The sequence below is a fragment of the uncultured Psychromonas sp. genome, from assembly GCF_947489755.1.
GTDB lineage: Bacteria > Pseudomonadota > Gammaproteobacteria > Enterobacterales > Psychromonadaceae > Psychromonas.
Genome location: NZ_CANLFB010000027.1, coordinates 1 through 55,131 on the forward strand (window position 1 = coordinate 1; position 55,131 = coordinate 55,131).

General features: G+C 37.4%; 46 protein-coding genes and 1 pseudogene. 12 read left to right on the forward strand and 35 right to left on the reverse strand.

Annotated features, from left to right (window positions below; translation table 11 throughout):
- Positions 1 to 1,200: 1,200 nt before the first annotated feature.
- The 5 genes from Q0794_RS13985 to Q0794_RS14005 all read right to left on the reverse strand — a co-directional run bounded on the left by Q0794_RS13985 (position 1,201) and on the right by Q0794_RS14005 (position 5,870).
- Positions 1,201 to 1,812, reverse strand: coding sequence for a MarC family protein (locus Q0794_RS13985; RefSeq protein WP_298942931.1), 612 nt, complete (start codon positions 1,810 to 1,812; stop codon positions 1,201 to 1,203).
- Positions 1,813 to 2,196: 384 nt separating this feature from the next.
- On the reverse strand, positions 2,197 to 3,675 hold the full coding sequence (locus Q0794_RS13990; RefSeq protein WP_298942933.1) for a HAMP domain-containing sensor histidine kinase: 1,479 nt from the start codon (positions 3,673 to 3,675) through the stop codon (positions 2,197 to 2,199).
- Complete coding sequence (locus tag Q0794_RS13995) at positions 3,675 to 4,412, reverse strand: response regulator transcription factor (protein WP_298942935.1); 738 nt, start codon at positions 4,410 to 4,412, stop codon at positions 3,675 to 3,677. The genes Q0794_RS13990 and Q0794_RS13995 overlap by 1 nt, the downstream gene beginning before the upstream one ends.
- A 78-nt stretch (positions 4,413 to 4,490) precedes the next feature.
- Positions 4,491 to 5,189, reverse strand: a complete 699-nt coding sequence (locus tag Q0794_RS14000) for a spondin domain-containing protein (RefSeq protein ID WP_298942937.1) — start codon at positions 5,187 to 5,189, stop codon at positions 4,491 to 4,493.
- Between the two features lie 9 nt (positions 5,190 to 5,198).
- On the reverse strand, positions 5,199 to 5,870 hold the full coding sequence (locus Q0794_RS14005; protein ID WP_298942938.1) for a spondin domain-containing protein: 672 nt from the start codon (positions 5,868 to 5,870) through the stop codon (positions 5,199 to 5,201).
- Between the two features lie 401 nt (positions 5,871 to 6,271).
- On the opposite strand from Q0794_RS14005, the gene tcdA reads away from it, so the two are divergent.
- Positions 6,272 to 7,075 (forward strand): tRNA cyclic N6-threonylcarbamoyladenosine(37) synthase TcdA, encoded by an 804-nt coding sequence (gene tcdA, locus Q0794_RS14010; RefSeq protein ID WP_298942940.1) that lies wholly within the window; start codon positions 6,272 to 6,274, stop codon positions 7,073 to 7,075.
- A 1,541-nt stretch (positions 7,076 to 8,616) separates the two neighbouring features.
- Here tcdA and Q0794_RS14015 read toward each other — a convergent pair.
- A complete protein-coding gene (locus tag Q0794_RS14015; RefSeq protein ID WP_298942941.1) occupies positions 8,617 to 13,422 on the reverse strand; it encodes an NAD-glutamate dehydrogenase in 4,806 nt (1,601 codons plus the stop codon).
- Positions 13,423 to 13,864: 442 nt separating this feature from the next.
- On the opposite strand from Q0794_RS14015, the pseudogene Q0794_RS18300 reads away from it, so the two are divergent.
- Positions 13,865 to 14,815: pseudogene (locus tag Q0794_RS18300) on the forward strand (alpha/beta hydrolase).
- A 133-nt stretch (positions 14,816 to 14,948) separates the two neighbouring features.
- Here Q0794_RS18300 and gss read toward each other — a convergent pair.
- The gene (gene gss / locus Q0794_RS14030) at positions 14,949 to 16,850 is read right to left on the reverse strand and encodes a bifunctional glutathionylspermidine amidase/synthase (protein ID WP_298942948.1); all 1,902 of its coding nucleotides are present in this window, start codon (positions 16,848 to 16,850) and stop codon (positions 14,949 to 14,951) included.
- A 521-nt stretch (positions 16,851 to 17,371) separates the two neighbouring features.
- Between gss and Q0794_RS14035 the strand changes: the two genes are divergently transcribed.
- Entirely contained in the window at positions 17,372 to 17,539 is a 168-nt protein-coding gene (locus tag Q0794_RS14035) for a superinfection immunity protein (protein ID WP_298942950.1), read from the forward strand.
- Positions 17,540 to 18,023: 484 nt separating this feature from the next.
- Here the strand turns inward: Q0794_RS14035 and Q0794_RS14040 are convergent, their stop codons facing one another.
- The gene (locus Q0794_RS14040) at positions 18,024 to 18,773 is read right to left on the reverse strand and encodes a sulfite exporter TauE/SafE family protein (RefSeq protein WP_298942953.1); all 750 of its coding nucleotides are present in this window, start codon (positions 18,771 to 18,773) and stop codon (positions 18,024 to 18,026) included.
- A 660-nt stretch (positions 18,774 to 19,433) separates the two neighbouring features.
- Here Q0794_RS14040 and Q0794_RS14045 point away from each other — a divergent pair.
- The 5 genes from Q0794_RS14045 (at position 19,434) to Q0794_RS14065 (ending at position 24,066) form a co-directional block, all read left to right on the forward strand.
- Positions 19,434 to 19,679, forward strand: coding sequence for a hypothetical protein (locus Q0794_RS14045; protein WP_298942955.1), 246 nt, complete (start codon positions 19,434 to 19,436; stop codon positions 19,677 to 19,679).
- 683 nt (positions 19,680 to 20,362) lie between these two features.
- Positions 20,363 to 21,565: a site-specific integrase gene (locus Q0794_RS14050; protein WP_298942957.1), complete on the forward strand. Its 1,203-nt coding sequence runs from the start codon at positions 20,363 to 20,365 to the stop codon at positions 21,563 to 21,565.
- 186 nt (positions 21,566 to 21,751) lie between these two features.
- Complete coding sequence (locus tag Q0794_RS14055) at positions 21,752 to 22,420, forward strand: hypothetical protein (protein WP_298942958.1); 669 nt, start codon at positions 21,752 to 21,754, stop codon at positions 22,418 to 22,420.
- 263 nt (positions 22,421 to 22,683) lie between these two features.
- Positions 22,684 to 23,274, forward strand: a complete 591-nt coding sequence (locus Q0794_RS14060) for a recombinase family protein (protein WP_298942961.1) — start codon at positions 22,684 to 22,686, stop codon at positions 23,272 to 23,274.
- Between the two features lie 60 nt (positions 23,275 to 23,334).
- Positions 23,335 to 24,066, forward strand: coding sequence for a hypothetical protein (locus tag Q0794_RS14065; RefSeq protein WP_298942962.1), 732 nt, complete (start codon positions 23,335 to 23,337; stop codon positions 24,064 to 24,066).
- Between the two features lie 574 nt (positions 24,067 to 24,640).
- On the opposite strand, the gene groL is transcribed toward Q0794_RS14065, so the two are convergent.
- From groL to Q0794_RS14100, 7 genes are all read right to left on the reverse strand, one after another.
- Positions 24,641 to 26,272: a chaperonin GroEL gene (groL, locus tag Q0794_RS14070; protein ID WP_298942964.1), complete on the reverse strand. Its 1,632-nt coding sequence runs from the start codon at positions 26,270 to 26,272 to the stop codon at positions 24,641 to 24,643.
- 77 nt (positions 26,273 to 26,349) lie between these two features.
- Positions 26,350 to 26,640, reverse strand: coding sequence for a co-chaperone GroES (locus Q0794_RS14075; protein WP_025565176.1), 291 nt, complete (start codon positions 26,638 to 26,640; stop codon positions 26,350 to 26,352).
- A 212-nt stretch (positions 26,641 to 26,852) separates the two neighbouring features.
- Positions 26,853 to 27,098, reverse strand: a complete 246-nt coding sequence (locus tag Q0794_RS14080; protein ID WP_298942967.1) for a DUF1107 family protein — start codon at positions 27,096 to 27,098, stop codon at positions 26,853 to 26,855.
- A gap of 150 nt (positions 27,099 to 27,248) precedes the next feature.
- Positions 27,249 to 27,719 (reverse strand): FxsA family protein, encoded by a 471-nt coding sequence (locus Q0794_RS14085; RefSeq protein WP_298942968.1) that lies wholly within the window; start codon positions 27,717 to 27,719, stop codon positions 27,249 to 27,251.
- Positions 27,720 to 27,916: 197 nt separating this feature from the next.
- Positions 27,917 to 29,089: a 3-phenylpropionate MFS transporter gene (locus Q0794_RS14090; protein ID WP_298942969.1), complete on the reverse strand. Its 1,173-nt coding sequence runs from the start codon at positions 29,087 to 29,089 to the stop codon at positions 27,917 to 27,919.
- Positions 29,090 to 30,252: 1,163 nt separating this feature from the next.
- On the reverse strand, positions 30,253 to 31,065 hold the full coding sequence (locus Q0794_RS14095) for a prepilin-type N-terminal cleavage/methylation domain-containing protein (protein WP_298942970.1): 813 nt from the start codon (positions 31,063 to 31,065) through the stop codon (positions 30,253 to 30,255).
- Entirely contained in the window at positions 31,059 to 31,583 is a 525-nt protein-coding gene (locus Q0794_RS14100; protein WP_298942971.1) for a GspH/FimT family pseudopilin, read from the reverse strand. The genes Q0794_RS14095 and Q0794_RS14100 overlap by 7 nt, the downstream gene beginning before the upstream one ends.
- A 210-nt stretch (positions 31,584 to 31,793) precedes the next feature.
- Here Q0794_RS14100 and Q0794_RS14105 point away from each other — a divergent pair, with 210 nt between their 5' ends.
- Complete coding sequence (locus tag Q0794_RS14105; protein ID WP_298942972.1) at positions 31,794 to 31,979, forward strand: DUF3545 family protein; 186 nt, start codon at positions 31,794 to 31,796, stop codon at positions 31,977 to 31,979.
- Positions 31,980 to 32,196: 217 nt separating this feature from the next.
- Here the strand turns inward: Q0794_RS14105 and rpoS are convergent, their stop codons facing one another.
- The 19 genes from rpoS to lepA form a co-directional block, all read right to left on the reverse strand.
- Positions 32,197 to 33,195, reverse strand: a complete 999-nt coding sequence (gene rpoS / locus Q0794_RS14110; protein WP_298942973.1) for an RNA polymerase sigma factor RpoS — start codon at positions 33,193 to 33,195, stop codon at positions 32,197 to 32,199.
- Between the two features lie 109 nt (positions 33,196 to 33,304).
- Positions 33,305 to 34,210, reverse strand: coding sequence for a peptidoglycan DD-metalloendopeptidase family protein (locus tag Q0794_RS14115; protein ID WP_298942974.1), 906 nt, complete (start codon positions 34,208 to 34,210; stop codon positions 33,305 to 33,307).
- 6 nt (positions 34,211 to 34,216) lie between these two features.
- Positions 34,217 to 34,798: a YqaA family protein gene (locus Q0794_RS14120; RefSeq protein ID WP_298942975.1), complete on the reverse strand. Its 582-nt coding sequence runs from the start codon at positions 34,796 to 34,798 to the stop codon at positions 34,217 to 34,219.
- Positions 34,799 to 34,834: 36 nt separating this feature from the next.
- Positions 34,835 to 35,596 (reverse strand): 5'/3'-nucleotidase SurE, encoded by a 762-nt coding sequence (surE, locus tag Q0794_RS14125; RefSeq protein ID WP_298942976.1) that lies wholly within the window; start codon positions 35,594 to 35,596, stop codon positions 34,835 to 34,837.
- Entirely contained in the window at positions 35,593 to 36,636 is a 1,044-nt protein-coding gene (gene truD, locus Q0794_RS14130; protein WP_298942977.1) for a tRNA pseudouridine(13) synthase TruD, read from the reverse strand. Before truD ends, surE begins: the two co-directional genes overlap by 4 nt.
- On the reverse strand, positions 36,633 to 37,115 hold the full coding sequence (gene ispF, locus Q0794_RS14135; protein ID WP_298942978.1) for a 2-C-methyl-D-erythritol 2,4-cyclodiphosphate synthase: 483 nt from the start codon (positions 37,113 to 37,115) through the stop codon (positions 36,633 to 36,635). The genes truD and ispF overlap by 4 nt, the downstream gene beginning before the upstream one ends.
- A gap of 105 nt (positions 37,116 to 37,220) precedes the next feature.
- Positions 37,221 to 37,907: a 2-C-methyl-D-erythritol 4-phosphate cytidylyltransferase gene (gene ispD, locus Q0794_RS14140; protein ID WP_298942979.1), complete on the reverse strand. Its 687-nt coding sequence runs from the start codon at positions 37,905 to 37,907 to the stop codon at positions 37,221 to 37,223.
- Positions 37,908 to 38,189, reverse strand: coding sequence for a cell division protein FtsB (gene ftsB / locus Q0794_RS14145; protein WP_298942980.1), 282 nt, complete (start codon positions 38,187 to 38,189; stop codon positions 37,908 to 37,910).
- Between the two features lie 108 nt (positions 38,190 to 38,297).
- On the reverse strand, positions 38,298 to 38,858 hold the full coding sequence (locus Q0794_RS14150; protein ID WP_298942981.1) for a phosphopyruvate hydratase: 561 nt from the start codon (positions 38,856 to 38,858) through the stop codon (positions 38,298 to 38,300).
- A gap of 562 nt (positions 38,859 to 39,420) precedes the next feature.
- The gene (eno, locus tag Q0794_RS14155) at positions 39,421 to 40,719 is read right to left on the reverse strand and encodes a phosphopyruvate hydratase (RefSeq protein ID WP_298942982.1); all 1,299 of its coding nucleotides are present in this window, start codon (positions 40,717 to 40,719) and stop codon (positions 39,421 to 39,423) included.
- A 123-nt stretch (positions 40,720 to 40,842) separates the two neighbouring features.
- Positions 40,843 to 42,480, reverse strand: a complete 1,638-nt coding sequence (locus Q0794_RS14160; protein WP_298942983.1) for a CTP synthase — start codon at positions 42,478 to 42,480, stop codon at positions 40,843 to 40,845.
- Positions 42,481 to 42,741: 261 nt separating this feature from the next.
- A complete protein-coding gene (mazG, locus tag Q0794_RS14165) occupies positions 42,742 to 43,557 on the reverse strand; it encodes a nucleoside triphosphate pyrophosphohydrolase (protein ID WP_298942984.1) in 816 nt (271 codons plus the stop codon).
- 63 nt (positions 43,558 to 43,620) lie between these two features.
- Positions 43,621 to 44,847: a cysteine desulfurase gene (locus Q0794_RS14170; RefSeq protein ID WP_298942985.1), complete on the reverse strand. Its 1,227-nt coding sequence runs from the start codon at positions 44,845 to 44,847 to the stop codon at positions 43,621 to 43,623.
- Positions 44,848 to 45,034: 187 nt separating this feature from the next.
- Positions 45,035 to 45,775: a pyridoxine 5'-phosphate synthase gene (gene pdxJ / locus Q0794_RS14175; protein ID WP_298942986.1), complete on the reverse strand. Its 741-nt coding sequence runs from the start codon at positions 45,773 to 45,775 to the stop codon at positions 45,035 to 45,037.
- Positions 45,776 to 45,850: 75 nt separating this feature from the next.
- Complete coding sequence (gene recO, locus Q0794_RS14180; RefSeq protein WP_298942987.1) at positions 45,851 to 46,552, reverse strand: DNA repair protein RecO; 702 nt, start codon at positions 46,550 to 46,552, stop codon at positions 45,851 to 45,853.
- An 87-nt stretch (positions 46,553 to 46,639) separates the two neighbouring features.
- On the reverse strand, positions 46,640 to 47,542 hold the full coding sequence (era, locus tag Q0794_RS14185) for a GTPase Era (protein ID WP_298942988.1): 903 nt from the start codon (positions 47,540 to 47,542) through the stop codon (positions 46,640 to 46,642).
- A gap of 70 nt (positions 47,543 to 47,612) precedes the next feature.
- A complete protein-coding gene (rnc, locus tag Q0794_RS14190; RefSeq protein WP_081695326.1) occupies positions 47,613 to 48,299 on the reverse strand; it encodes a ribonuclease III in 687 nt (228 codons plus the stop codon).
- Positions 48,296 to 49,216, reverse strand: coding sequence for a signal peptidase I (lepB, locus tag Q0794_RS14195; RefSeq protein WP_298942989.1), 921 nt, complete (start codon positions 49,214 to 49,216; stop codon positions 48,296 to 48,298). The genes rnc and lepB overlap by 4 nt, the downstream gene beginning before the upstream one ends.
- Positions 49,217 to 49,371: 155 nt before the next feature.
- Entirely contained in the window at positions 49,372 to 51,168 is a 1,797-nt protein-coding gene (gene lepA, locus Q0794_RS14200) for a translation elongation factor 4 (RefSeq protein ID WP_298942990.1), read from the reverse strand.
- A 586-nt stretch (positions 51,169 to 51,754) separates the two neighbouring features.
- On the opposite strand from lepA, the gene Q0794_RS14205 reads away from it, so the two are divergent.
- Positions 51,755 to 52,219, forward strand: coding sequence for an RNA-binding protein (locus Q0794_RS14205; protein WP_298942991.1), 465 nt, complete (start codon positions 51,755 to 51,757; stop codon positions 52,217 to 52,219).
- 238 nt (positions 52,220 to 52,457) lie between these two features.
- Here the strand turns inward: Q0794_RS14205 and Q0794_RS14210 are convergent, their stop codons facing one another.
- The gene (locus Q0794_RS14210) at positions 52,458 to 53,336 is read right to left on the reverse strand and encodes a LysR substrate-binding domain-containing protein (protein WP_298942992.1); all 879 of its coding nucleotides are present in this window, start codon (positions 53,334 to 53,336) and stop codon (positions 52,458 to 52,460) included.
- A 232-nt stretch (positions 53,337 to 53,568) separates the two neighbouring features.
- Here Q0794_RS14210 and hisC point away from each other — a divergent pair, with 232 nt between their 5' ends.
- Positions 53,569 to 54,657: a histidinol-phosphate transaminase gene (hisC, locus tag Q0794_RS14215; RefSeq protein WP_298942993.1), complete on the forward strand. Its 1,089-nt coding sequence runs from the start codon at positions 53,569 to 53,571 to the stop codon at positions 54,655 to 54,657.
- A gap of 47 nt (positions 54,658 to 54,704) precedes the next feature.
- Entirely contained in the window at positions 54,705 to 55,079 is a 375-nt protein-coding gene (locus Q0794_RS14220; RefSeq protein WP_298942994.1) for a transporter substrate-binding domain-containing protein, read from the forward strand.
- Positions 55,080 to 55,131: the final 52 nt, after the last annotated feature.

The following is a 55,131-nucleotide window of genomic DNA, read 5'->3' on the forward strand; positions in this document are numbered from 1 at the left end:
GTGTTTAAAATCATCTAAAAATAGATATCCAGTAGCTAAAAGCAAATATGCCGTTCACCTTAAGTGAACGGCATTAAGCTTTTAGCTTGGCTTTTTTGTGTCTGCTATTTACGAATGAAACGACGTTTATGCCAACAAGGCCTAAAAATTCATTACATCTTTTGACTTTGGGGCGCTGGCTTTAGCCTGCAGAATTTGTGTGTTGAATTTAAAAAGTAACATGAACAAGATAATTTTAAGATTAGAAAGAAAACACATACAAGCAAAAATATGCAAGCTGAAGCATGCGCCCCAAGTCAAAACATACAGCGTTACAACAGAAGTCGTAGAGCTCATAGTACCAAAGAGCGCCTAATTCAGCATATCCATCCGAATTTAAAACATAATACTTTTATACTTCAGAGTTAGTTTTCCACGGCACAGTCTTTAGTCTACTATTTATGAGTGAAGCGACGTTTATGCCAACAAAGCCTAAAAAATCATTACATCTTTTGACTTTGGGGCGCTGGCTTTAGCCTGCAGAATTTGTGTGTTGAATTTAAAAAGTAACATGAACAAGATAATTTTAAGATTAGAAAGAAAACGCATACAAGTAAAAATATGCAAGCTGAAGCATGCGCCCCAAGTCAAAACATACAGAAGTCGTAGAACTCATCACACCAAAGAGCGCCTAATTCACCATATCCATCTGAATTTAAAACATAATATTTTTATACATCAGAGTTAGTTTTTCAGGGTACAGGCTTTAGTCTGCTATTTATGAATACAACGACGTTTATGCCTACAAGGCCTAAAAAATCATTACATCTTTTGACTGTGAGCCGCTGGCTTTAGCCTACAGATTTTATGCCTGCTATTTATGAATGAAGCGACGTTTATGCCTACAAGGCCTAAAAAATCATTACATCTTTTGACTTTGGGGCGCTGGCTTCAGCCTGCAGATTTTGTGTGTTGAAGTTAAGAAAATAAAGCAAAGAAAAAAGCTTAGTGCTCAAGAATATATAAATAAAAATCCGCAGCTAAAGCATATACCTCAAGATCAAAAGATAACTCGGTTTATGAAATATTTTAAGCAACATGTAAAGCTTAAAACAGAAATCACTGATCAGCTCTGATAATGATCTAAAGCTAACCTAATACTCCATCGTACCAAAGCAGAAACTCAAACAAAAATAACGACATGAGTTAATTAACCTATCCTCAAACCAAAGTCGGTAATAACGAACGAATGCCATCAATAAACATTTGTACTGACATAATAAGCAATAACATCCCCATCAACCTTTCTAATGCAGTTAAGCCTTTTTCTTTTAATAACTTATATAAATAAGGAGAGCAAAGTAAAACAACAGCTGACATAGTCCATGCCAGTAAAAGAGAAAGAAACAACGCCCCTGAATGTTCCGCATTAGTTTTTGCTAAGACGAGTAATGTTGCTAAAGCAGCAGGTCCTGCAATCATGGGGACTGCAATGGGAACAATTAACGGTTCATCTCCTTTTTTCATCACAAATAAATCTCCCCCATCAGCACTAGGAAAAATCATTTTTAAAGAAATAACAAAAAAGATAATCCCACCGGCAATCGTAATAGCCTGAGTTTGTAAGTGAAATAAACTTAAAAATTGTTCTCCAAAAAACAGAAAAATAATTAAAATTAATAAACCGATTAACATTTCACGAATAATTATTTTCGAATGCTTCTCCTTATCAATATTTTTTAAAATACTTAATAATAAAGGCACATTACCAAGCGGATCTAAAATAAAAAAGAGTAAAAAAGCAGTTGAAAATATTGGAAATGTTGCATCCATGGAAGTAAGCCTTAACAGTTAACGTACTGAGTTCAAAAGTACTTTACATTGTAGGCAGTAAAATAAAGAGAGCAATGGGTTTCTACTTTATCCTTTTTAAATATAGACGAGGAAGGCAAAGATAAGCTTTCGTTTACTATTATGAGGGCTAGGAAGACAAACAAGTAAGTTAGTTTAAAGGTGCTCAAATAAAACGATAAGAAGAAAATCAAAATATAAATAGAAAACAAAAGATAAAAAGCAGCCAAACAGTAAGTCACTTATAAATTAATATAAACACTTACTATCTGACTGTAAAAACGAACAAATCGTAATAAAATATGATAAGAAAACTCGAGAAAAATTAACTTAATATTAGCTAACCTTAATGTAGTTAATCTTAAACTAGCGAACCTTAGTTAAGTGGAAGTTAAAAGATGTCCCCTTACCTATTTTACTTTTAACATTAATATCTGATTGCAATAAACACAGTAACTTTTGAGTAATCGCTAACCCTAAACCGCCATGCTCTTTACTATCAAAAATAGCGTTACTGGCACGATAGCGCGCATCAAAAATATACGCTAACTCATTTTCGTGAATCCCGGTTCCGTTGTCGCTAACAGAAATATTCAATCTATTATTTTCTTTCTCATCAACTTGTATCGTGATATTGCCACCAACATCAGTATGTCGAATCGCATTATCAATCAGGTTACTTAAGACACGCTCTAACTTACCAATGTCGGTATAAACCATAAACTCACATTGTTCAGGTAAGATATTTAAAAGCAGTTTCTTTTCTTGCAGTCTATGCTGAAATTTAGCCACAATATCATGCAGTAGTTCTGCAAGCGGAAATGTTTCAAGATCCAATGTCACTTGTCCACCATCGAGATGTGCTAACTCGAAGATTTGGTCGACTAACTTTTTAAGCTGATTGGCATTTTTAAAAGCAATATCAATAAAACGCTGATGCTGTTCATCACTCAACGTATTACCTTTAAGTTGGATTGTCTCAAGATAACCTTGCAGTGCAGCAAGTGGTGTTCGCAAGTCATGGGACAAGTCAGTTAACATTTCACGTCTGGTTTTGTCTATTGATTGAAGTTGCACTAATTGATAGTTAATCTGTTCAGCCATGTCATTAAATGCCTGCCCTAACTCATGAATTTCATTGTTTTTAGCCGCAGGCCAATCATGCAATTGTACTTTGTTTTTTTCAAATCCTGCTTTTTTAAAAGCACGTATATTTTGAGTTAATTGCTTTAAAGGATGTGTAAAAATTCGTAATAGTGCAATCAACACTAAGAAAAAAGCAACAACAACGCCTAGTAAAAACACTAATGATTGTGAAAGGTGTTGATCTGACTGAACCGCTTCAAAAATCGAGTCATAAGTTTCACCACCAATAATCACATAAAGGTAACCTTGAAGGTTTTCACCGTTATAAATAGGCGCGGCAGAAAATATTTTTTGCTCATTATTATCACGCGGATCATCGCCATAAATAGGCAATGCTTTTTTTAAATGAATAAAATTAACTAATGGTGCAATATTTACTTTTTCACGTTTAACTTTGCCAGGCTCAGCTGAATAACTAAGAATATTGCCATTGGGGGCAACAAAATAGAATTCAAAACTAGGGCCTAATATCATTAAACTATGGAAAAGATTTTTGAGTGCACTTTGGTCGTAGACGCCTTCTTTTAGTAAAGGATTATCTCTCCCTAAATGTTCGGCTAAATTAAGGTGTAAACGTTGTTCAGCTTCGTGTCGAGATTCAACCTCTAACTTTGCAGACCACCATGAAAAGGTACAAGCGATGGCAATAAAAAGTAACACTAATGCGATTGTCATTCGCTGATATAAAGACACTCTCATTAAACAACACCTTCAGGGCTAAATTTATAACCCACACCAAATACGGTTTGAATAATATTCGGAAAAACTTTATGCGTTGAATCAGGCTGCCCTGCCACTAATTTGTTACGCAAACGATTGATATGAGAGTTCACAGTATGTTCATAACCACTATGTTGATAGCCCCACACTTTATCTAATAATTGTGTACGTGAAAAAACTTGGCTAGGGTGTTGAGCCATAAAGCACAATAAATCGAATTCTGTTGAGGTAAGTTCCAAACTTTGATCGCGTAATACCACTTCATGCGTGCGTTTATTTATCATCAATTGACCATGACAAATAATGCCTGTATCTATTTCTGTTGTTTCTTGTTTATTGTTTTTTAATAAATGAACACGACGAAGCAATGCATGTATACGCGCTTGTAACTCTCTAACACTAAACGGCTTAGCCATGTAGTCATCAGCACCTAATTCAAGCCCGACAACACGATCAATTTCTGATGTTCTCGCTGTTAGCATTAGAATAGCTTGTTCCGGTTTCACTTCTCTTACTTTACGGCAAACTTCCAAACCGCTACATCCTGGTAAATTAATATCCAGCAATAATAGAGAAAAATCGTTTTCTAAACCTTGTTTAATCGCATCTTCACCATTATCGCAATGGGTGACTTCAAGTCCAAGATCTTGCATATTTACTTTTATTAATTCTGCAATGTCTTGGTCATCTTCAACAATTAAAATACTATCTGGCATCTTTCAGCTTCCTAAAAGGTGACCCGTTAATGATTGTGAGCTAAGGGGGTGTCACAAAAAATAACAGGTCATAATGGTTTATCTGATACGGGTAATAGTAACAGACATAACTGGGTTATCGAATTTTTGTTGGTACGTTAACGCAGACGTCGTTAAGCCATCATCAGCACTGACAATACCTGGGTGCATAGTCACCATATCGATATCATCACGAATTGGATTACTTGCTTCACCACCAGCCGCTGGGCCTGGCACTGTCTCTGCACTTTCAGTATTCGCTTCAGTACCTGCATCATAAGCAACCGTGTTAAATGTTAATGTATCATTAACCGCTAAATCGCTTAAATCAACTTTGTTAAGCCCTGTAAATGCATCATTACTGTTACCTAGCATACTCGCAAATGACAAGTAATTTGCTTGAGCCGTATGCCTAACCGTAACGGTTGTAGATTCACCGTATGTAATACCCGCATCAGCACTAGCAGAACTTAATAGAAAACTAGTTTCATCCAATAGACGACTCGCATCGCCAGACTCAGCTAATAATTCTAGGGCATCAGAAGCAGACTCACCAACTTCAAACAGCTCACCAGTATCATGTAATATTAGCAATGGAGCAGAAATTGGTTGTCCATTAGTTAAGTTTTTTAATAACACTTCATATTCAACAGGTGTTTCAATTATAGTCACAGTATCTGTATCGGAGTCATCGTCTCCACATGCAGCTAATGTTAGCGCTGCAGCCGTAGCAATAGCGACTTTAGAAAATTTAATCATAAAGCCTCCTTATTCAACAACAACTGTCAATTTCGCAACAGGGTTTAACCAACGGTGAACACTGCTATCTAAATCACTGATACCACCTTGTTCGTCATCATCACCTAATACACCCGGGTGAATATGAACATTCGCATTGCTAATTTCTTCTGTCACACCAGAAGCACCAGTGGCTGTAATGCCAATTGGATTTGGTATATTAGCAATGATTTCATCATTCGCTTCTGTACCTGCATCATAGGCATTTAGGTAAACAGTATAAGTGCCCGCTTCAGTCGGAATTTCCCAGCTATCTAAACCAATGAAGCCATCATTAGTTGGTAGCATCATTGCTGCAACAGAAAGGTAATCGTTACCGCTGTTAGTACTTAGCGAAAAAGCAGTCGATGAAGCAGGTGCTAACAAACCACCAGCAGGATTTTCATCAATATCTGCATTAGCAACTGATAACAAACCACTAACACCAGAAATATCACCGCCTTCAGCTAATGCTTCTAGCTCTGCGCTTGCTGCTTCTGTTGTTTTGAATATAGCAGTATCGCCATCATGGGCAGCGGTAATAACTGGAGTGAAGTAAATACCATGGGTTAGATTCGTTACTGTTATCGTTAGGTCTTGCGCTTGGCTAGTGGCAGAAAATAAACCGAATAGGCTTGCAGCAATAAGATGTTTTTTTAACATGAAGAAACTCCCTTTAATTCTAATAAATGATAGTTGTGAATAAGTGTTATCGAAATTATTTGACAGGAAAGAGTATGAACGGGAGATCTCACGAACTTATCACGGAATATTCACTATTTGGTTGTGATGACTTCGCTTTTTCATGTTTTAGCTGGAATAGAAGTTTTTTGACCGTATGTAAGCTCGCCAATGATCTTATTAAGACAGCTAAACTAAAAATAATATTAAATATCGAAGCCCCAAAAAAAGAGATAGCCAAAGACAAGGCCAAAATAACAATATAAAAATCAATCAAGTAAACGATGGAATGATTAAGCAATACAGATTGTTTTTATATTTCCTAGATTCACTTAATAACAGCAAGTATAATCGCGCCTTTCAAAATGAATAAGAGCAAAACCATGAACGAACAATACGAAAACCGCTTTGGTGGTATCAAACGCTTATATGGCACGACAGCATTACAAAAATTTAAAGATAGCCATGTCTGTGTTGTCGGTATTGGTGGTGTTGGTTCTTGGGTTGTTGAATCATTAGCACGTTCAGGCATTGGCCAAATCACCTTAATTGATATGGATGATCTTTGTGTAACGAACACAAATCGTCAAGTCCATGCGCTAGCAGACACCATAGGCAAGCAAAAAATAGAAGTGATGGCCGCTCGTTGTAAGCAAATAAATCCAGATATTATTGTTAACTGTATTGATGACTTCATCGATAAAGAAAACTGTTTTGAGTACCTTTCAAGTGATATGGATTACATCTTTGATGCCATTGATAGCATTCATGCAAAAGTCGCGTTAGTCGCACATTGTAAACGTAACAAGTACCCATTATTGACCTGTGGCGGCGCTGGTGGGCAACTTGATCCAACTCGCATACAAGTGACAGATCTAGCTAAAACCATTCAAGATCCACTAGCAGCGAAAGTGCGCTCAGAGCTACGTCGTCATTTTAATTTCAGTAAAAACCCTAAACGAAGGTTCCATGTTTACTGTGTTTTCTCAACTGAGCAGTTAAGTTATCCAGATTTAAATGGCGAAGTGTGTAGAGAAAAAGCGGAATCAGACGGTAATATGAAGATGGATTGTGCAAGTGGTTTTGGCGCATCGACTATGGTAACCGCAAGCTTTGCTTTCATCGGCAGCGCATTTATCCTTAATAAAATAGCCGAAAAAGCTAAAGCAGCGAGCAGTAAAGCATAAGATCTACAAGTTGATGTTTGATGTTTGATGTTTGATGTTTGATGTTTGATGTTTGATGTTTGATGTTTGATGTTTGATGTTTGATCAGCGAATTCAAAACATAATAACTTTACGCCTCAAGGTTAGTTTTTTGTTTAGGGGCGCTGGCTTTAGCCTGCAGGAGTTTGTGTGTTGAATTTAAGAAATGTAATTAATAGAATCAAGTTTAGTATTAAAAACACACAAACCATAACAAACTGAAAATAGGACTCGCAGAGCTCTTATGCATACAAGCAACACAAAAAATCTGCAAGCTAAAAACAGGACTCGCAGAGCTCCTCCGTTCATAACACTAGGCTTTGCCTAATTCGCCATGCGCCCCGAGGTCAAAACATACAAACTATATGAGTTTCTCCACTCATAATGCTAGGTTTGCCTAATTCGCCATGCAATCGAGGGCAAAACATAAAACCTATACGCTTCGAGATTAGTTTTTAGGGGCGCTGGCTTTAGCCTGCAGAGGTTTGTGTGTTGAATTTTGGGATATGTAATTAATTGAACCAAGTTTAGTATTAAAAAAGAAAACATACACAAACAAAAATCTGCAAGCTGAAGCATGCTCCCCAAGAGCAAAACATAAAACCTATACGCTTCGAGATTAGTTTTTAGGGGCGCTGGCTTTAGCCTGCAGGAGTTTGTGTGTTGAATTTAAGAAAATAGAATGGGTAAAATCAAGATTCGTATCAAAACTCACAAATAAAAATCAGTAAACTAAAAATAGGACTCGCAGAGCTACTCTGCATACAAACAACACAAAAAATCTGCAAGCTGAAAACAGGACTCGCAGAGCTACTCTGCATGCAAACAACACAAAAAATCTGCAAGCTAAAGCATGCGCCCCAAGATCAAAACACAAACCATAACAAGCTGAAAACAGGGCTCGCAGCGCTCCTCCGCTCATAACACTAGGCTTTGCCTAATTCGCCATGCTCCCCAAGAGAAAAACATAAAAGCTATACGCTTCGAGATTAGTTTCAAGGTGTGCTGGCTTTAGCCTGCAGGAGTTTGTGTGTTGAATTTTGGGATATGTAATTAATTGAACCAAGTTTAGTATTAAAAAAGAAAACACACACAAAAAATCTGCAAGCTAAAAACAGGACTCGCAGAGCTCCTCCGCTCATAACACTAGGCTTTGCCTAATTCGCCATGCAATCGAGAGCAAAACATAAAAGCTATACGCTTCGAGATTAGTTTTTAGGGGCGCTGGCTTTAGCCTGCAGGAGTTTGTGTGTTGAATTTTGGGATATGTAATTAATTGAACCAAGTTTAGTATTAAAAAAGAAAACACACACAAACAAAAATCTGCAAGCTAAAGCATGCGCCCCGAAGTCAAAACACAAACCATAACAAACTAAAAACAGGGCTCGCAGAGCTCCTCCGTTCATAACACTAGGCTTTGCCTAATTCGCCATGCGCCTCGAGGTCAAAACATAAAAAACCAAAAAAATAGCGATGTTGATATCAACATCGCTATTTAAAATCGAGCTTTACGTTAGGTTTATTTAGCTTTTAGACAAATCCAACAGCTCTCTTAATGCCACCTGACACATACTAAACTCAGGTAAACTTACGGCAGATAATGCCTCTGTCATTTTGTGCCAGCGATCCGCTAGGCTCTGATGTTGACCTTGCCAATCTAAATACGCTTTTTCGACGTCTTTATCATGTAAGGTTAATAACACCGCTCTAGTGATGCGTTTTTGCTGCCACTCTAAATCATCACGCATTGCTTCACGTGCTAATGACTGCCAATGGCTATCAACCGGTAGCAAGTTTAACTGCGCGGCAATATCAGCTAATTTCAGTTTCTCTTCAGAGTGGAAATAAACATGTGCCGTTAATTGAGGATCGACCTTCAATTTACTCGCTACATCGATAATATTTAATAAGGCATAAGACTGCTCAGTATTACTGAGTTTTTCAGCAAGCGCGATCGGGACGCCCTCTTCTTTTGCATTATCTAGTTCTAATTGACGTTGCTGTAAACTACGCTCACTCAACAATTTAGATAGATTTGCTTTCACAGCATGTAATGACGTTTTGTATTTCTTAATTAACGTAGCGCAATCTAACTGATCACGATGACTTCTAATAAACCAACGTGTTGCATGACGCACCATTCTCATTAGCTTAGTCATCAACTCAGTCTGAACCGCGCTATTAATTTTATTATCTAATGATTCAATTTCAGCCAATAACTCAGGTAAATTGAAAATATCACGTGCAGCTACCCAGCCTTTAGCGAGCTCTAAAAATGAGCAACCCGTGCTAGACATAATGCGATGAGCAAAAGTAGCTCCCATGACATTGAATAAGTCATTACTCACCTGTGTCGCAACGATTTCGGATAATAACGGGTGCTCATGAATTTCAGTTTTGTAAGATTTAACTAGCTCACCAGGGAATATTTTCTCAGCTTCTTTTGCTAAGTAACCATCTTCGGCAATTCGCGCTTTAGCCAACTCTTCTTTCATTTCATTTTTAGCATAAGAAATCATCACCGAAATAACAGGTCGTGTTACGCCTAACTCAGCATTTTTACGCTCAGTGATCTCTTCATCACTTGGAATAAACTCTAAACTTCTGTTTAACTTGCCTTTCTCTTCTTGGCTATTGATTAAACCACGGAACGCTTCAATGCCTTTATGGCCTTGCAAGTAAGATAAACTAATACTCTGTGCTTGACGGTAATTATTATGCAGTACCAACTCAGAGACCTGTCCTGTCATATTTTGTAACCAAACATTACGCTGTTTAACGGTTAAATCCCCTTTCGACACTAACTTATCTAATAGGATTTTAATATTCACTTCCAAATCTGAACAATTCACACCCGCTGCATTATCAATCGCATCAGTAAAACATTGTCCGCCATGCACAGAGAACTCAATACGAGCACTTTGCGTCATACCTAAATTACCGCCTTCACCGATAACTTTACAGCGTAATTCTGAACCGTTAACGCGTAAGCTGTCATTCGCTTTATCGCCTACATCAGCATGGCTTTCTTTTTCACTTTTAACGTAGGTGCCGATTCCGCCATTCCATAACAAATCAACAGAGGATTTCAATAGTAACGAAATAAGATCGGTCGGTGTGACCTTAGCTTGCTTGATGCCAAATGCTTTAGCCATTTGAGGTGTCACCGCAATGGATTTTGCAGAACGTTCAAAAATACCACCACCAGCAGAAATCAACTTAGCATCGTAATCCTTCCAACTGGTTCTTGGTGTATCAAATAAACGCTGACGTTCTTCAAAACACGCCTCTAAATTTTCAGGATTCGGGTCGATGAAAATATGCAGATGATTAAACGCAGCCAACAGTTTGATTTTTTTAGAACATAGCATGCCATTACCAAATACATCGCCCGCCATGTCGCCAATTCCAATCACTGAAATAGGTTGCTCTTGGACATCAATGCCTAACTCTCTAAAGTGACGCTGTACACTAATCCATGCGCCTTTCGCAGTGATCCCCATTTTCTTATGGTCATAACCATTACTGCCGCCTGATGCAAATGCATCGTTCAACCAGAAGTTACGATCTGTCGCTAATTCATTTGCAATATCAGAGAACGTCGCCGTGCCTTTATCGGCAGCAACTACTAGATACGGGTCATCATTATCGTAACGCACCACTTGTTGAGGTGGAATTAAATTACCTGCATCAAGGTTGTCGGTAATATCTAATAGCGCACTGATAAACATTTTGTAACAAGCAATCCCTTCTTGCATAAAGGCATCGCGATCCATTGTCGGATTAAGGTACTTAGCAACAAACCCACCTTTAGCGCCAACAGGCACAATCACTGAGTTTTTAACTTGCTGTGCTTTCACCAATCCAAGGACTTCCGTACGGTAATCTTCGCCGCGGTCAGACCAACGTAACCCACCACGCGCAACACTGCCGCCACGTAAATGCACACCTTCAAAACGAGGAGAATAAACAAATACTTCGTAACTTAAGCGCGGCAATGGTATCTCGCCGATTTTTTTGTGATCGAACTTAAAGCTAATGTAGTCTTTAAATTCACCCTCTTGCTGTTGAAAATAGTTGCTACGAATCGTCGCCATAATCAACTCAACGTATTTACGTAACACTCTATCTTCATTGAGGTTACTGACATCGTTAAGTGATTCTAAAATAGCGTTTTCTAGTTCAGCTTGTTTCTCTAGACTCACCTGCTTTTCAGGGTTAAAACGAGCATGGAATAAATTAACAATCTGTTTTACAAATCCACTGTGGTCTAACAAGGTTTTAGCAATTGAGAAATGACTGAAACCAAAACGAATTTGTTTTAAATATTTTGCATAAGCACGCAACATGGTAATATCACGCCACGCAATACCAGCCCCTAAAATCAATTTATTGAATGGGTCGTTATCGGCCTGTGCGTACCAAATAGCGAGAAACGCATCAGAGAATAAATGACGGTAATTCTCAGGATCAAAACCATCATCGTTAACGTATAACAACGTGAAATCGTATAACCAAAATACACTTTCACCAGAAGGCGATACTTGGAAAGGATATTCCTGCGCTACTTTTAAACCTAAGTTTTCTAAAATAGGAATTAAGTCAGATAACAATAAAGCGCCATCTTGGTGGAATAACTTTAATTTCAATCCGCTATTATTGGCTTCAATAGAACGATAAAAACGTAACGCCATTGAACGGTCTGGTGACGTCAATAATGACTCAATGCGGTCAATATCAGTGACTGCAACACGAGAACTAAAGCTGTCTTGGTAACTTGTTGGGAAAGCGGATTCATACTTACGTGCTAACTTAACTGCGGTTTCTTCACCGTGGTTTTCAATTAATGAATCTTGTAAATCCTCATGCCAAGCTTTAGTAATTTGCTGCATGCGCAATTGAATAGCATCAAGCTCTAACTCGCCTTCTAAGGGTTTATCAAGATGAATCACCAAACGTAAACGCGCAAGGTTAGACTCACTTAAATAGGTTTGGAAATCACTGTCTACAATATCCATTGTGCGCGATAACAACTCAACGAATTTTAGCCTTACCTTAGTATTATAAAGATCACGTGGTACATACAACAAAGCCGTCACAAAGCGACGATTACCATCAGTTCTTAAAAATAACTTAAGCTGCTTTCTTTCTTGTGCATGTAATACTTCGATGACATTATTCAGTAAGGTTTTTTCATCACACAGTAATAAATCTTCAACCGCATAAGTTGATAAAATCTGCGTTAATTCTTTGTAATAATGTCCACCTAAACTCAGACCAGACTGCGCTAAAATATTATTGATTTTTTGTCGAACAACCGGAATGCCTAATGGGCTGCCACTGTAAACAGAAGAAGTATAAAGGCCGATAAAACGCATGCCGCCAATCAATTTACCTTGTTTATTAAACTGCTTAACATACACCACATCAGGATAAGCAACTCGATGTACCATCGCACGTTGCGAGGCTTTACTGAAATGTAATAAACATGGCTCTTGTAACTCATGTAAACAATCGAATTGGGTTTTATCATGCATAAATTCTTTATGCTTTAATAAACCTAATTGGCTGTTTTCAACAATACTAATAAAGCCGTCTTTTACAGTAAACTGATCGCAGGCAAGAAACGTAAAGTGATCGTCTGCCATCCAATCTAAATAAGTTTGTTGCTCGGCAAAGTCAGCTTTTGAAGTAATCGCTGTCACTTCTTTTTTACTGACTTTAATTGCAGATTTCACCTTGTCGGCCATGTGAGAATAGTCATCAACTACTAGTGATACATTACTTAACGCCCCCTCTAAACTCTTTTGAATTTTCATTCGTTCTGAAGAAGAACTGGTTTGGTCTATTTCAATATAAAGTAATAGCTCAGTATTCGAATCGTTGGCATTTACAATATCTGAATTAAGCGTTTTTAACTTACCTGAGGCATTACGCTCGCTGTTTATTTCACTGTAGAAAATACGATGAAGCTTAGTATTATGTTTGTTTAGGGTGATTTTGACCGTATCAATAATAAAAGGAATATTACGGCTCAACACACTGATAATTGAATGCGTTGATTGCCATTCATCTTGCTCAACGTCAGGGTTAAATACTTTGACCTTAGCCACTTCCCCTTTCCATTGGTGAACTTCACGCCATAAAGAAACCGTTAGCCCCGCTAAATCATCTGGGGTAATCATCGCGAGATCCACAATACTGACATCACGATAAATGGCATTAATAAAATTTTGTAATAGAGACTGTTCACGCACAGGAAAATGCGCTTTTAATTGAGAAAAGATTTGTTCGAGGATGTCTGATTTCTGGTTCGTTTTTATATTCATGTAATACCTACCTAATGGTAAAAATTAACGGTGCAGTTTAAGGCTAAGTGAAAAAAATAAATAAACAATACAATAGATTAAGAAGCGCTTAATAGCACACAAAAATGTTGAGAAATAAGCTAATTATTTAATTCGTCGATATATGGGCTATATATGGATGACGTTTACTCTGATAAAGAAAGAGAAAGAGAAAGAGAAAGAGAAAGAGAAAGAGAAAGGTTAACTATTTTTTAAATTGCATCTACCTGATTTTTTAAATCATGCTTTTTAATCTGAACCTTAAACATGGCTAATCGAGATAAATTCACATTAGGTTTTATTTGACAAAATATAATTCAACGTCCAATATCACAACAAAGCAAACAGATCTGTACACCACCTATTTACTTATCGTCTTAAATCATCATCAATCAACTCATTAACTAATACTGAGAAAAATAACATGAAAATAATTTATAAGTTTCTTATCTTATTTACCGTATTCGCTAGCCCCTTCACCCTCGCAGAACAAGCCGTTTGGCCAGAAACCACCTACTACCGCACCGTTAACGTCGAAGGAAATGATATTTTTTATCGCGAAGCTGGTAATCCAGACAACCCTACTATTCTGTTTTTACACGGTTACCCTTCTTCTTCACACATGTACCGTCACCTCATCCCGCTTTTATCAGGATCGTTCCATGTTGTCGTGCCAGACAACCTAGGGTCTGGATACAGCGACAAACCTGATCCTAAAGAACATCCCTACACCTTTGATTTATTAGCAAACGTAATGGATGGCTTTGTTAAGGAATTAGGCATTAAAAACTACACCGTTTACATGTAAGACTTTGGTGCACCAGTTGGATTTCGTTTAATGATGCAACAACCCGATCGTGTTACAGCACTGATAACACAAAATGGGAATGCTTATTTAGAAGGGTTAACGCCACCACGCCAAGCATTTTTCAAAAAAGCACATGAAGATACCTCTCCTGAAATGTTTAAAAAACTTTATGACTTTACTGGTGAACAAGGCATTAAAGATAAGCAATATTTACGTGATGTTAAAGGTAAAGAAGAGATCATGAGCCCTGATAGCTGGACTCACGCATTGCACTTTTTAGAGACTGAACAGCAACGCATTATTCAAGTACAGTTACTGCAAGATTATTACAATAACTTATTAGCTTATCCGAAATGGCAAGCATTTTTACGTGAAAAACAACTACCGACGTTATTGGTTTGGGGAAAAAATGATCCCGCCTTTATTTCAGCTGGCGCAGAAGCTTACTTAAAAGATCTACCGAATGCAGAGCTTCATTTAATCGATGCAGGTCATTTTGCAATGGAAGAAAAACCAGTTGAAATTGCAAAATATATTATGCACTTCATGAAGCAACTTAATAAATAATTGCTATTACAAAGTTAATGAAGGCTTTCAATGAAAGAAAGCCCGATCAACGAAGTGAGTTTAAAAGCGCAATATCAGTAAGCTGTTTACTTATAATTAGCAGCTTACTTATAGTTAGTAGCTTACTGATTTTTTATTGCAGTAAAATCGCTTCATCATTCACAAAGCGTAACGCCAAACAATCACTGTCTTTACTAATAATCATCGACGAATCGACACGTAAACAACTACCAGCATACTTACCTGCCGCAGTGAACGTACAAACTTGAACGTAATAACCATCAACCAACGGTAACGGAAATAGCGATTGGTAAATATTGTCTTGATGAGCAAACTGTCCGTCCGTTGCATCCAACACATCTTGTTGATGGTCAACTAACTGAATATTCGCCCCGCAACGTCCCACAATGGGTTTACTAACATAACCGCTTGCTTGTAGGTCTTCATTTAATTCAAAGTCTGCATGCAACAATAATGGATGATTTGGAAATAATGACCACAACACAGGTAGTATCGCTTTATTACTTGGGATTAATGTCCATAGCGGTTCAAAAATCATAATGTTTTTATGCAATAACACATCAGCAAGTCGTGGCGTTTTACCTTTTTTCGATAAAGGCTCAAAGTTATCTGGCGACGCATCATCTGATTCACATTCTAAACGAATCTGATCTAATGCGGTTTCCCATGACCAGGTTTTCCAAACCCAATGCAATACTTCACCTTGCGCATCAACTACGTTACCTGACTCATCCCAAATTAAAGAATCAATTCCTTCAATCAAACGACTATCAATGCCTGCCGCTTGTAATGTCTGTTGAATAAATAAAGCATGGTACTTCTCTTCAGGGTCATCATCATGAAGAATATGCACCAGCCCTTTAACCTGACTTTTTTGCCATGCTTTCACTAATTGATTAAACAGATCTTTACCGGCATCTTCACCTTCATGCACACCATAATGCTCTGCCCATTTCCCCTGAATTTTAGCGCCTTCCATATAACATGACGCAGAGTCACAGTTATATTCATAAACCTTTAACCCTTCCGTTGTCATCGAGAAATCAAAACGACTTGTGATCAACTGATTTAAACGGTTATCCCAGGATTGGCGGATCTTAGGTAATAAAGCGCGTGGTAAATTAAATTTATCTAATAGGTGTTCGTTATCAAGCACATAATCCGTGGCATGCATAAATAAACCATGCAACTCATTGGTCGCACGGCGTAAAGTATCTTCGGCCGTTTCAGACAAGGCATAATAACGATACTCATCAGCAAACGCGGCGCTTAACTTATGCCCCTGTAATGCTTTAACATAAGCAGCTTCATCTTTATTAGCGACATTCAACCAAGACTTCTTTTGCCCTGCAATAGGCTTTGTATGGTGGCTAGATAAAGAAAACAACTGCTTATCAGTTTCTTCGCTTATTTGCGCATCAGTGTCATCGTCAGTTTGACTCATCCACCCTAAGATCAGCGCATCGTTAAATGAACAAGCCACCCAATATTCGCCCTCTTCGCTAATCGTCGCCACTAATTCACGGCTATAGTTTTGCCCTTCAGGCCAAGCAACATGGTCAAGGTTTTGTTCTGCAATACGAATTTTATCGGGAAATACTTCGGTCACAATCGCAACATGCCCTGTTTCTTCAAACTCACCGCCTTGTTCCCAAATTAACAAACAACCCGGTTGCGGATGACGTTGGCTACCATTACTAAAAGCCTGTAATGGTAAACGTGTATTAGAGGCAATATCGCGCACCGAACGTAAATTAAAGATTTCATAAGCCATCGCAACATCATCAAAAATATAACCATTATTCTGATACATCCAACGACGTGCAAACTCAACGCATTGCCACTTATACCCCATGTAAATGCCATCAACATAACTGCGAAAAGCACTACGTTTAGGATACTCAATATCACTAGCACTATCGTAGTCACTAGAATACGCTGCAACACCGCCCGGCGCATAGCCAAGCAAGGCACCAAAAGAACAAGAGATTGATTTATTAGACAAAATTGTCATCCAATTAAAGGGAAAAGAACGATTTCAATATAGACAAGAATATAGCGATTAGCAATGACTGTATTTAATAAAAAAGTAAATAAATGAAGGTTATAAAAGAGGGGCCGGTAGCCATGATTGATAGTTGGCATTAGCATCAGAAATCAGCTAAAAAATATCATATGACTAGGTGATATTAGAGTGATATCAACAGGTCGCCTTTGCCCTAAAAAGAGATAGGATAAAATAGTAAAAAATATAATTGAGTAATATAACGGTTTGGGTTTAGAAATGGTTCTAAACAAGGATCATATATTTACGCTTATAAAGCAGCTGATTAAAGTTATTTTTGATCTAAGGTTTAATGGTTTATATCGAGCAATCAACTAATGAATTTAAGTCGTTTATCTTAATTTCATTATGAAACTGCTCTTTGTATAAGAAAAATAGTCTATTATGCAATAACAATCATTTTACGTAGTCTATTTAAAAGATTATTATTCGCACTTATTTTATCTTTAGTTGGCCAAGGTGGTTACTTTATGCAAGAGTCTATTTTTGTTGTTATTTTTCTATGTGTTTATTTTTTACCAACGATTGTGGGGACTAAACATAAAAATTCAAATAGTATTTTTGTCCTTAATCTATTCCTAGGATGGACTTTACTTGGCTGGGTTATAGCTTTAATTTGGGCTGTTAAAAAAGACTAGTGTAAAGGATATGGAGTTCATATTACCTTAATTCATAAAGGACTTAGAGTATAGAAGAGATTTTCCCCGATCCCCTCGAAATTACCCTTAAGCACTTTTGATAGATGGTTATTATTAACATCACTAAGTATTTTGCATTTACCATAACACCCGATTTTGCTCATTAGTTTAAGGCCACCTAAAAAATAGTGGTCTTTTTTTGTAATTTGCGTTAAAGACTCTAAAGCGAGATGTACCCCATCTCTGATAGATAACTTTGGTTTCAAAATAGAATGACATAACGCGGCGACTGCACTAGTTAATAGGTAGAACATGATAAAAGAATTGAATAAAGGAAAATGAGTCGGTCAGAAAAAAGCGTTTAAATTAGAGGGAATTTGGTAGATTAGTATACGGTTAGCATTAGAAAATAACCTTGAACAGCTAGTTATATTTAAAACACACCAGATAAAATCTGATGTGTTTATTATTTTTAAATAGATTGTTAAAGCAATGCTTTTAACGACAAACTGACACCGGATAATAGTAATAAAACCAATGCAATACGTTTTATTACTTGCGGTGATATATTGGGAGGATAACGCTTAGCTAGCATTGCCACAATAAGCACACAAGGCAGCCCTGCTAAACTGACCAAAAGCATTGGTTCAGTAATTTTTCCGCTCACTCCCATAATCATAATTCGTAATAAACAGGAAAGAAAGAAAACACTGAGTAACGTCGCTCGAATCACACTCAAAGCAACTGGTTGACGATACATTAAATAAGAAATGGGTGGCCCTGAAGTAGAAAATAAACCACCAAAAATCCCAGAAATACCACCAAACACAAAATACACCCAAGGTCGTGAAGGTTTGACGTCTTTCTTAGGCTTCACTAAACTCATTAAACAAGCCAAAATAATGCTTATTCCCAATAATAGTTGTAACCAATGTAAAGCGTTATTCCCAAAAAACGTCAACAGATAAACACCGACGGCAATCATTGGTGTAGAAGCAATAAAATAAACAATGAAGTTCTTTGCATTCACTTGTTTCCATACTCCACCATATAAACTTGTCCCCGCATTTACCATACTCAACACACTGACAGAGAAAGCTGCAACCTCTAATGGTACGAGAGAAAATAACGCCGCAACACTCATCACAATCAAACCAAACGCAAATCCCGTTAGACTCTGAACGTAACTTCCGACTATAAATACGAAAAGAAGCCATATAGAAATATCATGCATAGAAAACTCAACTAAAAAATTATGAATAAAATATTTATTATTACCTGTTTCGGCCAAACCAAATTTAACTACCTTATCATAAGTAATTAAATTATCTTTGTTCGTTATTACTAACTTATCTTTACCCTGTTGTAAAAATAAGTTAGCTAATGAACAACATTTTGAATGTGGTAATGGTGTGTAAAGGAGTTAAATCTAAACCTTTTAATCGTAAGTTAATATTAGAACCTTTTTTATTATTTTTAAGCTGTATCTAGGTATAAAAAAGTTCTTATTGATAGTTAATAATAATCAACGAAGAATCTTAGAAAAAATAAATAACGTACGAGATAGATAAAAAAATTATTTTTTAAAAAAATCAACGAATTCTCATCATAAAACACACCTAAAGGTTGTAAATTATTAATTCCGAGTTAATGTTTATTCAAGATATTTTCATATATTGAATTTCTCTTGTTTTAAATTGTACCGTTCTGAATAAATAAATATTCTATTTAAGCGTTAGGCAAAATGGATGATAGCAAAGCGTTAATTGCAGTAACTAGTTATTCTTATTACAACATTAACAACGAAGCTGGGGTCCATTTTAATAAGCATAAATGACGAGATAATTATTTAAATTGGTATTAACTAATTAAAAACTCTAAATAAGGAATCAACATGGCGTACGTAAGTATTGAAGGACAAAAGTATGAGAAAGAGTTATTAGACTTAGCAAAAGAGCACACAACAGGTAAAGGTGAAGGTAAATTATCAAAAGATGAAGTTGTTGAACTTTTTGCTTCAGCTAAAGATGGTACTGGTGTTACTGATATTGAAAAAGCAACGTTAGTCTATATACGCGCTAACTTTGAATTTACCAACGCAGCAGCAAAAGACTTCGATGAAGCCTTTGATGCACTGTAAAAGTAGTTAATGTTTAATAACCCGTGTAGACCATGCGCGGGTTTTATATTCCTCTCCTGTAAAAACTAACATTCACGATAAAAAATATAAGTAATTTTTAACGAGCAATAAAACCATCAATCTATTTTCACATCTATTGTCTGCAGATTAATTCTCTGTAAATTATAATGTCCAACTCGATTTAACCGCTTTTTATCGTAATGCTAATAATTACCCTCTGTTTTTCTAGTTGTTATTCATATAAAGAAAAACAACTAAGTTAGCCCTTATTTAGAATCATTCTGGATAGCAGAAATAGTTTAATTCAAGGCGCCTTGTTGTAATATTTAGCCTGCGACGTTTAATGTTTCTTAAACGAGTGGTTAAGTAATGATTAAGTAGATTAAATAGCCGTTATATTTATCATTTAACAGATACAAAAAAGCTCACCGAAGTGAGCTTTTTAGATTCTTAGTACGAATCATTCTGGATAGCAGAAATAGTTTAATTCAAGGCGCTTTGCCACGACGTTTAGTGTTTCTTAAACGAGTGGTAAAGCAACGATGAAGTAGACGATTTATGCAGTCAGAATTACATCAAAGTTCCCTCAATACCATGGAAGCATTGAACTCCCTATAAACACTAGACCACAGAACACCTAGCGTGATACATTCCGTGTAACATAGGTCTAAAAAACAAGAACAATGAGCAACAATAACAAACACTTAAAACTACATCATGACACATGGGTATACTGCAGACGAGTACCTAAAGAGTTACAACACTTATACCCTAGCAAAACACATATCACACAAAGTTTAGGGACGAGTTCTGTAAAACTTGCACGTATAAAGCGAGATAGAATAAATGGGGAGCTAGCAGCACAAGCGCAAGGTGCTTACAGTGAAGACAGAGTTCAATTCAAAGCTTACTCTGAGCAAGTTAAACCCTATGCAGAAGCAATAAGGAACTCAAGCATCCCCTTAGATATGGACGATTTTCTACCTCGTAATGACATTGCCAAAGCGGCATACAGACAAGAGGTCTATGGGGAAATGCAACATGCTTATACATATACACTTAAAGAGGCGTTAAACAGCCTATTAGGTCGTAGCAACACAAGCAGCCCAGAAACCCTGAGTAAACTACAGAACAGCATAAGCAGATTTCTATTATATTTAAAAATTCCTGATATTCCACTAAGAGAAATACATAAAAAGCAAGTGGTTGAATATATCGAATACCTAGGGCATGAATACGCGCACGGCACCATTTCGGGACACCTAAGCCGCCTACGTTCTGTATGGGGACATGCTTATAAACTAGGTGAAATTGAAACTAAAATAAGTCCATTTTGTGACCATGACCTTAGTCAATATCGTGGTGAAGGAAGCAAACAGAAACAGTTATTTAGTAGTGATCAGCTTAAAGTGATTCTCAAAGACAGCCCTGAGCTAGTTAAGAGCCTCGCTAGGCTTGCCTTATTTACAGGAGCACGGATTAGTGAACTGTGTCGTGCGCATGAAGAAACTATTGAAGGTGTGAGATGCATGGTTATAACTAAAGGGAAAACAGCAGCAGCTAAGCGGCTTGTTCCACTTCCTTCTCAAGTACAAGACATACACTTACCACTTGGTCTGGAAGCTAAGACCGCTGGACGTATATTCTCTCATTTCAAAGTAGATAAGATTACTAAAGATTCTAGTCGTTCTTTTCACTCTCTAAGAGCCCACTATTCTACAGCCGCACAGAGAGCAGGAATTAAAGAGTTTGACGCTGCAAAGCTTATAGGGCATCAGTCAGGTCAAACTATGAGTTACGGTTATTACGCAAGGGAAGACGTTAATAAGCTTGCTGAAGCTGCGGCACAGATAGCAAACCAAGTGGAAAAAGAGTGGCTAACCTAGCAATATTTTTATTCAAATAAAATAATTAAAAGATCATAAAGAAAGTAGTGCTTGCAAAGGGCAATAAACTTTATGAAATAAAATGTAACCCCATTGTTTTATTAAGTAAGCTTTGTTGTTTATAATATTTTTATATGTAGACTTCACCATTAACAAACATGTTATATCAATCGAAAAGGAACATTGATGAAAAATAAACTTATAGCAATATTGCTTCCGTTAACTCTGACTGCCTGCTCCAATACTCAAACTAGTGCCCCAGTTCAATTTACTAACATATCAATTCCAGAGCTGAATACTCAGACAACAGCCTATTTGGGTGATAACTTGTTAAAACAAGCAATGGGGTACTATGCAGAATCAATAGAGCTAGGCTTTATGGATGCATATGCTGCAGATATCCAAGGTGGGACATTCTACAAAGTGCCTTCTTCAGGTCAAATGTATAAATCGGATAATGCAAATACAGTCAATATTAACAATGGTTTTGGTACAGTTCTTAGTCAACAAAACTGGGTTAAATATGATGAAGATAATAATGAAATTTGTGTTAGCTATGCCAATTGCTACGAACCACCTCAAATATCAATAACAAAGAATGACGAACCTACGTTTATAATTAAACCAAATACATTCCAACAGATTATCGAATACAACGGGAAAACTGGAGATATTCTTAGGTTTACTTATAGAGAGTTCAGCGATAACTCAATTAGACAAGCATACAGTACAGATTTCACTATGGATTTGAATGATGGGGATACAATTGGTTATAAAGGTGCAGTCATAAAAGTTCATAAGGCTAATAATAGCGTCATTGAATACTCTGTAATCAGAAACTTTATCAAAAGCTAATCGTTTATTGCTTATCAAAAACCAGCTAAATGACACAATAATTGTTTAGTTGGTTTCATTGATATCAATAAAAGCAATAAACTATTCAACCTTCTTTATTGCCAGATGGTAATCAATCCTCCAAAGCAACTCCTAGCTCAAAACCATTCGTTTATAGACCTACCTCAATGAACCAAATATAGGATAGCTCAAAAATAGGGGCTTGACACATTTAAGCCTAGCTTATAAGATCCCCCTACTTTTAACGCAGAGAATCATTACCAATGAGCCAACGTATCTATTTCTATTGCCGAGTATCAACCACAGAACAAACTACAGCTAATCAGATTCAAGCTTTTATAGGTAAAGGGTACAAGGTGGATAACGATTTTATCATAGAAGAAACGGTATCTGGCTCAGTCTGCGCTATGGAACGTAAAGGCTTTAAGGCAATGGTTGAACATAAGTTAATGAAAGGAGATACCTTAGTAGTCCTTAAATTAGACCGTTTAGGTCGTGACAACATTGACGTACAACAGACCATTAAACTACTCATGGCTAAAGGAATTACAATCAACTGCCTAGACCTACCACACAATGATTTAAGCAGTTCAGAAGGTCAGTTAATGCTTAAGATGTTTCTGGCATTCGCTGAGTTTGAAAGAGACCGTATCAGGGAACGAACCATAGAAGGACAAGCAAGAGCAAGAGTAGAAGGTAAGATCATCGGGAGGCCAGCTAAAGCAAGCACTAAGAAGATAGCAGAATTACGTAGTAGTGGTTTATCCATAGCTAAGACAGCAGAGAAATTAAACGTATCACAGGCTACGGTTAAGCGCCTGACAGCAGAAGCAAAGAAACAAGGGATACTTTAAGAGTAGTAACAACTGATAATGACAATAGTAATCAAGAAACGTAAATGTAGTGAGTGCGGTATGCGTAGAATGCCGGCTAAGAGGTCTAATGGACGTACAAGCACCAAATGTAATGACTGTTTCAGTGGAGTATTCTGGAAGTCTGAATTTGGTATGTGGTTTGCAGATGCAACTACGCGTCAATCACCTGAATCAATGCCTTTAGACGATGAAGACATAAAGAATATCCATAGCCTATGGAAAGACTGTAAGAGCGCTTGTGGGCTTATACTTGAACAAGGTAAGTTTATTAAGCGCTATGATTATCATATGTGTCACAGAGATCCCGCTAAAGGCAATGGATACCAAGGCAGGTTTACATACGGTAATTTAATGATTGCAGAAGCAAGGATAAATCAATCAGCAGGAAACAAGAACCCAATTGATCATGGATATCGAGTCTATACCTCAAAGAAACCTTTCGGGACTACTGAAAAGGTAAAACAATGGTGTGGTGGTCAATACAGGCTAACCAAACTAGTAGATGACTTGAAGCTTAAGAAACACGTTAAGAAAGTGACTACTGAAGTAGAAGACATTGACTTCCTTCCTGAAGGAGTTCCACCTCGCTTAATGATTGAAAAGCAACTAAAGAGATTCGAAGGGGGAAGTACAGCACCTTGGAGATATACCACTGGACCCCCCTCTGAAATCCAGCTAGGGGCTTTGGTCTTCGGGATAGGTATTGATAACAGTAAGGTATTAAAACCCTCTGAGTTACCATTATCGAACCAAAATAAGGATGATTTTTAGCAGCAGTTAACACCCGAAAGCACCACCACGATAAAAAACCAAAATCAGACAAATAACCCCTTTAAAACAACAGCTTAAATAATTTTAGAGGGGTAACACAGGGACGACACCAAGACACTAGAGACGCTCCCATCTAGAAAAGCTCACTCTATTAAATCTCATAACAATTAAAAAAATCCAATAAAAGTTCTCTGCGTAACTATCTAAAATAATGAAAACTCAAGCACACATATTTTGTACAAGGAACTATACGATGCAATCGCAAAGGTAAACTAATAGCCTCCCCCCTCCCCCCTATGTATTCATCAACAGTAATACCAGAAGAAAAATAAAAGTTAACAAGACAGTAGATCAGACTGTTCCATAGGGACACCCTACGAGACGCAAAGTAACAAAGTAATAGTTGTTGTTCAGTGGAGCTCTCTTACGCTAGGAAGACACGATGAGGGCAATAAAAAGGAATAACAGGAGTAAAATAAATGTGAGACCAACCGTGATACATAACGTCACACAGATGGTCTCAAAATAAAATGTAAGCCATTGATTTAAAAGGGTTACATTTAAAGGAAAAAGCTTACATCATACCACCCATTCCGCCCATATCAGGCATCGGTGCAGCTGGTGCATCTACAGGTAGGTCTGTGATCATACATTCAGTTGTGATCATCAAGCCTGCTACTGACGCTGCAAACTGTAGTGCGCTACGCGTTACTTTAGTTGGGTCAAGAATACCCATTTCTAACATATCGCCGTATTCGCCAGTTGTTGCGTTGTAACCGTAGTTTGCAGTGCCTTTTTGGACGTTGCTTGCTACTACTGATGCTTCTTCACCACAGTTAGAAACGATTTGACGTAATGGAGATTCCATCGCACGAAGTGCAACACGAATACCTACGTTTTGGTCGTCATTGTCGCCTTTAAGATCTTTTAATAGACCAGCAACACGTACTAGAGCAACACCACCACCAGCAACTACGCCTTCTTCAACGGCAGCGCGCGTTGCGTGTAATGCATCGTCAACACGGTCTTTTTTCTCTTTCATTTCTACTTCAGTTGATGCACCAACTTTAATGACTGCAACACCGCCTGCTAATTTAGCAGAACGTTCTTGAAGTTTTTCTTTATCGTAATCAGATGAAGAAGCTTCGATTTGTTGTTTGATTTGGCTAACACGTGCTGAAATAGCATCTTGTTGACCTGCACCATCAATGATTGTTGTTTCGTCTTTATTGATCACGATACGTTTAGCTTGACCAAGATCTTCAAGTGTTACTTTCTCAAGGTCTAGACCAATCTCTTCAGAGATAACGGTACCAGCTGTTAGGATGGCAATATCTTGTAGCATTGCTTTACGACGATCACCGAAACCAGGTGCTTTAACAGCCGCTACTTTCACGATGCCACGCATGTTATTAACAACTAATGTTGCTAGCGCTTCGCCTTCAACGTCTTCAGCAATAATTAATAATGGTTTTGATGCTTTAGCCACTGCTTCTAATGTTGGTAATAATTCACGGATGTTACCGATTTTTTTATCAACGATTAGGATGAATGGGCTATCTAGCTCAACAGTACCTGCTTCTTGGTTTGTCATGAAGTAAGGAGATAGGTAACCACGGTCGAATTGCATACCTTCAACCACTTCTAGCTCAGTTTCTAAGCCTTGACCTTCTTCAACAGTGATAACGCCTTCGTTACCTACTTTTTGCATTGCAGTTGCAATGATTTCGCCAATTTCTACATCAGAGTTAGCAGAGATAGTCCCTACTTGTGTGATTGCTTTAGAGTCAGAGCAAGGTGTCGATAGTTTTTTCAATTCAACAACAGCCGCTTTAACTGTTTGGTCGATACCACGTTTTAAGTCCATTGGGTTCATACCCGCTGCAACGGCTTTTAGACCTTCAGTGATGATTGATTGTGCTAATACTGTTGCTGTTGTTGTTCCGTCACCGGCTGCATCATTAGTTTGAGAAGCCACTTCTTTAACCATTTGTGCGCCCATGTTTTCAAACTTGTCAGAAAGTTCGATCTCTTTAGCAACAGTCACACCATCTTTAGTGATTTGAGGAGCACCAAAGCTTTTGTCGATAACTACGTTACGGCCTTTAGGACCTAGTGTTACACGTACAGCATTGGCTAGAATGTTAACGCCATCCAGCATTTTGATTCGAGCATCATTACCAAATTTAACTTCTTTAGCAGACATTATATTTTCCTTTTACTTTTCTTTAATTTTTGTTTTCACAATAAGAGAATAAATAGCAGTTGTTAACGATTATTTAACTACTCAACAATCGCTAAAATGTCATTTTCACTCAAGATCAGGACTTCTTCACCTTCAATCTTTTCTGTTTTCAAACCGTAGCCTTCACTGAAAATAACAGTATCACCTACTTTTACATCTAATGGTCTTACTTCACCATTTTCCAAAATACGACCTTTACCCACGGCGATAACTTCACCACGAGTTGATTTTTCAGCAGCGCTACCAGTTAAAACGATACCACCAGCAGATTTAGTTTCTTTCTCAGTACGCTTTAAAATAACGCGATCATGTAGAGGACGAATAGACATTATGACTTCCTTTGATAGTTAACAGATTAAGTTGCTTATAGTTGGTTATGTGATGGGGTCAAAAAGGCACGATTCAAGTCAGTTTAGAAATAATTATTAAAATAATTTTCTGAGTAAAGTAAAAAACCAGCTCATCTCGACTTTAACTCAGTGAAAAGAAGCTGGTCTTCATTTTTGTATATTGAATAAGAGAAATTAAAACTAAATAGTATTTATACGGTGACAGCTTTTGGGTGAGACAGCTCTAAGACCATTTTATTGATTTCGCTAACGGCCATTAATACTTTTTGTTCTGCAATTAAATGTTTATAAGCGACAACTTTACCATCGACGACTCTGAAGCGACCTAAACCAGCAATAAAAATACGGCCATTGAAAAAACCTTTAGCAAATTTTGCAATTTGACGAGGTTGGTATTTTTTAAATACTCTTAAAGTACTTGGACGAGTAATTTTCATCATTTTACCTTTTATTCTTATTTTGATGTTGTATTGATATTAAATACTAATCGAACCTATTAATAAACAGCGCATTAATAAACGATGCGCATATGTTACGCAACTTATATGACAATTTTATTAATAAATTTTTAGATTCAATCACAATATTTAATCAAGCTTCTTATCTTCTTTATGTTCGAACTCACCTTCTATCACAGAGTCATCATGTCTAGGTGCTTGGCCAAAACCTTGACTAGAAAATCCACCCATTGAAGATTGTGGTGCAAATTTCACATTCGCTAACAGGAATTTAGCAATGCCAGCACGAATAGTCGGTTGCAATAATAATAAGCCACATAAGTCAGTTACAAAGCCTGGGGTAACTAATAAAATCCCAGTGATGATTAACATCATTCCTTCAATTAATTGTTGTCCTGGCATTTCACCAGAGGCCATGCGTTGCTGTAGTTTTTGTACAAGTTGTAAGCCTTGGCTGCGCACTAAAGCAGATCCAATTAACGCAGTGATAATGACTAATAAAATAGTTGGCCATGCACCTAAGAAACCACCTACTTTCACTAATACAAATATTTCTAGCAATGACACACCAGTAAAAATCAAAAACAACCGTGCAAACATAGAGACCTCAATTAACAGAATGAATACACATATTTAATGGGGATTAAATTATCGATTTCAAGGTATTGGATAGTAAAAGGTTTAATAAGTTCATGTTCACCTCTCATATTTGAAGTATAAGAGGTGAACTTATTGCTTGAATTAAAAATTGAAATGAACCTGGGCAGGCTCAATACTTAATAGCCGTTTAGCGAGACTTAATCACATTTCCATCTTTTTAATAAGATAAAGACCGGCAACATAATACATCCCATCCATATAAATAGTGTGCTGTCTTGAGGCGCATATATCCAACCAGAAAGGAAAGTCAGTACCGCCATTATCAACCCTAACCCAACACTTGAATATAGGGTTTGGTAGCCAACCATTAGATGTTCTTCTTGCATCGCAATAAAACGCATTGCCGCTAAGTGAGCTAATGCAAACGTAAAGGCGTGGAAGGTTTGCACTAGTATGAGTAACGCCATATCAGTGGTTTGTGATAATACTCCCCAACGAATTAACCCAGCGATTAACGCTAAAAGACACATTTGTTTAACTGACCAAGAGCCAAATAATTTATCGTTAAAACGCATTAATAGCACTTCAGCAAAGACACTCAACCCCCATAATAAGGCGATATTAAATTCAGAGATCCCCATTGAGGTCCAATACAAAGCACTAAAGGAATAATAAGCCGCGTGACTACCTTGTATTAATCCCATTATTAAAATGAAATAAATTACTTTTGGTTGTTTCATTAGCGACATTAGGTTGTTATTCGTATGTTGCTTTGGCTTTGTTTGCTCTTGTAATTGTGGGTTTAAGTTAATGAGGCTTAGACAATAGTTAAAAAAGACCGCGACAATAATTAACCATAAGATAGTTTCATGACCAAACTCGCCGATTGTCCACCCTACAAAGGTAGAACCGACAATAAAACTAACCGATCCCCATAATCGCACTTTGCCATAATTAATTTGAATTTGTTTAACTAAACGCGTGCCAATGATATCGCCTAAAGGAACCATCGGTGCCAATAAAAAGTTAAGTAATAATGTCGCAGCAGCTAATGCATACCAACCTTGAAAGTAAACGAGTAACAATAAGCACACCAGCGCACTAAAGGTAAGATAGCAGACCATCTTCAATGGCCCTTTAGCTGTTTTTAAACGGGGTAATAAACCAATATTACTCACAAACCGCAGCACGAGCCCTAAGGAAAATAAGGTACCAATTTGTTCTGGGCTAATGCCTTTACTTGCTAACCAAACGCTCCAAAAAGGTAAAAAGATGCCCCAGATAAAAAAGAAGCAAACAAAATAAGCAGTAATCCATGATTTAGCGGCGATATTCAATACGGTGACGTCCTTGTGGGTTAATAACTCCATTGTATCGACTTTTATTAATTAATCAGTATTAAAAAGATAAGGTTTTAATAATATGATGGTATTTAGTTTAATAAAGGTACTTAATGAAGTTTTATATAACGATCTGAAAGTTATAGTAAAAAGAATATGACTCAATCATTTTGGTGATTGTTATTGAACTATTGGTTTTAGTAGGCTGAATTATCGTATTGATTTTCTATTAGGCACGAACTTTAGTCTGCAGAGTTTATATTGCTTTTCTATAAGGCCGTTGAATTTAGAAACGTGGATTGAATAGCAGTAAGCTCAATATTAAAGAGCATACACAAAAACCTGCAAGCTGAAGCATGCGCCCCTAAGTCAAAAGAAAATAACCACAAGCAACTTAAAACAGGACTCGCAGAGTTCCTCTGCTCATTAAGTCAAAACATAATAGTTTGATGTATCGTTATACTTATTTTCGGGGCGCTGGCTTTAGCCTGCAGGAATTTTTGTGTTGAATTGTAAAAGGTACATTGAATGACAGTAAAATCTTCATTAAAAAGACAGCACATACAACCAAAAAACTGCAAGCTAAAAACAAGACTCGCAGAGCTCCTCCGCCCATTAAAGTAGGTTTCGCCTAATTCGCCATGCGCCCCTAAGTCAAAACATAATAGTTTGATGTATCGTTATACTTATTTTCGGGGCGCTGGCTTTAGCCTGCAGGAATTTTTGTGTTGAATTGTAAAAGGTAAATTGAATCGCAATAAAATCTTCATTAAAACAACACATACAACCAAAAACCTGCAAGCTGAAAACAGGACTCGCAGAGTTCCTCCGCTCATGACACTGGGCTTTGCCTAATTCGCCATGCGCCCCTAAGTCAAAATAGAATAGTTTGATGCATCCTTGTGTTTTTCGGGGCGCTGGCTTTAGCCTGCAGGGATTTTTGTGTTGAATTGTAAAAGGTAAATTGAATCGCAATAAAATCTTCATTAAAACAACACATACAACCAAAAACCTGCAAGCTGAAAACAGGACTCGCAGAGCTCCTCCGCTCATGATACTAGGCTTTGCCTAGTTCGCCATGCGCCCCTAAGTCAAAACATAAAACAAGCTAAATAGTCAGATTAATATATGTAAGCTAAAACAGATCTCTTAAATCATCCTATCTATAACAATACTTTATCAATAGCGCAGGCTTAGTGATATTCGCGATTACGTACTTGTATCTGCGTGGCTATTTGATAACTGTATGCACTATTTTCGACAAGTTCTCCGGTAATATTAATGTTAATACTGCGTAATGTAATTTGTGATGTTGGGTTGGTATGAGAGGTTTCAATAAAACTTAATGCCGTAATCTTTAAAAAATTTGGATCAGTTAAGTTCACCCAATAACCTCCATTCAAACAATTACTCGCTTGTGGATCAACGTTTCTACCAAACTGAATGCTTTTAGAATTAGTCGAATAACGAAAGCCCATTACATGTGACGTGGTTGGTGTTGTTGCATCATCATAGTTATAGGAATAAACAATACACTTTTGGTTATTGGTATTGCTTGAGTCAATCACTTTATCTTGCGCTGCTCCGACCATAAACTGATCACCACCATAACCAGCTCGACGAATATCGTTTTCAATCACACCAACCAATGCTTGTAAATCAGTACGTAGGCGTGACATTTGCAGTGTTTTGGTGCTATGGCTAACATTAGTGACATATAAACCGATGACCATACTTAATAGTAAAGAGCCTAATAATAAACAGATTAATACTTCAACCAACGTAAACCCTTTTTGTGGCTGTTTTATTATATTGTGAGGTGCATTGGATGCTGTATTAAATGTTAATTTTGTATCAGGTATTAGCTTCGATTCTGTATAACGTGCAGTATTACGACTAGTACTAGGTTCTGTATTAGATTTTTTAGTAAGTTCTTTGTTGGGCTCCTTACAAAGTATTGCATGGGTTTTTAATTGATTTGTAACTTTAGCAATGTCAGTTAACATTGTTTATACCCCAAGTAGGCTCCATCAGGTGCACAAACTCTTAGCCTCATTGCACTTTGTATGACAGATAGTTTTTTATTATCTCGACTAGTTAAGACAACAGATCCTGTTTCGACAGAAAAACGCAGGGCACCATAAGAAGCCTGATGATTTGTAAAATTGATATCGTTGTCATTGATTAAAACTTTATTACCATCCGCTAAATCTTGTACTTTTTCTATACCATCTAATTGACAAGAATTAGCGGTGAAACAATCACAACCAGAAAAATCACTGAGCCCCATCTTCCAAACAGATTGTTGCTGGCAAAACTGAACGTAAATTTTTTGATTACGTTTAATCGCTTCTGTTTTTGCTAATTGAAGCGAGTAATAAACTTGGCTCGCAGCTTTAGATAAAGCTTGATCTGCAATTAAACTTTGAAAGGATGCCGTTGAGATGGCAATCACAATCCCAAAAATAATAAGTGTGATCATAAGCTCTATGAAGGTGAAACCTCTATGATTTAACATGATCATACCTCTTCCCTAACGTTTAAAATCATCAATAAAGGTAAAATAAAAAGCGTGAAGAAGAAGCATAGGACAAAATATTATTTATAGCCTTAAGACTAATTAGGTAGATAAAGGGTAATTAAAGCAAAACAGAGATGTCATAAAATTGTCATATAGTAACTTTATTGTATTCACAGTAACAAACACACTGGTACGTAAAGTTAAGGATATAACATGCAACAGACTCAGATAAATGAAGCCGACATGAATATAGATAATTTATACGCAGTTCCAGCAAAGCGTAAAGCTAAACCACGTAAATGGCGTGAGATTGAAAATGCTAAAGCGCAACTCTCATTAGCAAAAGAACTAAGAGAGATTGATCCATCCTTTAGTTTTTCTCAATCTGAATTAATGTAAATAGTGACTTACTTTATGAAATATATAATGAAGAAGTAGGTTGTTTTAACGAATAAATAGCTCAACTATTTATTCTGATTGGTATGATACAAAACTAACGTTAACGCAATTCAAACAAAAAACGCATCCATTAGATGCGTTTTTGTTTAATGCTTATTACTTTTTAAAGGTTACATTCAAATATCTTTTAAACGTTCTTTGTTGGCCCTTAAATTAATTAAAGCTGAAATAAAGAATCAATCGATAACCCTTGCTCAGATAACACCTCTCGAAGCGCTTTTAATGCTTCAACTTGAATCTGACGAACACGCTCTCGTGTTAACCCAATCTCTTTACCTACATTTTCTAAGGTATCTGCTTCATAGCCTAATAAGCCAAAACGTCTTGCTAGTACTTCACGTTGCTTTGGATTTAGATCTTCCAGCCAGTCGACAATACGTAACTTCATGTTATTAGTTTGTAAGGTATTCTCAGGTGTCGATTCATTGCTATCAGGAATGATATCTAATAATTCAGTGTTTGAACTTTGCCCTAGCGGAGTATCGACGGAGCTAATACGCTCATTCAATTTTAATATTTTTGATACTTCTTTTGCTGAAACATCTAATTCTTTTGCAATATCTTCCGGGGTGGGCTCATGTGTTAGTTTATGTGCTAGATCTCTTGCCGTACGCAAGTAAATATTTAGCTTTTTAACAATATGGATGGGTAAACGTATAGTGCGGCTTTGGTTCATAATGGCACGTTCAATGGTTTGACGTATCCACCACGTTGCATAAGTTGAAAAGCGGAAGCCTTTTTCAGGGTCAAATTTTTCAACCGCGCGAATTAAGCCTAAATTACCTTCTTCAACTAAATCGAGTAATGACAATCCGCGATTATTATAACGACGAGATATTTTAACAACGAGACGTAAGTTACTTTCTATCATACGTTTACGAGCAACTTCGTCACCACGCTGTGAACGGCGAGAATAGTAGATTTCTTCAGGAGCAGTTAATAAAGGTGTGTAACCTATCTCTCCTAAGTAAAGTTGAGTCGCATCCATGACCTTATGGCCAGTGCTTGCAGAGAATTTTTCAGCTTCTGCGCCTTGGGTACGAGAGTTATTGGCTTTGACAACCTTAAATCCTTGTTGGTTACCATCACTAACGACATGATTACTATATTTTTCTGTGCTCGTTTGATCTCTATTAATTGAGGCTGTTCCTACCATGGTTAACACTCCCTTTATACCGATTAATCTTTTATGAACTATTAAAATGCACTGTATTAATTTTCTAATAGATTTAGACAATTAATTGCTCGCTGCATTTATAGCGTCATTACCTCCTTGGTAAATAACGCAAAGGATCAACAGATTTTCCACGGTAGCGAATGTCAAAATGTAAACGAACGCTATCCGTTCCACTATCCCCCATTACAGCTATTTTTTGTCCTATTTTAACGTGCTCATTTTCTTTTATGAGTAGTTTGTCATTGTGTGCATAAGCACTGAGGTAATCATAATTATGTTTAATAATGATTAAATTTCCATATCCTCTTAACCCACTACCCGCGTAAACAACTTCACCTGAAGCGGCAGCGTAAACTGATGAACCACGAGAATTTGAAATAGATATTCCTTTCATTCCCTGGGTTGAACTAGCAAAGGTTTTAATTAACTTACCTTCACTTGGCCATTGCCAATCAGCTACTTTTGCAATTACCTTCTCAGGTGTCTTTGCAGCTACTTTTTTCTTAGTAACTTGTTGTGTGACTGGTGGCGTAACTTTCGCCTTTTTAGTCACATTTTTATCAACAACATTCTTAGAGTAGACTTTTGGCTTTGCTTTAACAACCCCTAATTGGTTATTTTTTTTACATTTTTGATTTAAGCAGCTTTTAGAGCTCTCTTTTTGTTGACCTTGTGAATTAGGTGTGACTTTAGGAGTAGGTATTACCTTAGCGTTAACGTTACGTAACGTTAGAATTTGTCCACTTCTAATAATATAAGGCTTTTTTAAATGATTGCGTTTAATTAAGGTATTTACATTCATCCCCGCACGCCATGCAATGGAATAAAGGGTATCGCCAGTTTGTACCAAATACTTCTCTTGTCCTTCTTTGATACTCTTACCACTAGCAACATAAGGAGTAGATGTTGATTTAACATCAGAGACGGGAGCTCGACCACCTGGCGAAGAGCAAGCAGTTAAGAAAATTAAAGGTAAGAATAATAAATATTTCACAGTCAATTAATGCTTTAACATAAAATATAAAATAGCAGCGGCTATAATAGTCACCCAACCTAGTGCGTCGATATACTTGCTCAATTTAGCTTCCATTTTTTCTCCACCTAATACCATTAGTCCAGCGACTAAAAAGAAACGTAAACCACGTCCAATGAAGGCAGTTAATATAAATGGCCAAAATACCATTCCCATCACGCCTGCTGTAATAGTAAACACTTTAAATGGGATTGGTGTAAAGCTAGCAATGAAAATAACCATGATCCCCCATTCAATAAACCATGATTGTGCTGTCATCATTTTACCTTGATAGCCCATCGTTTCAATAAACGGTAACACCACAGGGTCATATAAAGCACTACCAAGATAATAACCTGCAGCGCCGCCTAATACGGAAAAGATAGTTGCACCCAATGCAAAGCGCCAAGCTAGGTGACGTTTTGCTAAGGCCATCGGCGCTAACATGATATCAACAGGGATAGGCCAAAAAATAGATTCAACAAAGGCAGTAAGGTACAGATAAAATGGTGCATTTTTATGCTTTGACCAGCACATTACTTTTTCATACAAAGGGGCAAAAATTTTCACAGTATTTCTCTTTGATAGTTTTAAATGTCTACACTTTTAACAGCCATTTTTAAGCGTTGTATTTAGCCATTGTTCTAAAACAGGTAATTGTTCCGTTGCCGTTAAATCAACTTTAAGTGGTGTTATTGATACGTAACCTTGTTCAACGGCATTAAAGTCCGTTCCTTCGCCTGCATCTGCAATATTACCTGGAGGACCAATCCAAAATATTTCTCGGCCTCTTGGGTCAACACTTTCTATCACTGACTCTGCTTGATGGCGTTTCCCTAAACGGGTTATTTTCACCCCTTTAATTTGATCATAAGGTAAGTCAGGCACATTGATATTAATCACTTGATGTTGCGCTAAAGGCGATGCTAATAAATGTTCCACCAGTTGTTTGGCATAACGAGCTGCACTTTCATAATGTTCTGTTCCGTTTAATGAAACAGCCACTGCCGGTAAACCTAAGAAGCGCCCTTCCATTGCTGCAGCAACCGTACCAGAATATAAAACATCATCGCCCATATTAGCGCCAGCATTAATACCAGAAACAACTAACTTAGGCGGTGTATCACAAAGTTTATATAAGGCTAAATGCACACAATCTGTTGGTGTACCGTTAATTGATATAAAACCATTCTCTAAGGTTTGTCTTCTTAAAGGTTGCTCAAGTGTCAGCGAGTTACTTGCTCCACTATGGTTTCTTTCAGGCGCCACCACCATTGTTTGCACATCTGTTATTTGGCTTAGATGCTGTTGTAATGCCAATAAACCTGGGGCCATGACGCCATCGTCATTACTAATCAATAACATCATCCGCTTATCTCGATCAGTTCACGTATTACACTGGTCGCATAGCAACCTGACGGTAAATAGAACTCAATTTTCACTGTCGAATCATCTAACCATTGATAGTTAAACTGATCTGGTACTAACAACAAAGGGCGTCGTTCTTGTTTTAACCCTTCTTTCGCTAAGCCAGCCTGTAAGTCTTCAAACTCTGCTAAGCAATCTAACTCATATTGTTTAGCGTCATCAGTAGAGGTTAATTCACCCGCACCCCATAATGGCGCTGTTAAACAGACCTCACGGGAGGTTAAACGTTGCAACGTTTGCTCTGATAAATCAGGTAAAGGAAAGAAAGAACGATTAGCCACAAATTGAACACAGTCACCTAACAAGGGAGACGATTGTAAATTATCGTTAATACGCTGAGATATGACTCGATTAAATAAATAGCTTCGTGCTGCACTTAAATACATACCACGTTTGAATCTATCTTTTATTTTTCGACCGTTAAATAACTGTAAAGCAGCATTCACATTATGCCCATCAAAACCAAAGCGTTGGTTACCAAAATAATTAGGTACCCCATTTTGTGCTTTATCTAATGTAATTTGTAAGGCAGTTTTATCTGAGACTTCACGTAATACAATGGCAAATTTATTACCATCAAGACAGCCAGTACGTAGTTTTTTATTATGACGAATCACTTTTAAAATAGTCACACCATCAGACTCGAATGTGCTGAAGTCAGGCGTTATTTTTCCTGGAATATAAAGCGAAAACCATTGATAAGTTTCTGCATGACGATCTTTAAGACCGGCATAACTGACATTCTTAGCGGCAATACCGGTAAACTTAGCAAGTTGTCTGGCTAAATAATCAGTATTTTCACCAATTTTCTTTATCCATAAACAAACGTGTTCGCCTTCACCTGTTAATTCAAAGTCTAGGTGCTCTTCTACTCTAAAGTCTTCACAGTGCTGTTTAAAGCGTGCAGTACAGGTTGGTTTGCCATACAAGTAGTTAAAATCTAATGAATAGATTTTCTTTTCAGGCTGAGTCTCACTCATTGGTCTTCCTTCAATAGGATAACCACTGCATGACTTGCAATACCTTCTTTACGTCCCATTGGACCTAGCTCTTCAGTCGTTGTCGCTTTAACGTTGATATTATTATCATCGGTTTCTAATAAACGTGTTAATTCAGCACACATTTGCCCGATAAATGATGCCATTTTAGGAGCTTGCGCAATAATGGTAATATCCGCATTACCTAATCGGTAACCTTTCTCTTTCGCTTGACGATAGACATCCACCAATAACTCTCTGCTATCAATGCCTTTAAACGCATCATCATTATCAGGAAAGTGGCGACCGATATCACCGAGTGCCAATGCGCCAAGTATTGCATCACAAAGTGCATGAATAGCAACATCGCCATCGGAGTGCGCTAGTAAACCTTTATCATGAGGAATTTTTATACCTGCAATGGTAATTGGGCCTTCACCGCCAAATTTATGCACATCATAACCATGTCCGATACGGATCATATTGTTTCCTTAATTTTAATAGCTAAATTTTGATAGCTAAATTTTAATCGCTAACCTTGAGCACTACATTTTAAACATGAGGCTTTAAACATTAAAATGTCAGTCTCAAGAGCCAAGCTTTGATAGGTAAAATTCTGCTAATAACAAATCTTCAGACTGAGTGACTTTTAAGTTATCACTGCGCCCTTCGAGAATAGTGACAGAACCGCCAGCAAGTTCAATAGCAGAGGCCTCGTCAGTAATCAGATGTTGTTCATCGATATTACTGATAGCGGTAATGAGTTGTTGATTGTGAAACATTTGCGGCGTGAGTGCATGCCATAAGTTTTGTCGTTCAACCGTATGCTCTATTTGATTGCTTTGATTGGTGCGTTTCATTGTATCGCGTACTCGACACGCTAACATCGCCCCCGTTTTAGTGGTACGCGCATGAGAAATTAATTTATCAATATCACTTGTTTGCAAACAAGGACGCGCTGCATCATGGACTAAAACATAATCATTATTGGGTAACGTTTTTAATGCATTAAGGACTGAATCAACACGTTCTTTACCACCTTCAACAATGGTCAACTTTGGGTGTTGAGCAATACTTAACGTTTTAAACCATTGATCATTTTTAGCGACAGAAACAATGACTTTTTTAATATCAGGATGAGCAAGAAAAGGGGCAATACTGTGTTCAATGATGGTTTTATCTAAAATAGCTAAATACTGTTTAGGGATATCAGCACCCACTCGTTTGCCGATGCCTGCCGCGGGTATAACAACAGAAAAAGAAAGTTCACTCATTTAGTTATCTTCCTTTGGCACAATACGGAAAAAGGTTTCACCCTCTTTCACTAACCCTAACTCATTACGAGCTCGTTCTTCTATTGCTTCCGTCCCCGTTTTTAGATTATCGATTTCTGAAAACATCATTTGGTTACGTGTTGTTAATTCTGCATTACCCGCTGTCGCCAATTCTACTTCTTTAGAATATTCTCGATTATCCTGCAGTCCATTCTTTCCAAACCATAAATGGTATTGCAATAATGAAAATATAAAAATAAAGATAGCTAACAGTAAGCGCATGATATTTAAACTCAGTATTTAAAAAGTTAATCATCCCACATTAAACAGAAAATTAAAATCAACTCAAAGACGCTAAATTTAGTTGAATAGCGCTCATTTGAATAAAACTTATTTTTTCCAGAAAAGCAGTTTGCCTTCTAACTGTGGAAATAATGGATGAATAAATAATTTATGAGACATAATACAGGCAACAATAAGTTTAATGACAACCATTTGATCGATGCCTAATAAATAATAAGCATACCCACCAACAAAAGCCGATATCCACATAAACAGCTGGAATAAACGTAATTTTTTAACACTCAATGCGGTTAATATAATGGCAAAGTCCACCCATGTTAATAACAGCCCTAGTGAAGGGTTAGCAAGGTAATCATTGACTGAAAAGTATGTTGCATACAAGAGAAAGGCAATCATAATAACTAAAATTAAACGCGTCATTTTACGAGAAAAATCAGTAAAGTCGCACAAGTAACGATATAAGGTAACGCTGCCTACCACTAGGTTTAATAAAACCTTAGGCATCACTCCAATCATCACGCCCCATGTGACATCATTAATAACAGAAAGAAATGAAGCAAGCCGTACATTTTTCATGCCATTAAAGACCATTAAAAAGACGTAAAAAAAGACACTTGTCCAACCAAGTATATCAATAAGAGAAGGCATCACAGCTCCAAGGGGGATTCATATTATTAAAAGCGCGCATTTTACGCTGAGTTAGTTAAATAAGATATGCCCTAACCCAATGTTAAGTGAATTTTACGTTTCTAAAATTTATGATCTGAATCCAACTGCAGTGGATAGATCATAGAATTAGAGAGCCCTTAATACTCACCTTTATCTTTTTTCTCAACACAAACACAAACACAAAAAAATGCAGGCTAAAGCCAGCGCCCCAAAGTCAAAATAAAACCGATATGAAAAAATAACCTCTGTGTCTATTAAAAATTTATTTATTCTTTCTAAAGCAATCAACCATCATCAAAATTACTAGTGCTTATTCGATCCTCAAACAACAGGCAAAAAAAATCCCCACCGAAGTGAGGATTTATAATCTTAAAGTTTAATACTCAGTAAATATTACTGACCTTTAACTTCTTTAAGACTGAAGTAATGAGGTGCTTTGCACTAAAAGTTCACCATACAACAGGCAAAAAAAATCCCCACCGAAGTGAGGATTTATAAATCAAAGTAGAATATTAACCTTAACCTAAGTTAAGCACTAATATTACTGACCTTTAACTTCTTTAAGACCATTGTATGGTGCAGCAGCGCCAAGAGCTTCTTCAATACGTAGAAGTTGGTTGTACTTAGCAACACGGTCAGAACGGCTCAATGAACCTGTTTTGATTTGGCCAGCAGCAGTACCAACAGCTAGATCAGCAATTGTTGAATCTTCAGTTTCACCTGAACGATGAGAGATAACAACAGTGAAACCAGCGTCTTTAGCCATTTTGATTGCAGCTAAAGTTTCAGTTAAAGAACCGATTTGGTTAAATTTGATCAAGATTGAGTTAGCAATACCGTTGTCGATACCACGCTTAAGAATCTTAGTGTTTGTTACGAATAGATCGTCACCAACTAATTGGATTTTATCACCCATTAGTTTAGTTTGGTGTGCGAAGCCATCCCAATCAGACTCGTCAAGACCGTCTTCGATAGAAACGATTGGGTATTTTTTAGTAAGATCTTGTAAGAAGAAGTTAAATTCTTCTGAAGTGAATTTTTTACCTTCACCTTTAAGGTCGTAGATGTTTGCTTCTTTGTCGTAGAACTCAGATGCAGCACAATCCATCGCTAATGTGATGTCTTTACCTAATACGTAACCAGCATTTGCAACCGCTTTTTCGATTGCAGCAAGTGCAGCTTCGTTAGACTCAAGGTTAGGAGCAAAACCACCTTCATCACCAACAGCCGTTGAGTGATCGTCAGCTTTAAGTACTTTAGCTAGGCTATGGAATACTTCAGCACCCATACGTAGGCCTTCACGGAAGTTAGGCGCGCCAACAGGTTGGATCATGAATTCTTGGATATCTACAGAGTTATCTGCATGCTCACCACCATTGATGATGTTCATCATTGGAAGCGGCATAGAGTAAACACCAGAAGTACCGTTTAAGTCAGCAATGTGAGCGTATAGAGGTACTTTCTTAGAGATAGCAGCGGCTTTAGCAGCAGCTAGAGAAACAGCTAGGATAGCGTTTGCGCCAAATTTAGCTTTGTTTTCAGTACCGTCTAGGTCGATCATGATTTGGTCAAGTTCAGCTTGTGCTGTTGCATCTTTACCAGCTAGTGCTTCAGCGATTGGACCGTTTACAGCTGCAACAGCTTTAAGTACGCCTTTACCTAAGTAACGAGCTTTATCGCCGTCACGTAGTTCAAGAGCTTCACGAGAACCAGTAGATGCACCAGAAGGTGCAGCAGCCATACCGATAGAACCATCTGCTAGATGAACTTCAGCTTCTACCGTTGGGTTACCACGTGAGTCCATGATTTCACGACCAAGTACTTTAACTATGTTTGACATGATTATTCCTTTGTTTTAATAAAAATAAAATTTTAAAAATTCTTCATAACAAGCTGTGATTTGTGACCACAACCTTTTAATGTGTAATTTTTTAACAAACTAATGCGATCGGGTCAACAAAAACTATAAAAAACGACCTTGTTGATGATCTATCGCAGCTTTTATAAACCCTTTAAATAATGGGTGCCCATCACGTGGTGTTGAAGTGAATTCCGGGTGGAATTGCGCTGCAACAAACCAAGGATGATTCGGGTTTTCAATGATCTCAACTAGTTTTTTATCTTCTGATAAACCAGTAATTTTCAAACCCGCTTTTTTAATCGCTGGTAATAAATTGTTATTTACTTCGTAACGATGACGATGACGTTCAAATATTTCTTTACTACCGTACATTTCTAATACTTTAGATTTATCGGCTAAGTGACATTTTTGCGAACCAACACGCATCGTACCACCAAGATCTGAATCTTCAGTACGTTGTTCAACTTCGCCTGATTTATCAATCCATTCAGTGATTAAACCAACCACTGGGTATTTTGTTTCAGTATTAAATTCTGTTGAGTGTGCATTTTCAAGACCTGCAACATTACGTGCAAACTCAATAAGCGCCACTTGCATACCTAAACAAATACCTAAATAAGGAATTTTATTTTCACGTGCATACTGCGCAGCTAAAATTTTACCTTCAACGCCACGTTCACCAAAACCACCAGGAATTAGAATAGCATCAACACCTTCTAATACGCCTAAACCTTTGATTTCAACATCTTGTGAATCAATATATTTAATCTTCACGGTAGCAGCATTTTTTAAGCCGCCATGTTTTAATGCTTCATTAACTGATTTGTAGGCATCAGGTAATTCAGTGTATTTACCTACCATACCAATCACAACTTCACTTGTTGTATTTGCTTCTTCTGCCACTACTTTTGACCATTCACTTAAATCAGCTTCAGGACAATCTAAACCAAAACGTTCAACACAGATTTGATCTAAACCTTGTTGTTTTAACAATGCTGGAATTTTGTAGATTGAATCTACGTCACGCAATGAGATAACTGACTTTTCTTGCACGTTACAGAACAATGCGATTTTTGCACGTTCATTGGCAGGGAAGCTTACTTCACTACGACAAATAAGAATGTCAGGCTGAATACCTAAACTACGCAACTCTTTAACTGAATGTTGTGTTGGTTTAGTTTTAATTTCGCCAGCTGTTTTCAAGTAAGGTAATAGAGTCAAATGCATAAACATTGCATTTTCTTGACCTACTTTTAACCCTAATTGACGAATAGCTTCAATGAAAGGTTGTGATTCAATATCACCAACCGTTCCACCTAATTCAACAATTGCAACATCATGTCCTTCACCGCCAGCGATAACGCGAGCTTGAATTTCATTTGTGATGTGTGGGATAACCTGAATAGTTGCGCCAAGGTAATCACCACGACGCTCTTTAGCGAGTACATCAGAGTAGATACGACCTGTTGTAAAGTTATTACGTTTGGTCATTTTGGTACGAATAAAGCGTTCGTAATGGCCTAAATCAAGATCTGTTTCTGCGCCGTCGTCAGTTACAAATACTTCACCATGCTGAATTGGGCTCATAGTACCCGGGTCAACATTAATATAAGGGTCAAGTTTCAGAATCGTTACGTCTAAACCACGCGCTTCTAAAATTGCCGCTAGAGAGCCTGCAGCAATACCTTTACCAAGTGATGAAACCACACCACCCGTTACGAATATATATTTTGTTGTCATAATAACCCTGAGCCATTAAGAATGAGAAAAAACAATCCTCATTTCACTGCCAAATAAAAACATCACACAGCAAAAAAACTCAACTTATAAATAAGTAAAGTTAGGATCTTAAAGTGTGACCGCTTTATCAAAATGGAGAAAATTGAGCATTTAGATGGGACAATAGTATAACAAGGTGCGCTATTTTCGACAAACGAAAAAGCACTTTATTAGTAATAAAGTGCTTTGGAGATGATTGTTAGACGTTAGATGCGGTCTAGTTTAAGACGGGATTTTCTTTATCTGATTCCAAATTGAATCTAACTCATTCAATGTGCAATCCCCCATCTCTTTACCCAAGGATTTAACATGTTGTTCTACAAGCTTAAATCTTGATGAAAACTTTTGGTTTGCTTGATTTAATACTTGCTCTGGATTGGCTTTTAAATGACGAACAAGATTAACGTTAGCAAATAATAAATCGCCTAATTCATCAACAATTCTTTCTTTTTGTTGCGCTTCAGTTAAGTCTGTTCTTTTCACTTCGACTAAAACCTCGTCAATCTCTTCATGTATTTTAGCAATAACAGGTTCTAACTCAGCCCAATCGAAACCAACACTCGCAGCACGTTTTTGAATTTTATAAGCGCGTGTTAACGAAGGTAATGCCAATGGAATGTTATCTAATACACTTTCTTCTGTGTTTAAAGACTTGGCTTTTTTAAGACGCTCTTTTTCTTTTTCCGCTTCCCAATTCGCATTGATTTCTGCATCGGTTGTAAACTCTGAAGTTGAGAATACATGTGGATGACGGCGAATCAGTTTTTCATTTAACACGTCAAGAATATCGTCAAATTCAAACAGCCCTTGTTCTTTTGCTAACTGAGCATAAAAGACAACTTGGAACAATAAATCCCCAAGTTCTCCTTTTAAATCATCAAAGTCTTTGTTAGCAATAGCATCTGCCACTTCATAAGCTTCTTCAATGGTATGGGGTACCACGCTATCAAAGGTTTGTTTAAGGTCCCATGGGCAACCTGTTTCAGGCGTACGTAGTTGCTGCATGATCGATAATAATTGCGTTAAGTTTGCTGACATAATAGTTCCTAAATAAAGACTGAGAAGAAAACGGGCTTACTTGATGGTTAGTTAAAAGGCTAACTAATCACCTAAAAGCTCAATCACCTTTTGTAATGCATCGATAAACACATTGGCTTCTTGCAATGTGTTATAAACAGAAAAAGACACTCTCACCGTACCGCTACAATTTAATACTGACATTAATGGCATCGCGCAATGCGTACCACTTCTCACAGCAATCCCCTGTGCGTTTAATAACATAGCAATATCAGCACTATGCTCGCCTTTAACAATAAAGCTAATCGCACCTGACTTTGTTACACCTTTGGCAAATAGGCTTATTTCAGGCATATTACTTAAGGCATTTTCAGTATATTCAATTAAACTTTTTTCATGATTTTGGCAATATTCAGTATCTAGAGCATTTACAAAGTCAATCGCTGCGCCCAAGCCAATCGCACCTGCAATATTAGGTGTACCCGCTTCAAATTTGAAAGGCAGTTGGTTATAGGTTGTTTCTTCAAAGGTCACGGTTTGAATCATTTCACCGCCACCCTGCCATGGAGGAAGTTGATTTAATAAATTATATTTCCCATACAAAACGCCAATCCCTGTTGGACCAAATAGTTTATGCCCTGAAAACAGGTAAAAGTCACAATCAAGCTGTTGTACATCGACATCAATATGCGCAACGGCCTGCGCGCCATCAATGATCACTTTAGCGCCTTGTTGATGTGCTAATTTAATCACTTCTTTAATGGGATTGATAACACCCAGTGCATTGGAAACATGTGCAATAGAAACAATTTTAGTCTTTGAAGTGAGTAAAGAGTGAAAGGCAGTTAAATCTAAACCATGCTGTTCTGTTAAAGGAATGACCTTAAGGACGGCACCTGTTTTTTTAGCAAGCATTTGCCAAGGGACGATATTGGCATGATGTTCCAAGGCACTAATAATAATTTCATCACCAGCCTGTAACTGCTCTGCAAATACATTAGCTAATAGATTAATGCCTTCGGTTGTGCCTTTTGTCCAAATGATTTCTTCTGAACGTTGCGCATTAATAAATGTTTGTACTTTGACTCGGCTTTGTTCAAATAATGACGTTGCTTGGTTACTTAACGCATGGCTAGCTCGATGCACATTGGCATTACTAGTTTGGTAATAATGACAAATAGCATCAATGACTGATTGTGGCTTTTGCGTCGTGGCGGCGTTATCGAGGTAAACAAGCTGATGCTCATTTACTTGCTGATCTAAAATAGGAAATTGGGTTCGTAACTGCTCAATATAAAGATCTGAACTCACGTGACACCTCTACAACGGGGAATAAAACAATAAATATATGATTATCAATATAAGTAGACTGTAAGTCGGCTTAAGTACAAAAGCAGAATAATAAGCATTAATCATTCTGTTCGATTAATGCTTATTAATACTTACTTATAGCTTATTTATGGCTTACTTATACATTACTACCTATAAACTATATGGCCTATAAACTATGATTACGACCTTCAATCATCAAACGTTTCATCTCACTCACTGCAACAGAGAAACCATCGACTAATGCACGAGCAACAATAGCATGGCCAATATTAAGCTCGATGATCTCAGGTAACGCGGCGATAGGTTTAACATTGTGATAATTCAAACCATGACCTGCATTAACTTTAATTCCTGCTTTATGACCATAGGTTGCGGCTTTTGCAACACGTGCTAGTTCAGCGTCTTGAATCTCTTCGGTTTCAGCATCAGCATATTGACCCGTATGTAATTCAACATAAGCCGCTTTCATTTTAACGGCCGCATCAATTTGTGCCGCTTCAGGATCAATAAACAAACTAACTTGAATGTTCGCCGCATTTAAACGACTCACAGCCTTCGCTATTTTATCATAATTACCCACGACATCTAAACCACCTTCTGTGGTTAGCTCTTCACGTTTTTCAGGCACTAAACAAACAAATGTTGGTTTAGTTTTTAGTGCGATTTCAACCATTTCATCGGTAACTGCCATTTCAAGGTTCATACGTGTTTGTAAAGTTTGAGCTAACACGTCAACGTCACGATCATGGATATGACGACGATCTTCACGAAGATGGATAGTTATACCATCCGCACCAGACGTTTCTGCGACAGCTGCTAAATGTGCTGGCTCTGGGTAACATGTACCACGTGCATTACGAAGTGTTGCAACATGGTCGATATTTACACCCAATAAAATTTTGCTCATGTTATTTCCTTTATACTGTTGCTATTAATTTTTTCTTTGGCCTGATTGTTAGGGTGTTGAAATAACCCAAAATTTTTATTTAGCGGCGAAAAGTGCGCGGCTATGTAGAGGTCTATCACCTAACAAATTAGCTAATGCTTGGCGGCAAAAACGTTTTGCCATTTTTAAAGTTGCTTCACTATCAAGTTCGCGTTGCGATAAGTTAATAATATCTTGCCCGTCATAAACCTGCTCTGGTTTACAAATAGCTTGTTTAGCAAAAAAACCAAGTTGCTGTTGATATTGATATTGAAAACCTGACTCGATAATTTCATCACTGTAAACATCATGATCGAAGTTAATACCATAACCTAATGTTTCTAATAATGTTAATTCAAATAAACGTAGTGCTTTTTGTGGGTCGTCATCACGAGCAATACTAATAAGCGTACGTTGATAACATTCAAAAAGACCATCGCAAGCCGTCTCAGCTTGCAATAAACGATATAGCAACTCGTTAACGTACATCGCAATATATAAACGTTGTCCATGTAATGGTACAACTTGAGTTTGCGCCTCTAGCGACTTAACCGTTTTTAAACTACCACGGCCAAAATAACTGGCGAGCAATAACGTAAACGGTTGAGCCATGCCACGTTTCATGCGAGTACTACTACGGCCACCTTTAAAAACAAGGCTTACTTTACCTACGTCTTGGCAAAACAGGTCAACCAATTGACTCGTCTCACCATAAGGACGGCGGTGAAGTATAAAAGCATTGTGGCACTCAATAGACATTAAATAGCCTCTATAAGCAGAAAATAACCATTATGAAAGGTCAAAGCTTGTCACTAAAAGTGCTAAGCTAAACCTTATTAATGTCTATTAACCGTTATAATCATCCCCATAACCCAATGAACGTAATGCACGATCGTCATCAGCCCAACCAGATTTAACTTTAACCCAAATTTCTAGGAATACTTTAGAGTCAAATAGCTCTTCCATATCGATTCGTGCTTGCATGCCTATCGCTTTCAGCTTTTCGCCTTTATTACCGATAACCATACGTTTTTGGCCATCACGCTCGACTAAAATCAGGGCATTGATATGCAAAATACCGTTAGCTTTTTGTTTAAATTGTTCAATTTCAACGGTAACTGAATAGGGTAATTCATCACCTAAAAAGCGCATTAGCTTTTCACGTACAATTTCAGACGCCATGAAACGTGAAGAACGATCGGTAATGTAATCTTCTGGGAAATAAAACTCAGATTCAGGTAAAACACCTTTAGCCCATTCACGAATTTTTTCAACGTTATCGCCAGATTTAGCTGACATCGGCAAAATATGTGCGAAGTTATAAAGCTTACCGATCTTCTGTAAATGCGGTAATAATAATTCTTTATCTTCGACGTTATCAATTTTATTAACCGCTAAAATAACCGGACATTTTAGGTATTCAAATTTTCTTAATACCATTTCGTCATCAGCAGTCCAATGCGTTCCTTCAACGACAAATACAATCATTTCTACATCATTGATTGAGCTTGATGCGGCACGATTCATTAAACGGTTAATGGCACGTTTTTCTTCTATATGTAATCCAGGTGTATCAACAAACACAGTTTGATAATCACCATCGGTATCAATACCAAGAATACGGTGACGCGTTGTTTGTGCTTTACGTGAAGTAATACTTACTTTTTGACCAAGCAATGCATTAATAAGCGTTGATTTCCCTACATTAGGACGCCCGACGATTGCGACTAAGCCACATTTTTGTGTCATTATTTAGCTCCTAAATAGATGAAAGTTAAAGTTAATAATACCGGTAAATAATGTGCATTAAGAAGTAACATTATTTGTCACCTAACAATGCAGTTAACATAGTTTGTGCAGCAACTTGCTCTGCTTTACGACGACTTGTGCCTTTGCCCTGGACTTGTTGCATACCTTCAATTTCGCAGCTCATCGTGAATTGTTGATTGTGCGCTTCACCTTTCACATCAAGGACTTCATAAAGCGGCAAAGGTTGTTTACGAGATTGTAAATGCTCTTGTAAACGTGTCTTAGGATCTTTTTGTCCGATACCCGGTTGAATGGTATTCAGACGGCTTTCAAACCAACTTAATACTAATTTATTCACCACATCGATATTAGAGTCTAAGAAAACGGCACCAATGATCGCTTCAACGCCATCAGCGATAATTGAATCACGACGGAAACCGCCACTCTTTAATTCGCCAGGTCCTAATATCAAGCAATCACTCAATACAAATTCACGCCCTACTTCTGACAACATTTTCCCGCAGACTAAGGTCGCACGCATGCGACTTAAGTCACCTTCGTCAACTTTAGGAAAACGTTTATATAAATCAGTTGAGATAGCAAAACTTAAAATAGAATCGCCTAAAAACTCTAAACGCTCATTATGTAAACCAAGTGCACTTCTATGTGTTAACGCTTGTTTTAATAATGAAAAATCTGAAAATTCATAACCAATTCGTTTTTCTAAACGCTTTAATTCTTGTTCTTTCATCTTCATTTGATGCTACCTATACGTTCAAAACGTACATTACTTGGTACCCAGCTAGGTAAAAAGTCACTTGCATCACGGTCAAACTCAAAGCTGATCCACTTAGCAACTGCTTTGCCGACTAAATTACGCTCAGGTACAAATCCCCAGAAACGGCTATCACGACTATTATCACGGTTATCGCCCATTACAAAGTAATTACCTTCAGGTACAACCCACTCGTAAGCTGCAGTTAATGGTGTTTTTTGTTGGTAATAACCTTCCACTTGCTCTCTTCGCAAAGGATTAATCAGTAGCTGATGCTCAACATCACCTAATACTTCAGAATAAACTTTGACAGTATTGCTTTCATGCTTGAAGTCTTGAGCGCCGATAAATGAAGTGTCTAGTTTTTTATAATCGCCACAGTTTGCTTCACCACATGCAGGTACGATATAAAGTGCTTTATCTTTATAAACAATTTTATCACCCGGTAAACCGACAACACGTTTAATAAAGTCAACACGTTGATCTTCAGGGAATTTAAACACCGCAACATCACCACGTTCTGGATGACCCGTTGGGATTAACGTTGTTTGCCAAACAGGCTCTTTGATACCGTATGAGAATTTTTCAACCAAAATAAAATCACCAACTAGCAGCGTTGGCATCATTGAACCCGATGGAATTTGAAACGGTTCATAAATAAAAGAACGCAAAATAAATACCGTTGCTATGACTGGAAACAAGCTACGCGCATTTTCAATAATTGGGTTTTCAGGCACCATTTTTGCCAATGTTTTTTCGTCTAAATCAATATCAGATTGAGCTTGTAAATCGGCATAAGCCTGTTTACGTTTTTTAGCCCATTTAATTTTATCAAGAATCCAAATGAGACCTGTTACTAAGGTTAAAATTACTAAAATTAATGCAAATGAATTTGCCATTTTTTTTCCTATCCATTTATAAATCATATTAATTAATGGATTTTAACTAATATGACTCGTTTAAAATACAAAATGCGCGGGTTAGAAACCAGCGCATTAACATTTTTTAATTACTATTTTCTATCCTAAAACTTAGCATAAAGAGTAATCAAACATTACTTATCTTTACCGATATGTAATACCGCTAGGAAAGCCTCTTGAGGTACATCTACATTACCAACAGACTTCATTCGCTTCTTACCTTCTTTCTGTTTCTTCAACAGTTTTTTCTTACGGCTGATATCACCACCGTAACATTTTGCCAATACGTTTTTAGTTAATTGCTTAACCGTTGAACGGGCAATAATTTTACTACCAATCGCCGCTTGTATTGCAATATTAAACATTTGACGAGGAATCAACTCTTTCATTTTTTCAACTAACTCACGACCGTAAGTTTCTGAGTTATCACGATGTGTAATTAAGGCTAAGGCATCTACACGGTCGCCATTAATCATCACGTCTACACGGACCATGTCCGCTAACTGATAACGAACAAAATTATACTCTAATGATGCATAACCACGACTGGTTGATTTCAAACGGTCAAAGAAGTCCATGACTACTTCACCCATTGGAATTTCGTAAGTTAATGCCACTTGGTTACCGTGATACGCCATCTTGGTTTGTACACCACGTTTATTGATACACAAAGTGATAACATTCCCTAAATAAGCTTGAGGCACTAAAATGTTACATTCAGCAATAGGCTCACGGATTTCATTAATGTCATTCGTTGCTGGCAATTTAGCAGGGCTATCAACGTATTCGACTTCACCATTACTTTTTTCTACTTCAAAAATAACCGTTGGTGCCGTAGTAATAAGGTCAATATCGTATTCACGCTCTAAACGCTCTTGAATGATTTCCATGTGTAGTAAACCTAAGAAACCACAACGGAAGCCAAAACCTAGTGCCGACGAGTTTTCTGGTTCATATAATAATGACGCATCATTAATACTTAATTTACCCAATGCATCACGGAAGTTCTCATAATCATCAGAACTTACAGGAAACAGACCCGCGTAAACCTGTGGTTGAACACGTTTAAAACCAGGTAACGCTTTTGGCGACGGATTATCAGCAAGTGTTAACGTATCGCCTACTGGTGCGCCCAAAATATCTTTAATACCAGAAATAACATAACCAACTTCACCGGCTTTTAAAATTCCTGTTTCTTTTTGTTTCGGCGTGAAGTAGCCCACTTTAGTCACTAAATGAACTTGACCTGTGGTCATTACTTTCATTTTATCGCCGACTTTAATTTGGCCGTGCTTGATACGTACCAATGACACAACGCCTTGGTAATTATCAAACCATGAGTCAATAATTAATGCCTGTAGTGGTCCATCTAGATCCCCTACTGGCGGCGGGATCATACGTACGATCTCTTCTAATACTAAATCAATACCTAACCCAGTTTTAGCAGAACAACGTACGGCGTCTGTCGCATCAATACCTACAATGTCTTCGATCTCTTCAGCCACACGATCGGGTTCTGCAGCCGGTAAATCGATTTTGTTTAAGATTGGAACAACTTCTAGTTCCATTTCTAACGCGGTATAACAGTTTGCTAAGGTTTGCGCTTCAACACCTTGACCCGCATCAACAACTAATAAAGCCCCTTCACAAGCCGCTAAAGAACGTGATACTTCATAAGAAAAATCTACGTGTCCTGGTGTGTCGATAAAGTTTAACTGATAAGTTTCACCGTCTTTTGCTTTATAATCTAACGTGACACTTTGCGCTTTAATAGTAATACCACGCTCACGCTCGATATCCATAGAATCAGTTACTTGCGCGGCCATCTCACGCTCGGTTAAACCACCACAAGTGCTGATTAAACGATCTGACAATGTTGACTTACCATGGTCGATATGGGCAATAATTGAAAAGTTACGAATATTTTTCATGAATACTTTTAATACCTTGTTAGTGACTACATATTGCATTGCGATACAGGTTGATCGTCGCTTGATTACCACTTTATCGCAGCTAACTTAATCGCCATTTTCTGCGCGTTTTAAGTAACTTTAATGCTTATTTTTGATGTCTGGTTTTAATACGCGTAATTTGCGTATCCTAATTGCCGTGCATTCTAGCTAATTTCTGTTTTAATCTCCATCTTTAAACGCCTATCGTCGTAATGCTTTAGCAGTTAACTTCACGTTATATTTTTTCCCAGAATAAAAAGTAAATATTTACCCTTAAAAACATATTGAGGACAAAAAACAAGCGCCAAATGGTCACATTTCACTCACAAACAGCGAGGCTTCCCTCACATTTTTAACTTTTCTTCAATAAGATCAAAGATGATCAAGCAATCTATTAACGCTAATTAGTTTTTTTGACATACAATAGACATTGCTTTTCATGGATTGATAATGGCAGGGATTATGCCACCATTCTCAAAAAAGCATTATGAGCTATTTTCGATATATCGAATCTACGCTTACGTTTCTAGTTCTTTTCTTTTATTATTTTTGAGGTTATTAAATTATGAAGTCAAACACTCCAGTGTTGCTTTCTGTTGCAGTTGCCGTTATTGGTGCAGCTGCCATCACCCTACTTTCAATCAGTGTAAATGGCGCAATATTATTCGCCGCTGGTGCAGTGATAGTAGGTTTTCTGATTCAACTTGCAAATACAAGCAAAAGTACTGCAACAACAGCAACTGCGCCTGAAGCGGATTTTGCAACGACAACACTATATGTTGGTAACTTACCTTATCGCGCAAACGAAATGGCTATTCGCACATTATTTGCAGAACAGGGAAAAGTTATTTCAGTCCGTTTAATGAAAGACAAACATACGGGCAAACGTCGTGGTTTTGGTTTTGTTGAAATGCCAGAAAGCGATGCGGCAAAGGCAATTGAAGCATTAAATGAAAAAGAGTTCCAAGAGCGCTCATTAAAAGTACGTGAAGCAAACGAACGCACGCCACGTGAAGAAGTAGCTGAATAAATTTTTTAGCTAGCGTAAAAAGGCCCGAGCGCAGTAATTGTTCTCGGGCCTTTTTGTTTTTGGGATTGTTCATTATCGATCAGATGTTAATCTGTCCATCAAAACGAATTATCTATCAGTATAAGACTCACCTTTATTAAACAATATTTAATCATCCTCCCTGTTTTACTCTGCTCTCTTTACTTATTGCCGTTTTATATTTAGTAATGAATTTGATGTCAGAAAGTTATTCCATTAATTAGTTAGTGTGTTCTAGAAGCCAAGCCACCAATATTGGTAATGATAAGTTGTTAGATGTTTTTGAACTTGCTAAATAATAACCTTTACCTGATTTCACCTGCAATGAATGCGGCATCATTAGCGCGCCAGAGGCAACATCTAACGAAGCTAATACAAAGTCGCCAATACTAATACCAAACCCCTGCTTCGCGGCACCTACCGCAGCATCTAACGTTGCAAAGTGTTGGTTATGCGTTGACGTTAATGAAGGACTATCCGTCTGTGCTAACCATAAACACCAATCGCTTTGCTGTGGTGTGGAATGCAACCATGGCATATTTTTCATGTCTGTAATGCTGAGCAGAGCCTTTCCGTCAGGTAAAAGCGAGGGAGCGCATACTGGCGTTAATACTTCCTCAAATAATAGATCACTGGTTAAATTTTTATCTTTTATTTCAGTACAATAGTAAATAGCCGCATCGAAAGATTCAGATGAGAAGTTAGTATCGTGTTTAATGGAAGAGGTCAGCTCGACCGTTATATCGGGATAAGCTTGTTGAAAGGCCATAATTTTAGGTAACAGCCAAGTAGTAATACAACTAGGCGCTTTTAATTTAATGATCGGTTTTATAGCAGAGACTTGCTCGACCGCACTTTTCATTTGCTGAAGCACTTGTTTTATTAAAGGTAAAAAATGCAATCCTTTTTCGGTGAGTGTTAGACCTCTCGCATGTCGATGAAATAAAGCGATACCAAGTTTTTTTTCTAAAGCAATAATTTGTCGACTTACGGCTCCTTGTGTCACGTTCAACACTTGCGCTGCAGAAGTAAATTTCAGTTGCTCAGCAGTGACAACAAATGCCTGTATTTCTTTAGTCGAAGGTAAACGATTATTCATTATTATCTCGTACTGGCTTATACAAATAGAACTAACAAGTAACCGATTATGCTGCTTCTACATAACTTGCTATGACTTTTACTCATAGCAAGTATACCTATTTTTCGTTTCATCTTTCAATGAAGATTTGTTTAAATCGAACTAACAAAACAAATGAATAATTATTCTAATTTAAAGCGTAAATATTCAATACTTTATAAAACTGTATTTTACTTAAATTGGAAGTTGGTTAATGCAATCATTAGCATCAAAGTTAGTCCCTAAGGCAGTACAAAAACTTGTTCCTTATCAGTCCGCACGTCGTCTCGGTGGCAATGGCCATTTATGGTTAAATGCCAATGAGCTTGAATCTAGCGCTCAGTACGGCGACTTAAGCCAAGGCAGTAATAGCCATTATAATCGCTACCCTGATTTTTTACCTCATGATACGGCACAAGCTTACCTCCACTATTGCGAGCAACAATCGGGCAAACTAGATTGCGAAATAGTTGCTGTACGCGGTGCAGATGAGGCTATTGATTTATTAGTTCGTACTTTCTGTAGTCCGGGTGATGATCAGATTATTATCTGTTCTCCTACTTATGGGATGTACGAGTTTTGTGCAGATTCGTTTTCTGTCAACACGTGTAAAGTCCCTCTTTTAGAAAACTTTCAGCTTGATGTAGTAAATATTAAAAAACAATTACCAACGAGCTCCTTATTATTTTTATGCTCGCCTAATAACCCAACGGGTAATGCGATTAATGAGGATGATATTGTTGACCTGTTAGAAGCCAGTAAAGATTCAACATTAGTGGTGATTGATGAAGCTTATATTGAATTTTCAACACATAGCAGTGCATTACATTTAATGCATAAATATCCGCATCTGATTGTTATACGCACTTTATCGAAAGCCTTTGGATTGGCCGCTATTCGTTGTGGGTTCTTATTGGCTGATACGTGTGTCATGTCTTATATAAACCGCCTCATTGCACCTTACCCAATTGCGGATCCGACGGCAGAGATTGCGTTAAAAGTACTCTCTCAAAATGGACAGGACCTTATGCAGCAACAAACAAGTCAACTTATACAAGTACGTGAATGGTTTAAAGGACAGCTAATGTTATTAGATTCTGTACAGCATGTATTTGGTAGTGAAACTAATTTTGTTTTGATTCGATTTACTAATAATGTAAACAGTTATCAGTACCTCATTGAACAAGGTATTGTCACGCGAAATCAAATCCATGAACCTGCCTTAAGTAATTGTATTCGCATTACTATTGGCTCTAAAGAAAGTATGCTTGAAACCTTAAACGCCCTAAAAAAATTAAATTAGTCATTTTCATTTATAACAATTAACAATATATCTAAAAGGAACTTACGATGAAATCGTTAAAAATAGCAGTACTATTATCATCAACATTGCTGTCATTAATATTTATGACCCCATTACAAGCAGCAGAGTCAAAGACAGTTCGTTTATCTTCTGATTTTACTTACCCACCATTTAATTACAAAAATTCAGATGGCAAACCTGTCGGCTTTGATATAGAAATTGCAGATGCGTTATGTGCTCAAGCCGAATTAAAATGTGAATGGATAACACTCGCATGGGACGGTTTAATACCTGGATTATTGTCAAGAAAATCAGATGTGATCATGGCTTCTATGCGTATTACAGAAGAACGTCAAAAACGTGTATTGTTTACAGATAAATACTACCAAACACCGGCTCATAGGTTGGACATTAAGAGGTAACCGCGTGCAAACCATATTGCAATCTACCTCTTTTTTTATCTCTGTCTGGGTT

What these genes read in the sequence shown, in the direction of transcription:
- Q0794_RS13985 (WP_298942931.1), bottom strand. Translation starts at nt 1,812, where the DNA reads ATGGATGCAACATTTCCAATATTTTCAACTGCTTTTTTACTCTTTTTT.
- Q0794_RS13990 (WP_298942933.1), bottom strand. Translation starts at nt 3,675, where the DNA reads ATGAGAGTGTCTTTATATCAGCGAATGACAATCGCATTAGTGTTACTT.
- Q0794_RS13995 (WP_298942935.1), bottom strand. Translation starts at nt 4,412, where the DNA reads ATGCCAGATAGTATTTTAATTGTTGAAGATGACCAAGACATTGCAGAA.
- Q0794_RS14000 (WP_298942937.1), bottom strand. Translation starts at nt 5,189, where the DNA reads ATGATTAAATTTTCTAAAGTCGCTATTGCTACGGCTGCAGCGCTAACA.
- Q0794_RS14005 (WP_298942938.1), bottom strand. Translation starts at nt 5,870, where the DNA reads ATGTTAAAAAAACATCTTATTGCTGCAAGCCTATTCGGTTTATTTTCT.
- tcdA (WP_298942940.1), top strand. Translation starts at nt 6,272, where the DNA reads ATGAACGAACAATACGAAAACCGCTTTGGTGGTATCAAACGCTTATAT.
- Q0794_RS14015 (WP_298942941.1), bottom strand. Translation starts at nt 13,422, where the DNA reads ATGAATATAAAAACGAACCAGAAATCAGACATCCTCGAACAAATCTTT.
- gss (WP_298942948.1), bottom strand. Translation starts at nt 16,850, where the DNA reads ATGACAATTTTGTCTAATAAATCAATCTCTTGTTCTTTTGGTGCCTTG.
- Q0794_RS14035 (WP_298942950.1), top strand. Translation starts at nt 17,372, where the DNA reads ATGCAAGAGTCTATTTTTGTTGTTATTTTTCTATGTGTTTATTTTTTA.
- Q0794_RS14040 (WP_298942953.1), bottom strand. Translation starts at nt 18,773, where the DNA reads ATGCATGATATTTCTATATGGCTTCTTTTCGTATTTATAGTCGGAAGT.
- Q0794_RS14045 (WP_298942955.1), top strand. Translation starts at nt 19,434, where the DNA reads ATGGCGTACGTAAGTATTGAAGGACAAAAGTATGAGAAAGAGTTATTA.
- Q0794_RS14050 (WP_298942957.1), top strand. Translation starts at nt 20,363, where the DNA reads ATGAGCAACAATAACAAACACTTAAAACTACATCATGACACATGGGTA.
- Q0794_RS14055 (WP_298942958.1), top strand. Translation starts at nt 21,752, where the DNA reads ATGAAAAATAAACTTATAGCAATATTGCTTCCGTTAACTCTGACTGCC.
- Q0794_RS14060 (WP_298942961.1), top strand. Translation starts at nt 22,684, where the DNA reads ATGAGCCAACGTATCTATTTCTATTGCCGAGTATCAACCACAGAACAA.
- Q0794_RS14065 (WP_298942962.1), top strand. Translation starts at nt 23,335, where the DNA reads ATGCGTAGAATGCCGGCTAAGAGGTCTAATGGACGTACAAGCACCAAA.
- groL (WP_298942964.1), bottom strand. Translation starts at nt 26,272, where the DNA reads ATGTCTGCTAAAGAAGTTAAATTTGGTAATGATGCTCGAATCAAAATG.
- Q0794_RS14075 (WP_025565176.1), bottom strand. Translation starts at nt 26,640, where the DNA reads ATGTCTATTCGTCCTCTACATGATCGCGTTATTTTAAAGCGTACTGAG.
- Q0794_RS14080 (WP_298942967.1), bottom strand. Translation starts at nt 27,098, where the DNA reads ATGAAAATTACTCGTCCAAGTACTTTAAGAGTATTTAAAAAATACCAA.
- Q0794_RS14085 (WP_298942968.1), bottom strand. Translation starts at nt 27,719, where the DNA reads ATGTTTGCACGGTTGTTTTTGATTTTTACTGGTGTGTCATTGCTAGAA.
- Q0794_RS14090 (WP_298942969.1), bottom strand. Translation starts at nt 29,089, where the DNA reads ATGGAGTTATTAACCCACAAGGACGTCACCGTATTGAATATCGCCGCT.
- Q0794_RS14095 (WP_298942970.1), bottom strand. Translation starts at nt 31,065, where the DNA reads ATGTTAACTGACATTGCTAAAGTTACAAATCAATTAAAAACCCATGCA.
- Q0794_RS14100 (WP_298942971.1), bottom strand. Translation starts at nt 31,583, where the DNA reads ATGATCATGTTAAATCATAGAGGTTTCACCTTCATAGAGCTTATGATC.
- Q0794_RS14105 (WP_298942972.1), top strand. Translation starts at nt 31,794, where the DNA reads ATGCAACAGACTCAGATAAATGAAGCCGACATGAATATAGATAATTTA.
- rpoS (WP_298942973.1), bottom strand. Translation starts at nt 33,195, where the DNA reads ATGGTAGGAACAGCCTCAATTAATAGAGATCAAACGAGCACAGAAAAA.
- surE (WP_298942976.1), bottom strand. Translation starts at nt 35,596, where the DNA reads ATGATGTTATTGATTAGTAATGACGATGGCGTCATGGCCCCAGGTTTA.
- truD (WP_298942977.1), bottom strand. Translation starts at nt 36,636, where the DNA reads ATGAGTGAGACTCAGCCTGAAAAGAAAATCTATTCATTAGATTTTAAC.
- ispF (WP_298942978.1), bottom strand. Translation starts at nt 37,115, where the DNA reads ATGATCCGTATCGGACATGGTTATGATGTGCATAAATTTGGCGGTGAA.
- ispD (WP_298942979.1), bottom strand. Translation starts at nt 37,907, where the DNA reads ATGAGTGAACTTTCTTTTTCTGTTGTTATACCCGCGGCAGGCATCGGC.
- ftsB (WP_298942980.1), bottom strand. Translation starts at nt 38,189, where the DNA reads ATGCGCTTACTGTTAGCTATCTTTATTTTTATATTTTCATTATTGCAA.
- Q0794_RS14150 (WP_298942981.1), bottom strand. Translation starts at nt 38,858, where the DNA reads ATGCCTTCTCTTATTGATATACTTGGTTGGACAAGTGTCTTTTTTTAC.
- eno (WP_298942982.1), bottom strand. Translation starts at nt 40,719, where the DNA reads ATGTCAAACATAGTTAAAGTACTTGGTCGTGAAATCATGGACTCACGT.
- Q0794_RS14160 (WP_298942983.1), bottom strand. Translation starts at nt 42,480, where the DNA reads ATGACAACAAAATATATATTCGTAACGGGTGGTGTGGTTTCATCACTT.
- mazG (WP_298942984.1), bottom strand. Translation starts at nt 43,557, where the DNA reads ATGTCAGCAAACTTAACGCAATTATTATCGATCATGCAGCAACTACGT.
- pdxJ (WP_298942986.1), bottom strand. Translation starts at nt 45,775, where the DNA reads ATGAGCAAAATTTTATTGGGTGTAAATATCGACCATGTTGCAACACTT.
- recO (WP_298942987.1), bottom strand. Translation starts at nt 46,552, where the DNA reads ATGTCTATTGAGTGCCACAATGCTTTTATACTTCACCGCCGTCCTTAT.
- era (WP_298942988.1), bottom strand. Translation starts at nt 47,542, where the DNA reads ATGACACAAAAATGTGGCTTAGTCGCAATCGTCGGGCGTCCTAATGTA.
- rnc (WP_081695326.1), bottom strand. Translation starts at nt 48,299, where the DNA reads ATGAAGATGAAAGAACAAGAATTAAAGCGTTTAGAAAAACGAATTGGT.
- lepB (WP_298942989.1), bottom strand. Translation starts at nt 49,216, where the DNA reads ATGGCAAATTCATTTGCATTAATTTTAGTAATTTTAACCTTAGTAACA.
- lepA (WP_298942990.1), bottom strand. Translation starts at nt 51,168, where the DNA reads ATGAAAAATATTCGTAACTTTTCAATTATTGCCCATATCGACCATGGT.
- Q0794_RS14205 (WP_298942991.1), top strand. Translation starts at nt 51,755, where the DNA reads ATGAAGTCAAACACTCCAGTGTTGCTTTCTGTTGCAGTTGCCGTTATT.
- Q0794_RS14210 (WP_298942992.1), bottom strand. Translation starts at nt 53,336, where the DNA reads ATGAATAATCGTTTACCTTCGACTAAAGAAATACAGGCATTTGTTGTC.
- hisC (WP_298942993.1), top strand. Translation starts at nt 53,569, where the DNA reads ATGCAATCATTAGCATCAAAGTTAGTCCCTAAGGCAGTACAAAAACTT.
- Q0794_RS14220 (WP_298942994.1), top strand. Translation starts at nt 54,705, where the DNA reads ATGAAATCGTTAAAAATAGCAGTACTATTATCATCAACATTGCTGTCA.